Consider the following 44,755-nt stretch of genomic DNA (forward strand, 5'->3'; position numbering starts at 1 on the left):
GCGTCCAGGTCGAGGGCGTCCAGCTCCTCGAGCGAGCCGAGGCGGTAGGCGTCCACGTGCACCAGGGGCGGCCCGTCGCCGAGCGAGGGGTGCACGCGAGCGATGATGAACGTGGGCGAGGCCACCTGCCCGCGCACCCCGAGGCCGGAACCCAGCCCCTGAGTGAGGGTCGTCTTGCCCGCACCGAGCGGCCCGGTGAGGACCACGAGGTCCCCCGCGCGCAGGAGTCCGGCGAGCGCGAGGCCGTAGGCACGGGTGGACTCGGCATCCGGGAGCACCACCTGGACGGTCGTCGCTGCGTCGTCGGCAGCCATCGGCTCCTCCGTCTCGTTCATGCGTCCTGCCCTCCCGTGTAGACCCGCGGGACCCGCGCGCCCAGCCGTGTGACGATCTCGTAGGAGATGGTGCCCGCGGACCGCGCCCAGTCCTCGGCCGTCGGCTCCCCGTCCGCCCCGCTGCCGAACAGCAGGACGCGCTCGCCCGCCGTCTCCTTCGCTCCGGGCCCGAGGTCGACGACGACCTGGTCCATGCACACCCGCCCGGCGATGCCGAGGCGCCGCCCGCCGATCTGGACGGGCGCGCCCAGTGTGCCCGAGCCGCCGTCCGGCCGGGCCTGGCCCGGAGTGCCGGACGCATGCCGCGGGACGCCGTCGGAGTAGCCGAGCGGCACGACGCCGAGCACCGTCTCCTGCCCGGTCACGTAGGCGTGCGCGTAGCTGACGCCCTGGCCCGCCGGGACCGACTTGGTCAGGATCAGCTCGGCCTCCAGGCGCATCGCCGGGGTCAGGCCGAACTGCGCGGGCCCGCCGATCTGCGGCACCGGGGACAGGCCGACGACGGCGAGCCCCGGCCGCACCAGGTCGTAGTGCATGGCCGGGTTGGTCAGCGTGGCCGCGGAGTTGGCCAGGTGACGGACCTCGAGCCGGGCGCCGCGTGACTCGACGAGGGCGACGGACTCGGCGAAGACCTCGGCCTGCGCGAGGACGGTCGGGTGGTCCGGGGCGTCGGCGAAGGCCAGGTGCGACCAGATCCCCACCACCGAGACCAGCCCCTCCGCCTCGGCCGCGAGGGCCGCGGACGCCAGCGCGTCGAGGTCGCGCGGCATCGTGCCTCCGCGGCCGAGCCCCGTGTCGACCTTGAGGTGGATCCGGGCCGTGCGGCCGGTCGCGCGCGCGGCGTCCAGCACCTCCGCCAGTGCCCACGGCGCACCGACCGAGAGGTCGATCCCGGCCGTGAGAGCAGCCGCGAGCGGGGCGCCCGGGGCGTAGAGCCAGGTCAGCAGCCGGGCGTCGACCCCGAAGGCGCGCAGGGCGAGAGCCTCGGAGAGCTGGGCGACCCCGAGCCACGTCGCGCCACCCGCGAGCGCCGCGCGGGCCGTCTGCTCCAGACCGTGGCCGTAGCCGTCCGCCTTGACCACGGCCATCACCTCGGCCCGACCGGCCCGCTCCTTCAGGGCACGGACGTTGCCTCGGATCGCCGCGAGGTCGATGACGGCACGGGCGGGGAAGTCGCTCACGCCCTCAGTCTTCCATCGCCGCGACCCGGAGCGTCGCGCGGTCCCGTCCGCGCGCCACGAGCCTGGCGTTCGCCTCGTCCGAGCGCATCACCCATTCCCTCGCAGCCTGGGGAGAGCGCCCGTGCGCCACGTGCCGGGCGATGAGCCGCTCGACGCGTACCGACTCGTCCAGGTCGACGTACCAGCACTCGTCGAGCAGCGGGAGGACGCCGGACCAGACGCCCTCGTCGTGCAGGAGGTAGTTCCCCTCGACGACGACGAGCCTCGCCGTGGGGGGCACAGGCACAGCACCCGCGAGCGCTGCCTCGCTCGCACGCTGGAACAGCGGGGCGTACACGGGCCCGTCGGCCGGCCCCTGCCGACGGATCCGTTCGAGCAGGGCGACGAAGCCTGCGGCGTCGAAGGTGTCCGGCGCTCCCTTGCGCTCGCGTCGCCCCAGACGCTCGAGCTCGGCGTTCGCGAGGTGGAACCCGTCCATCGGCACCAGGACGCTCTCGACCCCGGCAGCCGTGGCGCCGTCGACGATCGCCTGCGCGAGCGTGGACTTGCCCGCCCCCGGCGGCCCGGTGATCCCGAGCAGCACCCGCCCCTGCGCTGCGAGCGTCAGAGCCCGCTCCACGGGCGTGCTCACGACAGGAGCCTCGCGACGACGGCCGGGACGGTGGCCGCGACACCAGAGGCGCGCACCGGGCCTCCCGGGTTCGCCTCGTGCGCCGCGCGGCCGTGCACGAAGGCCGCAGCGGCGGCGAGCCGCGCGACCAGCGAGGCGTCCTGCGCGATCGCGTCCCAGCTCCCGGCGAGCAGCGCACCGAGCACCCCCGCCAGGACGTCACCGGATCCGGCCGTCGCGAGCCACGGAACGGCCTCCGCCTGGCTCCACACCTCCTGCGGCCCGACGACGATCGTCGTGGAGCCCTTGAGCAGGACGGTGGCCCCGGTGCTCCGCTGGGCCTCGGTCGCCCAGCGGAGCGGCTCGGCCTCCACCGCTGCACGGTCCACATCCGCACCACGGGCCTTGAGCAACGTCGCGAGCTCCCCCGCGTGCGGGGTGAGCACCACTCGGGGACCGACCCTCGCGGGCAGGCAACCGAGCGCTCCGGCATCGACGACGGCCGGGAGGTCCCCGAGAGCGGCGAGGACGGCGGCGACACGCTCCTGCTGCTTGTCCCCGGCGACCCCCGGGCCGAGCACCCACGCCTGCACGCGCCCCTCGGCGGCCACGACCTCGGGGTGTGCCGCGACGACCGACTCCGTCGCCCGCCGCGGTCCGAGGTAGCGGATCATCCCGCAGCCGGCGCCGAGCGCGCCGTCGACCGTCAGCACCGCAGCCCCCGGGTACCCGGTGGACCCCGCGACGACGCCGAGCACCCCACGCCGGTACTTGTCGTCGGCCGGGCCCGGCACGGGCCACAGCCCGGCGACGTCCTCCGCCTCCATCCGCAGCACGGCGGGCGCGCCGAGCGCGTCGAGGTGCTCCGCCAGGCCCAGGTCGACGACCTCGACTCGCCCCGCGAGCGCGGTCGCCGGCGGGAGCAGGAGCCCGGCCTTGGCCACCCCGAAGGTCACCGTGCGGTCGGCCGGGAGCACCGGGCCGGGGATCGTCCCGTCGTCGACCCCGATCCCGCTGGGCACGTCCACGGCGATCACCCGCGGCAGGGCCTCGCTCGCCTCGACGGCCGCGAGCAGCCCGGTGAGCAGCTCGACGATGCGCGCAGGGGTGCCGCGCAGGCCGCCCCTCGCCCCGATGCCGAGCAGCCCGTCGAGCACCAGGTCCGCGCCGAAGGCCTCGGCGAGGGCGTCCCCGAGCCAGACCTGCTCGCCAGGGGCCCCCTGGTCGACCGCCAGCACCTGCCCACCCGCGCGGGTCAGCGCGGCGAGCCCGCCCTCGTGCACCGGGCCCGAGGCGATCGCCGTCGCGCGCACCCCGCGTGCGGCGAGCAGCGCCAGGGCGTACAAGGTGTCCCCACCGTTGTTGCCGCCACCGACGAGCCCCACCACGCTCGCCCCTGCCGGCCGCACACCGTCGGCGGTCAGCTCACGGCGCGCGGCCGCAGCCAGCGCCCACGCCGCACGGTGCATCAGACCGCCGGAGAAGCCCCTCTCGAGGGCCAGCAGCGGGAGCTCGGCGGAACGGACGTGGTCAGCGGTACGGGCCTCGCGCATGGACTCCATCCTGGTGGCCGGCGGCCGAGTCGTACACTCGGCGCGATCGCGCGGGCCTGCGGCACCGACGGGTGACCGGCTCCACGAGTGCCGCTGCGCCGCCGATCCCCCCGACCCTGCGAGGTGGACGTGACCGGCCGACCCGGAATCGAGGAGGCTGCGCGCGAGCGCATCCTCGTGCTCGACGGCGCCTGGGGGACGATGTTCCAGTCCGCAGAGCTCGACGAGTCCGACTTCCGATTCGAGGGCGACGACCCCGCGCGGACCTACCAGGGCAACTTCGACCTCCTCCAGCTGACCAGGCCGGAGATCGTCGCGGGGATCCACCGCGCGTACTTCGACGCCGGGGCGGACATCTCCGAGACCAACACCTTCAACGCCAACGCGATCTCGCAGGCCGACTACGGCACCGAGCACCTCGTCGGGCAGATGAACCGGCAGGCGGTCGAGCTCGCTCGCACAGAGGCCGATGCGGCCGAGGCGCGGGACGGCAGACCGCGATGGGTCGCGGGCGCCGTCGGTCCGACCAACCGCACCGCGAGCCTGTCCCCCGACGTCGAGCGGCCCGGCTTCCGCAACATCACCTTCGAGGACCTTGCCACGGCCTACGGCGAGCAGATCACCGCCCTCGTCGAGGCGGGGGTGGACCTGCTCCTGCTGGAGACCGTCTTCGACACGCTCAACGCCAAGGCCGCGCTGTTCGCCTGCGAGGAGGTCTTCGCCGCCACGGGCCACCGCGTCCCGATCATCCTGTCCGGGACGATCACCGACGCGAGCGGCCGCACGCTGTCCGGCCAGACGCCGGAGGCCTTCGCGATCAGCACCGAGCACGCGGATCTGCTCGCGCTCGGCCTGAACTGTGCGCTCGGGCCGGAGCCGCTGCACCCCTACCTGCGCGAGATCGCCGCGAGCACCACGGCTCTCGTCTCGACGCACCCGAACGCCGGCCTGCCCAACGCCTTCGGCGAGTACGACGAGAGCCCCGAGCAGATGGCAGAGGTGCTCGGCCGGTTCGCGCGCGAGGGGCTGCTCAACATCGTCGGCGGCTGCTGCGGCACGACCCCCGACCACATCCGCGCCTTCGCGGCCGCGGTCGAGGGGGTCAGCCCGCGGGTGCCTCCGCCTCCGGCCGACCACCTGCGCCTGGCGGGGCTCGAGCCGCTCGCCCTGAGCGGGGAGATCCCCTTCGTCAACGTCGGCGAGCGCACCAACCTCACCGGCAGCCCGCGCTTCCGCAAGGAGATCCTGGCGGGGACCGACGCCGCGGCGGTCGCGATCGCTGCGCAGCAGGTCGCGGGCGGCGCACAGCTCGTGGACGTCAACGTCGACGACGGCATGCTCGACGGCCCGGAGACGATGGCGCGCTTCCTCAACCTCATCGCCGTCGAGCCGGACATCGCCCGTGTGCCGGTGATGATCGACTCCTCGGACTGGGAGGTGCTCGAGGCAGGGCTGCGCCGGGTCCAGGGCAAGTCCGTGGTCAACTCGCTCTCGCTCAAGGACGGCGAGGAGCGGTTCCTCGAGCGCGCGCGCCGGGTCCGTCGCTACGGGGCGGCCGTCGTCGTCATGGCCTTCGACGAGAACGGCCAGGCCGACACCCTCGATCGCCGCAAGGAGATCTGCGCGCGGGCGTACCGCCTGCTGACCCAGGAAGCGGGCTACGCCCCGCACGACGTGATCTTCGACCCGAACGTGCTGACCGTCGCGACCGGGATGAGCGAGCACGACCGCTACGCGATCGACTTCATCGAGGCCGTCCGCTGGATCAAGACCCACCTGCCCGGAGCGCTGACGAGCGGGGGGATCTCCAACGTCTCGTTCTCCTTCCGCGGCAACAACGCGGTGCGCGAGGCGATGCACGCCGTCTTCCTCACCCACGCCGTTGCCGCGGGGCTCGACATGGGCATCGTCAACGCCGGGATGCTCACCGTCGACGCCGACCTCGACCCCGCCCTCCGCGAGGCCGTCGAGGACGTCGTCCTGGCCCGCCGGCCCGATGCGACCGAGCGACTGATCGCCCTCGCCGAGACCTACAAGGGCGTGACCAAGGAGGCGGCCGCATCGGCGGCCTGGCGCGAGCTGCCCGTGCAGGACCGCCTGCGCCACGCGCTCGTGCACGGACTCGTCGAGCACGTGGCGGCCGACGCGGAGGAGGCCTTCGCGTTGCTCGGCTCACCGCTCGCCGTGATCGAGGGCCCGCTGATGGACGGGATGAACGAGGTCGGTGACCTGTTCGGGGCGGGGAAGATGTTCCTGCCCCAGGTGGTGAAGTCGGCCCGGGTGATGAAGGCGGCTGTCGCCCAGCTCACCCCGCACCTCGAGGCGGAGAAGGCGGCACTGGAGGCGGCCGGCGAGGTCGGTCCGCGCGGCAAGGGCACCGTCGTGATGGCGACGGTCAAGGGCGACGTGCACGACATCGGCAAGAACATCGTCGGGGTGGTGCTGGGCTGCAACGGCTACGTCGTGCACGACCTGGGCGTCATGGTCCCGGCCGAGAAGATCCTCGCGGCGGCCGCAGAGCTCGAGGCCGACGTCATCGGCGTCTCCGGGCTCATCACCCCGTCCCTGCACGAGATGGTCGCGATCGCGACGGAGATGACGCGGCGCGGGCTCACCACCCCGCTGATCGTCGGCGGGGCGACCACGAGCCGCGCGCACACCGCCGTGAAGATCGACCCGGCCTACACCAGCACCGTCGTGCACGTGGTGGACGCGAGCCGGGCCGTCGGCGTCGTCGCGGAGCTGCTCGCCCAGCCCGAGCAGCTCGCCGAACGCGTACGCGCCGACTACGAGATCCTGCGCGGCAGGCACCAGGACCGCGACGAGGAGCTCGTCCCGCTGAGCGAGGCCCGCGAGCGCGCAGCCGTGCTGACGCTTCCCCCGCAGCCCGCGCCCCGCGTCCTGGGCCGGCACCTGGTGAGCCCGAGCATCGCCGAGATCGCCGAGGTGATCGACTGGACCCCGCTGTTCACCAGCTGGGAGCTGCGCGGCTCGTACCCGGGGATCCTCTCCGACCCGCGCCAGGGTGAGCAGGCCCGGCTGCTCTTCGCCGACGCGCGGTCCCTGCTGACCCGGATCGTCGACGAGGGGCTGCTGACGGCCAGGGGTGTCTACGGGCTGTGGCCCGCGCGACCGCTCGGCGACGACATCGAGGTCTGCGAGCCCGTTCCCGGCTCCACGACCCCGATCGCCGTCCTGCACACCCTGCGCCAGCAGCGGCAGCGCACGGGCGCGCTGACGGCACTCGCCGACTTCATCGCCCCGGCCGGGGACCATATCGGCGCGTTCGCCGTCACCATCCACGGCGCCGACGAGCTCGCAGCCGGGTACGAGGCCGCGGGGGACGACTACACGTCGATCCTGGTCAAGGCCGTCGCGGACCGGCTCGCCGAGGCCTTCGCGGAGTGGCTGCACCGCGCCGTCCGGGTCGAGCACTGGGGCTACGCGCCGGACGAGGACCTCGCCGTCCCCGAGCTGATCAAGGAGCGCTACGCGGGGATCCGTCCCGCCCCCGGCTACCCCGCCCAGCCGGAGCACACCGAGAAGGCCACCCTTGCCGTGCTGCTGGGCACCGAGGAGATCGGGATGGCGATGACGGAGTCCTTCGCGATGACGCCGACCTCTGCGGTCTCCGGGCTGTACCTCGCCCACCCGCAGTCGCGGTACTTCGCGCTCGGCCACATCGCCAGGGACCAGGTCGCCGACTACGCGGAGCGCAAGGGGTGGACGATGGCGGAGGCCGAGCGCTGGCTCGCCCCGAACCTGGGGTACGACCCGGCAGAGGCCTGAGCCGCAGCCGCCTCCCACGCGGCGGGGCTCAGAAGCGCAGCACGTACGGCGTCGTCGTCGCGACGGCGTGCAGCCCCAGGCGCACCAGGATCGGCAGGGAGTCGGCCGAGCAGTCCACGCGCACGCTGGGGTAGCCGAGATCGAGGGCGAGCCGCGCGCGCCAGGCCACGCTCGCCCGGTAGAGCCCCCGTCCTCGCCATGCGGCGTCCGTGGTGCCGCCCCACAGACCGCAGAAGCGTGTGCCGGGCGTCGGGCGCAGCATGCTGAAGGACAGGACGGGGCCGGTCGGCGGGGCCGTCGGGTCCCCTGGATCGCCCTGTTCGACGACGACGGCCCGCAACAGCTCCGGCGCTTCGCGCTGCTCCGCCCGCAGCCGGTGGCTGACCCACTCGGCGCCCTCACCCCAGACCGCGCCCATCATCGCCAGCGTCCGGTCCCAGTCCTCGTCGCTCGAGATCTCACGGATCCGCACCCCCGAGGGGAGGTGGACCTCGTGCACCAGGTCGGCGGCACTGCCCAGGACGAGGGACTCGACCTCCTCGGCGACGAATCCAGCGGCCACCAGGCGTTGCCCGAGATCGGCAGGCTCGTCGGTGGAGTACGCCTTCCACTCCACGTCCTGCCGCCGCTCGCCGAAGAAGGCGACCTGCCGGGCGATCCACAGGTCCGGATCCGGCCCGAGGCCGCTCGGCGACTCGATCATCGCCCCGCGCACGGCGGGATCCGCCTCGTAGCTGCGGTGCACGGGTCCGTCACGGTCCACGACGCGGCCCGGCGGGCTGTCGCGGTCCTGGAGCCGAACCTGCTCATGGAACTCCGTCAGCAGCTGCTCGGGACGCATACCGGGAGTCAACAGCACCCGTCTCCTCAGGGCACAGCGGATTCCGCGGCTAGGTTGGAACCATGCGCTTCGGACTCTTCATCCCGCAGGGCTGGCGACTCGACCTCGTCGGCATCGAGCCCTCCCGGCAGTGGGCGACCATGAACGCCCTCGCCCAGCATGCCGACGCAGGCGAGTGGGAGTCGATCTGGGTCTACGACCACTTCCACACGGTCCCCGAGCCGACCACCGAGGCCACCCATGAGGCGTGGACCCTGATGGCGGCCTTCGCGGCGGCCACTTCTCGCGTGCGGCTGGGCCAGATGTGCACCTGCATGGCGTACCGCAACCCGGCGTACCTCGCGAAGGTCGCGGCCACCGTCGACGTGATCTCCGGGGGACGGGTGGAGATGGGCATCGGCGCCGGCTGGTACGAGCACGAGTGGCTCGCCTACGGCTACGGCTTCCCGACGGCCGGCAAGCGGATCGCCGCCCTCGACGAGGGCGTGCAGATCATGAAGCAGGCATGGGAGACCGGCGAGGCGACGCTCGACGGCGAGTACTACCAGGTCAGCGGCGCGCGCGTGTACCCCCAGCCCCTCCAGGACGGGGGCATCCCCTTCTGGATCGCTGGTGGCGGCGAGCGCAAGACGCTGCGCATCGCCGCCCAGTACGCGCAGTACACGAACTTCGCCGGCGCGCCCGAGGACTTCGCCCACAAGTCCTCCGTGCTCGAGGGCCACTGCCACGACCTCGGCCGCGACTTCGGCGCGATCACCCGCTCCGCCAACTACAACGTCGTCATCGGCGCGACCCGGGCCGAGGTGGACGATCGGCTCGCGTGGTTCGAGGACCACGTGGCGCGCGTCGTGCCGGAACGGGCCGCCGACCGCACGGCCGACCTGCGCAACGGCCCGCTGGTCGGCACTCCTGAGGAGATCGTCGCGACGCTCACCGAGCTGAAGGCGCTCGGCATGACCTACGCGATCACCTACTTCGCCGAGGCGGCCTACGACCGCACCGGGATCGAGCTCTTCGAGCGCGAGGTCATCCCGGCGCTGCGCTGACCGTCGGGAACCCACCCCGCGGCACCCAGCGGCACCCGGTGACCCGGCCCCACCTGGCAGCACCCCGCCCTGCCCGGTCACCCGGCCCCACCTGGCAGCACCCCGCCCTCCCCGGTCACCCGGCCGCCCCATGCCCCCACGCCGCCACCGTGAAGGGTTTGCCCCGCCTCCCGGGGCCAACCCTTCACGCTTCACGATCGCCGCCGCTCCCGACCGCACCGACTGCGCCGGCTCCACGGCTCCACGGCTCCACGGGGCCCGGAGGGGTCGGGCGGTCAGACGTCGCGCTCGGCGACGACCATCGCGGAGGCGATCCCGGCATCGTGGGAGATCGAGAGGTGGAAGCGGTCGACCCCGAGCTCGGCGGCGCGGGCCGCGACCGTCCCGGTGATCTCCACCACGGGGGGACCGCCGACGATGCGGTGCACCGTCGCGTCCTGCCAGCTCATCGTGCCCGGTGCGCCGAGCGCCTTGGCGATCGCCTCCTTCGAGGCGAACCTGGCCGCGAGCGAGGACGCCGGCAGGTCACGCTCGACCGGGGTGAAGAGCCTCTCGCGCAGGCCGGGGGCACGTTCGAGGGTCGCCATGAACCGGCTGACGTCGACGACGTCGATCCCGACACCCACGATCATCGACCACTCCCCTGCTGTCCCGTCGGCACCGGACGGTGCCTCCTGTCGCCGACACCGTCCCGCGTGCTGCGCGCCGCGCTCCGATGGGTCGGCGCGGCCCACCGACGCACCGTCCGCGACCCGGGCCGCGGCAGGTGCGCGCGCACTACTCGACCGTGACGGACTTGGCCAGGTTGCGCGGCTGGTCCACGTCCAGCCCCTTCGCCGTCGCGAGCTCCAACGCGAAGAGCTGCAGCGGGACGACGGAGACGAGCGGGGCGAGCAGGGTTGCCGTCTGCGGCACGAAGAAGACCTCGTCCGCGAAGGGGAGCACGTCCTCGTCGCCCTCCTCGGCGATGACGAGCGTGCGAGCACCGCGGGCGCGGATCTCCTGGATGTTCGAGACGACCTTGCTGTGCAGCACGTCGCGTCCCCGCGGGCTCGGCACGATGACGAAGACCGGCTGACCCGGCTCGATGAGCGCGATGGGCCCGTGCTTGAGCTCGCCGGCCGCGAAGCCCTCCGCGTGCAGATAGGCGATCTCCTTGAGCTTGAGCGCCCCCTCCATCGCCACCGGGTACCCGACGTGGCGCCCGAGGAAGATCACCGACGGCGCGTCCTTCATCGCCCGCGCGACGTCGCGCACGTGGTCGGCGCCGTCCAGGACCGTCTGCACCTTGGCCGGGATCTCCCGGAGGTCGTCGAGGAGCTCGGCGATCTCGTCGGGGAACTTCGTGCCGCGCAGCTGGGCCAGGTAGAGGCCCAGGAGGTAGGCGGCGGTGATCTGGGCGAGGAAGGCCTTCGTCGAGGCGACGGCGACCTCGGGCCCGGCGTGCGTGTAGAGGACGGCGTCGGACTCCCGCGGGATCGTCGACCCATGGGTGTTGACGATGGCGAGCACCGTCGCGCCCTGCTCGCGGGCGTGCCGGACGGCCATCAGGGTGTCCATCGTCTCGCCGGACTGCGAGACGGCCACCACGAGGGTCTTGGCGTTGACGACCGGGTCGCGGTACCGGAACTCGTGCGCGAGCTCGACCTCGACCGGGATCCGGCACCAGTGCTCGATCGCGTACTTGGCGACCTGTCCCGCGTACGCGGCGGTCCCGCAGGCGATCACGATGATCTTGTCGACCTGACGCAGCACCGCCTCGTCGACCCGGATCTCGTCGAGCACCAGGTGTCCCGAGAGATCCGTGCGACCGAGCAGCGTGTCGGCGATGGCCTGCGGCTGGTCGTGGATCTCCTTGTCCATGAACGAGGAGAAGCCGCCCTTCTGGGCGGCGGAGGCGTCCCAGTCGACGGTGTAGCGGTGGGGCTCGACCGCGTTGCCGTCGAAGTCGATCACCGAGACCGACTCGGGCGTGAGCGTGACGATCTCGTCCTGCCCGAGCTCCATCGCCTCGCGCGTGTACGCGATGAACGCCGCGACGTCCGAGCCGAGGAAGTTCTCGCCGTCGCCGAGACCGACGACGAGCGGCGAGTCGTGCCGGGTGCCGACGACGACGTCGGGGGCGTCGGCGTGCACCGCGAGCAGCGTGAAGGTCCCCTGCAGGCGGCGCGCCACCTGCTGCATCGCCGAGGTCAGGTCGCCCAGCTCGTCGTAGGCGGCACCGAGCAGGTGCGCGACGACCTCGGTGTCCGTCTCGCTCGCCAGGTGCACCCCGGCCGCCACGAGCTCGGCGCGCAGGACGACGAAGTTCTCGATGATCCCGTTGTGGATGACCGCCACCCGCCCGTCCTCCGAGAGGTGCGGGTGGGCGTTGAGGTCGTTGGGTGCGCCGTGCGTCGCCCACCGGGTGTGGCCGATCCCCGCCGTCGCCAGGGGGAGCGGCGCGTCCTCGAGGAGGCCGGAGAGATTGACGAGCTTTCCCGCCTTCTTGGCGGTCACCAGTCCGTCCCCGGTGACCAGGGCCACCCCCGCCGAGTCGTACCCGCGGTACTCCAGCCGGGCGAGGCCGCCCATGACGACCTCGAGCGGGCGCGCTCCGGCGACCCGCTCCCCCACGTAACCCACGATTCCGCACATGGCCCGGAGTCTAACCGCGCAGCTCTCGACCCGGCCCTCGCCCGCGCAGCACCGCCCCGGGTGGGCGACGGCCACGCCCAGGCCCGTGATCGGGCACACTGGCCCGATGGCAGTTCCGACCCTCGCCTCGACGACGCCGTACGTCGACCTCGACCGCGAGGCGTGGCGCAGGCTGTCCAGGTCGACCCCCCTGCCCCTGACGGACCAGGACGTGCGCAGGCTGCGCGGACTGGGCGACCCGATCGACCTCGCCGAGGTGGACGTCGTCTACCGCCCGCTCTCGCGGCTGCTCGCGCTGTACATCGAGGCGACGCGTGGACTCCACTCCGCCTCCTCCCGCTTCCTCGGCGACGAGACGGTGCGCACCCCCTATGTGATCGGGATCGCCGGGTCGGTCGCCGTCGGGAAGTCGACGACGGCGCGCGTCCTGCGCGAGATGCTCGCCCGCTGGCCGGCGACCCCGCATGTCGAGCTCATCACCACCGACGGGTTCCTCCTGCCGAACGCCGAGCTGGAACGTCGGGGGCTGATGGAGCGCAAGGGCTTCCCGGAGTCCTACGACCGTCGCGCCCTGCTGCGTTTCCTCGCCGCCGTGAAGACGGGGCGGTCGGAGGTCGCCGCACCGGTCTACTCGCACCTGACCTACGACATCGTCCCCGGGGAGCAGGTCGTCGTGCGCCGGCCGGACGTGCTCATCGTCGAGGGCCTCAACGTCCTCCAACCGGCGCGCGCGACGGGCGCGGGAGGCTCGAACCTCGCGGTGAGCGACTTCTTCGACTTCTCGATCTACGTCGACGCGCGGACCCGGGACGTCCGCCAGTGGTACGTCGACCGGTTCCTGAGCCTGCGCGCCACCGCGTTCGCCGATCCGAGCTCCTACTTCCATCGGTACGCATCCCTCGACGACGAGGCCGCCGTCCGGCGGGCGCAGGAGGTCTGGGACACGATCAACGAGCCGAACCTGGTGGCGAACGTCCTGCCCACCCGCGGCCGGGCCACCCTCGTGCTGCGCAAGGGCCCGGATCACGCCGTCGAACGCGTCCGCCTGCGCAAGCTCTGATCAGGCGGTGCCGTCAGGTGCCTGCTGCTCGTCCTGGATCTCCTCAGCGGCGTGGGAGTGGTCGACGGGCTCGATCCCCAGGAAGGTGCGCCCGAACCAGGTCAGGATCGGGTCCAGCACCGCTCCGAGGAGCAGACCTCCCGTGACGCCGACGGCGACAGCGAGGACCGGGCGCCCCTCCAGCACGGTCCCGGCGCTGACCCCGAGCAGCACGGAGTAGCCGGACCAGCTGACGGCGGCGATCGCGGCGAGTGCCGTGAACCGCAGCCGACGCAGGCCGACCGCCCCCGCGGTCATGTTCACCGCCACCCGGCCGACGGGGATGTACCGCGCGGCGATGATGTACACCCCCGCGCGGCGTTCGAGCGCCCGTTCGGCCCAGTCCAGCGCGCGCCGTTGACGCCGTCCCCGCATGAAGCGCCAGGAACGCAGGGGAAGGTGCTGACCGATCGAGTAGGCGATCTGGTCCCCGCTGAAGGCGCCGGCCGCGGCGACGGCACCGATCAGCGCGATGCTCGGGCTCCCGGTGCTCGCCCCGAGCGCGGCGAGCGCGATCACCGCCGACTCGCTCGGCACCGGCGGGAAGAACCCGTCGATGGTGGCGAAGAGGTAGAGCGCCACGAACACCCATGGCGAGCCGGACAGCGCCTCGATCCACTGCTCCACGCCGTCGGTTCCTCTCGCTCCTGCGGCGAGGGCCGCCGCCGTGCCCCCACCGTAGGAGGGATTCCCTGCACCGGGAATGGGGGATGTCCCCGAATCGACCCCGAACCGCGGGTCAGACCTCTTCCGACAGCCCGTCGAGCCGGAAGCCCAGCTCCCTCGCGGCACGCTCCGGCCCGATCTCCCCGGCATGGCGCCACGCCTCACCGGGGGCCAGGAGCGACCGCAGCTCTGCGCCGTCGAGGTAGAGCTCTCCTGCGAGGTGGTCCGTCTCGTGCTGGACGATCCGCGCCGGCCACCCGCTGAGCAGCTCGTCGAGCGGGCTGAGGCGCTCGTCGATCCCGGTCAGGCGCACGGCACGCCAGCGGGAGCGGACGGCCTGCCACCCCGCGACGCTCAGGCAGCCCTCGTAGAACGAGACCCGCTCCGGTCCGACGGGCGTGTACTCGGGGTTGAGCACCACCCGGAAGGGCACGGGCACCCGCTCCCTCGCGACGGCGAGCTCCGGGTCGAGTGCGCCCGGGTCCTCGATCACCGCGAGCGCGAGGCCCACACCGACCTGCGGTGCCGCGAGGCCCACCCCCGGTGCCTCGAGCATGGTGACCCGCATGGCCTCCACGAGCCGGCCGAGGGTGCGCGAGCCGAGCTGACCGCGGTACGGGGCGGCACGTCGACGAAGGACGGGGTCGCCGGCCTGGACGATCGGCAACGGGACGGGGCCCTCGAGCAGCTCGGCCACCCTGTCCCGCAGCACCCGGTCCTCGACCCCCTCCTGGGGGTGATCCGGGCGCCGGTGCACCCCCGGGTCGTCCGGCACGTGCACGTCGTCGCTGTGCCGTCCGGTCACAGCGCCAGCCGCGCGAGCACCACGTCGGCGAGTCGCCGCGCGATCCGATCCGCATGCTCCTGGTCAGCGGCCTCGACCATGACCCGGACCAGCGGCTCGGTGCCCGAGGGGCGCAGCAGCACCCGCCCGGTCTGGCCCAGCTCGGCCTCGGCCTCGGCGACGGCCGCCGCGACGCCCTCGTCGACGGAGGCCCGGCCGCGGTCCACGCCCGGGACGTTGACGAGCACCTGGGGCAGCCGAGGGACCTGTGAGGCGAGGTCCGCGAGCGTGCGACCGGTGGCGGCGACCCGCGCCGCGAGGTGCAGGGCCGTGAGGGTGCCATCCCCCGTCGTCGCGTAGCGCGACATGATCAGGTGCCCCGACTGCTCGCCGCCGAGGGCGTAGCCGCCTGCCCGCATGGCCTCCAGGACGTAGCGGTCGCCGACCCCGGTCTGCACCGTGCGGATACCCGCGGCGTCCATCGCGAGCTGGAGGCCGAGGTTGCTCATGACCGTGGTCACCAGGGTGTCAGAGGACAGGCCGCCCGCCTCCCTGAGCGCGACCGCGAGGATGCCCATGATCTGGTCACCGTCGACGAGGTTGCCGTCGGCGTCGACGGCGAGGCAGCGGTCCGCGTCGCCGTCGAACGCCACCCCGAGATGGGCCCCTGCTGCGCCGACGGTGGCCTGGAGCTGGCCGGGGTGGGTGCTCCCGCTCTTCTCGTTGATGTTGCGACCGTCGGGCGAGGCGTTGATGACGACGACGTCCGCCCCAGCCGCGCGCAACGCCGCCGGCCCCACCTCGCTCGCTGCCCCGTTCGCGCAGTCGACGACGATCCGCAGGCCCTCGAGCGGAGCAGGCTCGTCGCCGAGGCTCGCCACGAGGTGCTCGACGTACAGGTCGGCGCTGGTTCCCGGGTCGACGGAGATCCGGCCGACGGCCGCGCCGATCGGCCGCTCCCACGGCTCGCCCATCCGCCGCTCGATGGCGTCCTCGAGGTCGTCCGCGAGCTTGTGCCCGCCCTTGGCGAAGAACTTGATCCCGTTGTCGGGCATCGGGTTGTGCGAGGCGGAGAGCATCACGCCGAGATCGACGTCCAGCGCCGCCGTGAGGAACGCGACTCCGGGGGTGGGCAGGATGCCGACGTGGGTGACGTCGACCCCCGCGCTGGCCAGGCCCGCGGCGACCGCTGCGGAGAGGAACTCGCCAGAGGCACGGGGGTCACGGCCCACGACGGCCCGCGGTCGGTGACCCTCGAAGACGCCGGAGGTGCCCAGCACGTGCGCTGCGGCGACCGAGACGTCGAGGGCGAGCTCCGCCGTCACGTCGCGGTTGGCCAGGCCCCGCACTCCGTCGGTACCGAACAACCTGGGCATCGTGCCTCCTGAGGGAAGAGCTGCATCAGTCACCCTGGCACAGGCATCGCGCAGCGGGTGCGGGAACGACGACGGCCCCGATGGAATCCATCGGGGCCGTCGTGAGGCTGGATCAGCGCTTGGAGTACTGAGGCGCCTTGCGGGCCTTCTTGAGACCGGCCTTCTTGCGCTCGACCGCACGCGGGTCACGCGTGAGGAAGCCGGCCTTCTTGAGCGCCGGGCGGTTGTGCTCGGCGTCGATCTCGTTCAGGGCGCGGGCGATGCCGAGGCGGAGGGCGCCGGCCTGACCGGTGACGCCACCGCCGTTGATGCGCGCGATGACGTCGAAGCGACCCTCGACGTCCACGAGCGCCAGCGGGCTGTTCACCAGCTGCTGGTGCACCTTGTTGGGGAAGTAGTCCTCGAGCGTGCGCCCGTTGATCTTCCACGTGCCGGTGCCGGGGACGAGACGCACGCGCGCCACGGCCTCCTTGCGGCGGCCGAGCGCCTGGCCCGGAGCCGTGAGGCTCTGGCCACGCCCGGTGGGGGCGCTGGTCTCGGAGGTGTAGTTCGTGGGCGTCTCGCCCTCGAAGTCGTCGGTGGTCTCGGCCACTGGTGGTGTCCTCGCGTCCTGGTGGGTGATCGTCAGCAGGCGGGGCCTACTGCGCGACCTGGGTGATCTCGAAGGGCTTCGGCTGCTGCGCCGAGTGCGGGTGCTCGGAGCCGACGTAGACCTTGAGCTTGCCCATCTGCGTGCGGGCCAGCGAGGTCTTGGGGAGCATGCCGCGGACGGCCTTCTCCACCGCGCGCTCCGGGTGCGTGGCGAGCAGGTCCGAGTAGGCCACCGCCCGCAGACCGCCCGGGTAGCCCGAGTGGCGGTAGGCGAGCTTCTGCTCGCGCTTGTTGCCGGTCAGGGCGACCTTCTCGGCGTTGATGACGATGACGAAGTCACCGCCGTCGACATGCGGGGCGAACGTCGCCTTGTGCTTTCCACGCAGGAGCGTGGCGATCTGGGTGGCCAGACGGCCGAGGACAACGTCGGTCGCGTCGATGACGTGCCAGGTCCGCTCGACGTCGCCGGGCTTCGGGGTGTACGTGCGCACGGTCGTAGCCTTCGTCTCTATCGCTGATGAGGTGCATCGGAACCCGGGCGCCGCCGGACGCGAGGTCCGGTGGCGATGAGCGCCGATGAGGTCGGGCGCCGGCGTCTCCCACGGCCTGACGGCTCGACGGGGACGCACAACGACATGCCAGAGTACCTTCCCGGCGGCGAGAGGGTCAAAACGAGGAGCGCAGCGCCCGGGCGGCAGCCCGACGCACCGCGTCGGTGAGGTGGTTCAGCACCGGCGAGTCGAGGCGCCAGTGCTGCCAGACGAGGGGCACGTCCACGGTGCTGCCGGGGCTGAGCTCGACCAGGTCGCCACGCGCGACCAGCGGAGCCGCCGCAGCGGAGGGCACCATCCCCCAGCCGAGCCCCGCACCGATGGCCGCGGTGAAGGCCCGCTGCGCGGGGACGTGGTGGACGGGAGCCGCGTCCTGGGCACCGTGCTGCTCGGCGAAGCGCCGCTGGAGCGCGTCGTGCGGGTCGTAGGCGACCTGCGGCGCCTGCGCGAGCGACGAGGCGTCGACCCCTCGGGGGAACCACCGGGAACGGAAGTCGGGCGCTGCGACGGCGAGGTACGGCATCGCCCCGAGCGGGACGGACCGGCAGCCCTGCACCGGGCTCGGGTCGGCGGTCACGGCGGCCATCGCCGTCCCGTCGCGCAGGAGATCGGCGCTGCGGTCCTGGTCGGCGGTGCGCACGTCGAGGACGATCCCGTCGGGGAGGTCGAGCAGCACGGGGGCGAACCACGAGTCGAGGGAGTCCGCGTTGACCGCGAGGGTGACCGTGAACGGTCCGGTGCGACCCCTGTCGTCCTCGGTCCCGAGCAGGGTCGCCACCTCATGCTCCAGGAGGGCGATCTGGCCCGCGAGACGCACCAGCACCGTCCCGGCACGCGTCGCCCCACCGGGTCGTGCGCGACGGACGAGCACCTGCCCGGCGCGGGCCTCCAGTGCCCTGATGCGCTGGCTCACGGCGGAGGGAGTCAGGTGGAGCCGTCGCGCCGCTCCCTCGAAGCTGCCCTCCTCGACGACAGCAGCCAGGGCGGCGAGCTGAGCCCTGTCCCACTCCATGTGAAGAGATTCTCATGGTTCCCCAGAAAGGTGAACTGGTCTTCCGGGCCGCACCCCCCCTAGCGTCCGTCCCATGAGCTCCATCGACGGCGCGGCAGCACTCACGGGTCTGCTCACCGGCCTGTCCCTGATCGTCGCCATCGGCGCGCAGAACGCCTTCGTGCTCCGTCAGGGCATCCGCCGCGAGCACGTGCTGGCGGTGGTCGCTGTCTGCGCGCTGTCCGACGCCCTGCTCATCGCTGCGGGGGCGGCCGGCCTCGGCACGCTCGTCAGCGGGTCGACGACCGCCCTCCAGGCCGTGCGCGTCCTCGGCGCCGGCTTCCTCCTGCTCCTGGCGGCAGCGGCCGTCCGGCGGGCCCGACGGCCGGAGCGCCTCGACCCCGCTGCCGACTCCCCCGCCCGGCTCGGGGCGATCCTGCTCACCACCCTCGGCCTGACGTTCCTCAACCCGCACGTCTACCTGGACACCGTCGTCCTGCTGGGGAGCCTGTCCGCCCATCACGGCCCCGACGGGCGGTGGTCGTTCGCCGGGGGTGCGATCCTCGGGAGCCTGCTGTGGTTCACCGCCCTGGGCTACGGCGCGAGGCGGCTCGCGCCGGTCTTCGCCCGCCCCCGCGCCTGGCAGGTGCTCGACCTCCTGGTGGCTGCGGTGATGGTGGCGATCGCCGTGTCCCTGCTCCGCTGAGCACCGCAGGGCGGGCTCAGCGGGCGCGGTCCACCCTGGCGACGTCCCAGACGGGCTCCGGCGTCTCGACGACCGCGCCGTCGCCGCCGAACAGCAGGAAGCGGTCGAAGCCGCGCGCGAACCACCGGTCGTGGGTGACGGCCATCACCGTCCCCTCGAAGGCGGCCAGTCCGCGCTCCAGCGCCTCCGCCGAGTGCAGGTCGAGGTTGTCGGTCGGCTCGTCGAGCAGCAGCAGGGTCGCCCCGCCGAGCTCCAGCAGGAGGATCTGCATCCGCGCCTGCTGCCCTCCGGAGAGCGTGCCGTACCTCTGCTCGGCCGCGGCGACGAGCTCGTAGCGGTCGAGGGCCTTGCTCGCCTGCTCCCGGCCCATACCCTCCCTGCTCCCCTCCCCGCGGTGCAGGATCTCCAGCAGGGTGCGATCGGCGAGCTCGGGGTGGGTGTCGTTCTGCGCGAACCACCCGGGCCGCACCCGGGAGCCGAGGACGACCCGCCCCGAGTGCCGCACGGGCTCAGGGGCCGAGGTGCCGTCCTCGGTCACCGGAGCATGCTCACGGTCGGGGTCGCTCCCGCCTGCAGCGAGCAGCCGCAGGAAGTGCGACTTCCCGGACCCGTTCGACCCGAGGACGGCCACCCGCTCGCCGAACCACACCTCGAGGTCGAAGGGCCGCATCAGGCCGGTGAGCTCGAGGTTCTCGGCCACGACCGCCCGCTTGGCGGTCCGGCCCCCCACCAGCCGCACGCGCACGTCCTGGTCCCGCGCCATCTCCGGCGGCGGACCTGCCTCCTCGAACTTGCGCAGCCTCGTCTGCGCTGCCTGGTACCGCGAGGCGAGCCCGTCGTTGAAGGCCGACTTCGTCTTCAGGGTCAGGACGAGCTCGCGCAGCTGGGCGCGCTCCTCCTCCCATCGGCGGGTCAGCTCGGCGAGGCGGGACCGACGGTCCGCCCTGGCCTGGCCGAAGGTCGAGAAGCCCTCGCCGTGCACCCACAGGGTCGACCCGGTCACCTGGGGCTCCAGGCTCGCGACCTTGGTCGCGGTGCGGGAGAGCAGCTCGCGGTCGTGGCTGACGAACAGCACCGTCTTGGGCGAGGCGGCCAGCTGCTCCTCGAGCCAGCGCTTGGTCGGCACGTCGAGGTAGTTGTCGGGCTCGTCGAGCAGCAGGACCTCGTCCGGCCCGCGAAGCAGGGCCTCGAGCACGAGGCGCTTCTGCTCTCCTCCGGACAGGGTCCGCACCTCGCGGTCCTGGGCGCGGTCGAAGGGGATCGAGAGCACCGCATCCGTGACCCGGTCCCAGCCCACCTCCGCGTCGTAGCCGCCGACGTCCGCCCAGTCCGCCAGCGCCTGGGCGTAGCGCATCTGCGCGGGCTCGTCGTCGACCGTCATGATCTGGAGCTCCGCGGCCGCGAGCTCCACCGCCGCAGCGGCGACCGGTGCCGAGGCGAGCGAGGCGAGCAGGTCCCGCACGGAGCGGTCGTCGTGGATCCGGCCGACCATCTGACGCATCACGCCGAGCCCTCCGCTCCGGGTGACCTTCCCGCTGTGCGGGGCCTCGTCCCCTGCGACGATCCGCAGCAGCGTCGTCTTCCCTGCGCCGTTCGGACCGACCAGCGCGATCTTGGCGCCGTCACCGACCCTCAGGTCGATCCCGGCCAGGAGCGGCCTTCCGTCGGGGAGCACGTACCCCACGTCGCTGATGTCCAGGTGTCCCACGCGGGCGATTCTCCCCCGACCGATGCGCCCAGGTCGACGTCAATGCCACCGCCGGCCCACCGGGGTGCGCGATCGGCCATTCGGTGCCAGCGTGGCCCCATGAGCCAGACACCCGGAACCACCCCGGACCCGGAGACCGGCGCCGAGGGCGACACCGACCAGCTGGACCCTGCCGACACCCTGATCGACGGGGGCCCTGACGACCCCTTGGACCAGGGCTGGAGCCCCCGCGAGCGCCCAGGGCGCCACCGGCTGGAGACCGAGCGCGAGCAGTACGCGGGCGACAGCATCGACGATCGGGTCGATCAGGAGGAGCCGGAGGTCTGGGACACCGAGCAGGTCGGAGCCGGGGGGCGCGAGCCCGACCGGGCCGGGCGCCTCAGCGCGGGCGTCACCGATCCGACCGGCCGCGGCGCCGCGAGCGTGTACGCGACGGACGAGGGCATCTCCGGCGGCGGGGCGAGCGCCGAGGAGGCCGCCGTCCACGTCATCGAGGAGGACTGACCTCGGGGTCGGCCGGCGCGGCACGGTCCACCTCACCGGCGCTGCGCCGGGCCCGCGTCGCCAGCGCACGCGCCTCGAGCTCGGCATCTGGCGGGTAGTCCACACGCTCGAGCGTGAGCCCGTGCGCCGGCGCCACGACGCTCCGTCGCTCCGCACCCGCGAGGAGCTCGCCCGGCCACTCGACGGGTCGTCGCCCCTCCCCCACGCCGAGAAGCGCGCCGACCAGGGACCGCACCATGCTGTGGCAGAACGCGTCGGCCTGGACGGTCACGGTCACGAGCCCCGCGTCCGGTCCGGCACCCGGCCGATCCACGCTCAGCTCCTCGAGGGTGCGGATCGTCGTCGCGCCGGCACGCGGCTTGCAGAACGCCGCGAAGTCGCGTCGGCCGAGCAGTGCCCCGGCGGCGCGATCCATCGCCTCCGCGTCCAGGGCGACGGGATGCCGGACGACCATCGCCCGACGCAGCGGGTCCACGAGCATCGGGTCGTCGACGAGCCGGTACACGTAGCGGCGCCGCAGGGCGCCGAACCGGGCGTCGAAGCCCACCGGCGCCGGTTCCGCACGACGCACGACGACGTCCCGAGGGAGCACCCCCGCGAGGCGGCGGACGAGAGCGGGGCCCGAGCCGTCCATCCGCCCGCGCACCGCCTCCCAGACGCCCGGCTCGAGGTCGACATGCGCGACCTGTCCGCGGGCGTGCACCCCGGCATCTGTCCGGCCGGCGACCGTCAGCCGCGGGTCGGGGCAGCGCAGCACCGTCCCGAGCGCCGACTCGAGCGTGCCCTGGACGGTCCGCAGGCCCGGCTGGGTGGCCCAGCCTGCGAAGTCGGTCCCGTCGTACGCGAGATCCAGGCGGATCCGGAGGGCAGCGGCGTCGTCCACCCGGGCACGGTATCGCGGCCCGCCTCGCTACCCTGTCGCAGGTGACCGCCTCCTCACCTGCGCGCCCCGCCGAGGGCCTGACTCTCGCCGTGGACTGCGGGGGCGGCGGCATCAAGGCCTCGGTGCTCGACGCGGCGGGCACGATGCACGCACCGGCGATCCGGGTGCCCACGCCCTACCCCTTGCCGCCCGAGCGGCTCGTCGAGACGGTCGTGCAGATCGCCGAGGGCCTGCCGCGGGCCGTCCGCGCGACCGTCGGCATGCCCGGGATGATCCGGCACGGCGTCGTCATCGCGACCCCGCACTACGTGACCCGCAGCGGTCCGCGCTCGCCGGTGGACCCGGAGCTCGTGCTCGCCTGGGCGGGGACGGACATGGCCTCGACCCTCTCCGCAGCGCTCGGCTACCCCACGCTGGTGCTCAACGACGCCGAGGTGCACGGAGCCGGTGTCGTCTCCGGCAGCGGACTCGAGCTCGTCCTGACCCTGGGCACCGGGCTCGGCTCGGCGCTGTTCGACGGCGGGCTGCTCGCACCGCACCTGGAGCTCTCCCACGCCCCCGTGCGCAAGTCGACGACCTACGACGCCTACCTCGGCGAGCACCAGCGGCTGCTCCTCGGGGACGCGGCATGGTCGCGGCGGGTGCGACGGGCCGTCGACGGGCTGCGACCGGTCGTGCACTGGGACCGGCTGTACATCGGCGGCGGGAACTCCCGCCGGATCCGCCCGGCCGTCCTCGAGGCGCTCGGCGACGACGTCGTCATCGTGCCGAACTCCGCAGGGATCGTCGGCGGAGTGCGCGCCTGGGAGCTCACCACCGCGAGCCGGGAGGTCGACGGGGACCGCTGAGCCGGTCGGCGTCACGCCTCAGCGGCAGCCGCCCGATCGCACTCGTCGAGGACCTCGAGGAGTACCCGCGTGAACGCGACCGGCCGCACGAGGCTCACCAGGTGGCTCGCGCCGGGGACCACGACCAACCGGGCCGAGGCCGCGCCCGTGGCGGCACGCAGGAACTGCCGCTCCTGCCGACGGAAGTGATCCCACCGCCCGTTGACGAGCCAGAGCGGGCAGGTGACCGCCGGCAGCTCACGCAGCGGCCGGAGCCGGCCGATCTCCTCGATCAGGTCACCCATGACGTCGAGGGCGAATCCGCCCTCCGCGACGTCTGCCGCGCCCTGCTCCGGGAGCAGGAGACGCACCAGGGTCCGGTTGAGCCAGGCGCCACGATCCGGTGAGCGTTCGATCACCCGGACGGCCTGGCGCCATCCCCAGGTCAACGGCCCACCGGGGCTCGTGCTGCAGCCCGCGGCGACCACGCCCACGACCCGCGAGGGCTCCCGCGCGGCGACGGTCAGCGCAAGGTACCCACCGAGGGACAGCCCCACGACCACTGCGCGTCCCCCGACGCTGTCGATCGCCGCGCGCACGGTGTCGAGGCCGGCGTCCAGGGTGAAGGGCTCTCCGCGCCGGGACCCGTGCCCGGGCAGGTCCGGTGCGACGACCCGGCGACCGCCGCGGAGCGCGCGGACCTGGGCCCGCCACATCGTCGAGGAGGTCCGTGCCCCGTGCAGCAGGACGACCGGGACCCCGGTACCCGACCCCCCGGACGGCAGCGAGCCCGGACCACCGTGGTGGTCCGGGCTCGCTGACATCGGCACGGGGCTGCTCAGGCCTTGTCGGCCTCTGCGGACTCCTCGACCTCGGTGCTCTCCACCGCGGTCTCCTCGGCGACGGTCTCCTCGACGGGAGCCTCCTCGACCGGGGCTACGTCCTTCGTGGGGGCTGCCGCACGCTTGGTGGCCTTCTCGGCCTCGCGCACGGTCGCCTGCTTCGGGCTCACGGGCTCCATGACGAGCTCGATGACGGCCATGGGCGCGTTGTCACCCTTGCGGGGACCGATCTTGGTGATCCGCGTGTAGCCACCCTGACGCTCGGCCATGGCCGGGGCGATCTCGGTGAACAGGGCGTGCACGACGCCCTTGTCCCGGACGACCGTCAGCACGCGGCGGCGTGCGTGCAGGTCGCCGCGCTTGGCGAACGTGATCATGCGCTCGGCCAGCGGACGAAGGCGCTTGGCCTTCGTCTCGGTGGTCGTGATGCGGCGGTGCTCGAACAGGCTCGTCGCGAGGTTCGCGAGGATGCGCCGCTCGTGGGCCGGTCCACCGCCGAGCCGCGGACCCTTGGTGGGCGTAGGCATGTCGTACTCCTCAGTTCTCGAAGATCAGGGCCGGCCGGACGTGCCGTCGGCGGGGCAGCGTCAGGACAGCTCGTCCTCGACGAACTCGCTGTCGTCGTAGTACGCGCTCGGGTCGAAGTCCAGCGGGCTGTCCTTGAGGGACAGGCCGAGGCCCACGAGCTTCTCCTTGACCTCGGTGATCGACTTCGCACCGAAGTTGCGGATGTCCAGGAGGTCCGCCTCACTGCGCCCCACGAGCTCACCCACGGTGTGGATGCCCTCGCGCTTGAGGCAGTTGTAGGACCGGATGGTGAGCTGGAGCTCCTCGATCGGCAGCGCCAGGTCGGCAGCGAGCGCGGCGTCCGTCGGCGACGGCCCGATCTCGATGCCCTCGGCCTCGACGTTGAGCTCACGGGCGAGGCCGAAGAGCTCGACGAGGGTCTTGCCCGCCGAGGCGAGAGCGTCACGCGGGGCCATGCCGGGCTTGGTCTCGACGTCGACGATCAGGCGGTCGAAGTCGGTGCGCTGCTCGACACGCGTCGCCTCGACCTTGTAGGTCACCTTGAGGACGGGCGAGTAGATCGAGTCGACCGGGATACGGCCGATCTCGGTGTCGTACGACTTGTTCTGCTGAGCGGAGACGTAGCCGCGGCCACGCTCGACCGTGAGCTCGACCTCGAGCTTGCCCTTGCCGTTCAGCGTGGCCAGGTGGAGCTCGGGGTTGTGCACCTCGACACCGGCCGGAGGCGTGATGTCGGCGGCCGTGACGGCACCGGGGCCCTGCTTGCGCAGGTACATCACGACGGGCTCGTCGTTCTCCGAGGAGACGACGATCTCCTTGATGTTGAGGATGATCTCGGTGACGTCCTCCTTGACCCCGGGGACGGTGCTGAACTCGTGCAGCACTCCGTCGATGCGGATCGAGGTGACGGCTGCGCCCGGGATCGAGGACAGCAGGGTGCGACGCAGCGAGTTGCCGAGCGTGTAGCCGAAGCCGGGCTCGAGGGGCTCGATGGCGAAGCGGGAACGGAACTCGGAGATGACCTCTTCGGTCAGGGCCGGGCGCTGTGCGATGAGCACGGTGAAGCTCCTCTCAGTGTGCGTCCGCTATTTGACGCATCACGGGGACGTGCACCTGCCGGGCCTCGGTCTGCCCGGCAGGTCAGGGTGATCCGAGGATCAGACGCGACGACGCTTGGGGGGCCGGCAGCCGTTGTGGGCCTGGGGCGTGACGTCCTGGATCGAGCCGACCTCGAGGCCGGTCGCCTGCAGCGAGCGGATCGCGGTCTCACGGCCCGAGCCGGGGCCCTTGACGAGGACGTCGACCTTCTTCATGCCGTGCTCCTGCGCGCGGCGGGCAGCGGCCTCGGCCGCGAGCTGAGCGGCGAACGGGGTCGACTTGCGCGAGCCCTTGAAGCCGACCTGGCCGGAGGAGGCCCAGGCGATGACGGCACCCGAGGGGTCCGTGATCGACACGATCGTGTTGTTGAAGGTGCTCTTGATGTGGGCGACGCCCACGGCGATGTTCTTCTTCTCCTTGCGGCGCGGCTTGCGCGCTGCGGAGGTGGAGCGGGTCTTCGGAGGCATGCTCTGTCCTTACGCTGGTCTGAGGATCGGGAGGGGCGCGCGCGCTGAGGCTGCTGCGCCCGAGGGGCTACTTGCGCCCGGCCTTCTTCTTGCCGGCAACGGTGCGCTTGGGGCCCTTGCGGGTGCGGGCGTTGGTCTTGGTCCGCTGACCGCGCACCGGCAGGCCGCGGCGGTGCCGGATGCCCTCGTAGCTGCCGATCTCGACCTTGCGTCGGATGTCCGCTGCGACCTCGCGTCGCAGGTCACCCTCGAGCTTGTAGTTCCCGTCCAGGTAGTCGCGAAGTGCGACCAGCTCGGCGTCGCCGAGGTCCTTGACGCGCAGGTCCGGGCTGATGCCGGTCGCCTCGAGCGTCTTCTTGGCGCGGGTACGGCCGACGCCGTAGATGTAGGTGAGCGCGATCTCGAGCCGCTTCTCGCGGGGGAGGTCGACGCCGACAAGACGTGCCATCTGGTGCTCCTGTACTGCTCGGAGGTCGTCCGCACGGCCGTCCCGCTGCTGCGGGCCCCGGCCTCCGACCGGGGGTTGCGCCGCGACGAGTCGCGGTGCTGACCGTGCGCTGGTCCGGTGCCCAGGGGCACCGGGGGTCGATCTGCTCCTGCTGCACCCGGCCCTCAGGCCGGACGCCGGGGGTTCAGCCCTGGCGCTGCTTGTGCCGCAGGTTGTCGCAGATGACCATGACGCGACCGTGCCGGCGGATCACCTTGCACTTGTCGCAGACCTTCTTGACGCTGGGCTTGACCTTCATGCTCGTTCCTCCGCCGCCGCACGCGCACGAGGGTGCGACGGGCAGCGGTTCGCTGGGTGCCGACAGGGCTGGGTACGACGGGCTTACTTGTAGCGGTAGACGATCCGGCCGCGGGACAGGTCGTACGGGCTCAGCTCGACCACCACACGGTCCTCGGGGAGGATCCGGATGTAGTGCTGTCGCATCTTGCCCGAGATGTGAGCGAGCACCTTGTGGCCGTTGGCGAGCTCCACGCGGAACATCGCGTTCGGCAGTGCCTCGACCACGCTGCCCTCGATCTCGATGACACCGTCCTTCTTTGCCATGTCCTCCGCTAACTCTGTGATGACTGGACGTACCGGACCGACGGGCGCGGCGAGAGCCACGGTCCAGGTCCGGGACGGGGCGGCGCATCGTCGGCGTGGACGCCGACGAGTCGACTTCCGGTGACGACGAGAGAGCACGCACCCAACGGACCACCTTACGGCATGGAACCCGATGCGCGAAATGGCGTGTCTCCCGCACCTGCGGCGACACCGGCCGTAGGCTTCGCGCTCACTCGGTCCAGGGAGCGATCGTGACCCCTCGGGCCGCGAGGGCCGCCTCGCCACCGTCGGGCGAGGTGAGGACCCAGATGCCCTCCGGGCCGATCGCGACCGTGTGCTCCCAGTGCGCGGCACGCGAGCCGTCCTGCGTGACGACGGTCCAGTCGTCCTCCAGGACGCGGGTCGCGGCAGAACCGCGGGTCAGCATCGGCTCGACGGCGACGCAGAGCCCCGGCTTGATCCGGGCACCGTTCTCCCGCGTGCGGTAGTTGAGCACCTCCGGCGGCTGGTGCATCGCGCGGCCGATCCCGTGGCCGACGTAGTCCTGCACGATCCCGAAGGGCACGGGGCTCGCGTCCACGACGTCCTCGACCGCGTCGCCGACCGCACCGAGGTGCTGCTTCGTCGCGAGGGCGACGAGCCCGGCCCACATCGCGTTCTCGGTCGCCTCGCTCAGCGCGAGGTCCGCCGGGTCCTGCGGGTCGACGACCATGGTGAAGGCCGCGTCCCCGTGCCAGCCCGCGACGATCGCGCCGGCGTCGATCGACACGACGTCTCCCGAGCGGATCACGCGGTCGCCGGGGATCCCGTGCACGATCTCCTCGTTGACCGAGACGCAGATCGTCGCCGGGTACCCGTGGTAGCCGAGGAAGGACGAGACGGCACCGTGCTCGGCGATCGTGGCCGCCGCGACGGCGTCGAGCTCCGCGGTGGTCACCCCGGCACGGGTCGCCTCGCGGACCGCGTCGTGCACGGCCGCGACGACGAGCCCTGCCGCGCGCATCTTGGCGACCTGGGCCCCGGTCTTGTACTCGATCCGTTCCCGCCGGAACATCAGCGGGCGAGCCCGTCGACCGCCGCGAGGAGCCGAGCGGTGATCTCCTCGATCTCGCCCTCGCCGTCGACCCGCACCAGCAGGCCGCGGTCGGCGTAGGCGTGGGTGAGCGGGGCGGTCTGCTCCGCGTAGATGTCCAGGCGGCGGGCGATCGCCTCGGGGGTGTCGTCCTCCCGCCCCTCGAGCTCGGCGCGACGGGCGATCCGCGCCAGCAGCGCCTCCCGGTCCACCACGAGCTCCAGCGCGCCGTCGAGGTGCACCCCGTCCGCCTCGAGCATCCCGTCGAGCTCGACGACCTGGGCCGCGTTGCGCGGGTACCCGTCGAGGATGAAGCCCTCGGCGACGTCCGCCTCGTCGAGCCGCGCGCGCACCATCGCGTTGGTGACCTCGTCCGGGACGAGCTCGCCGCGGGCGGTGTAGGACTGGACGAGAGCACCGAGCTCGGTGGCCTGGGTGATGTTCGCCCGGAAGAGGTCCCCGGTGGAGATGGTCGGGATGCCGAGCGCCTCGGCGAGCCGAGCCGCCTGCGTGCCCTTGCCCGAGCCCTGCGGGCCCATGATGATCAGCCGGATGCTCACCTGAGGAACCCTTCGTAGTGCCGCTGCTCGAGCTGCGCCTCGATCTGCTTCACCGTCTCCATGCCCACGCCGACGATGATGAGGATCGACGTCCCGCCGAAGGCGATCGAGTTCGCCAGGCCGAGCAGGATGAAGACGGTCAGCGGGATGAGGGCGACCAGCGCGAGGTACATCGAGCCGGGAGCCGTGATGCGGGAGATCACGTACTCCAGGTACTCGGCCGTGGGCCGGCCGGCCCGGATGCCCGGGATGAAGCCGCCGTACTTCTTCATGTCCTCGGCGACCTCCTCCGGGTTGAAGGTGATGGCCGTGTAGAAGTACGCGAAGAAGATGATCAGCACGAGGTACGTCAGGACGTACAGCGGGGCGCTGGAGTTGGCGAGGTTCTGCGAGACCCAGATCACCCAGCCGGACGTCTGGTCGCCGAACTGCGCGGCCAGCGCCGGGATCGAGAGCAACGAGCTCGCGAAGATGACCGGGATCACGCCCGCCATGTTGATCTTGATCGGGATGTAGGTGCTCGTCCCGCCGTACATCTTGCGGCCCACCATGCGCTTGGCGTACTGCACGGGGATGCGGCGCTGGGACTGCTCGACGAACACGACCAGCACGATCACCAGGAGGATCACGGCGAGCACCACGAGGAACTTCGAGACACCGCTCGCGCCACCGGCGATCGACCACATCGTCGTCGGGAAGGTCGCGATGATCTGCGTGAAGATCAGCAGGGACATGCCGTTGCCGATCCCCCGCTCGGTGATGAGCTCGCCGAGCCACATGATGAGCGCCGTACCGGCGGTCATCGTGGTGATCATGATGAGGATGGTGAAGATCCCCTGGTCCGGGATCACCGGCACGCTGCAGTTCGGGAACAGCGTCCCGTTGCGGGCCGTGGTGATGATCGTCGTGGACTGCAGGATCGCGAGGCCGATGGTCAGGTACCGCGTGTACTGCGTGAGCTTCGCGTTGCCCTGCTGGCCTTCCTTGTGCAGGGCCTCGAAGCGGGGGATGACCACGCGCAGCAGCTGGATGATGATGCTCGCCGTGATGTACGGCATGATCCCGAGCGCGAAGATCGCGAGCTGGAGGAGCGCGCCACCGCTGAAGAGGTTGACCATGCCGAGCAGGTCGTTCGACGCCGCGTCGGAGACACAGACCTGCACGTTCGTGTAGTCCACGCCCGGCGTCGGGATGAACGAGCCCAGGCGGAAGACCGCCATGATCGTGATCGTGAACAGCAGCTTGCGCCGCAGGTCTGGCGTCCGGAAGGCCCGGGCGAATGCGCTGAGCACCTGTCCTCCTGCTCCGCTCGTGGCGGTTCGTCGTGGTACCGGCAGTGCATCGGTACCGGTGCACCGTGCCGGGGGAACCCTAACGCGGATCGAACACGACAGGGGCCGGGCCAGCTGGCCCGGCCCCTGTCGTGTTCAGTCGTTCATGATCCGCGCGTCCTGCGATCAGTCCTGCGCGACGGTCCCGCCGGCAGCGACGATCTTCTCCGCGGCCGAGGCCGAGACCTTCTGGACCGCGACGGTGAGCTTGACGCTCACGTCGCCGTCACCGAGGACCTTGACCGGCGAGCCCTTGCGGACGGCGCCCTTGGCGACGAGGTCCTCGACCGTGACCGAGCCACCCTGCGGGTAGAGCTCTGCCAGACGGCCCAGGTTCACGACCTGGTACTCCGTGCGGAACGGGTTCTTGAAGCCACGCAGCTTCGGGAGGCGCATGTGCATGGGCATCTGCCCACCCTCGAAACGCTCCGGAACCTGGTAGCGGGCCTTCGTGCCCTTGGTACCGCGGCCGGCCGTCTTACCCTTCGACGCCTCACCGCGGCCCACACGGGTCTTGGCGGTCTTGGCGCCGGGGGCCGGACGCAGGTGGTGCACCCGCAGGGTGCCACCGTTGCCGGACTCCTCGACGGGAGCCTTGGCTGCCTTGGCCGGGGCCTTGGTCGCCTTCGGCTTCTCCTCGGCGGCAGCAGCCTTCGCTGCGGCAGCCTTGGTCGGCTTCTTCTCGGCGGCGGCCTTGGCCGCCGGCTTCTTCTCGGCGGCGGGCGCGTCTGCCGAGGCCTTGGCGCGCGAGGCGCGGGGGGCCTTGGCGACGGGCTCGACGGCCTCGTCCTTGTTCTCTGCCATGGTCACTCGACCTCCTCGACCGTGACGAGGTGCGTCACGGTCGCGACCATGCCGCGGATCTCCGGTCGGTCCTCCTTGACGACGACGTCGCCGATGCGCTTGAGGCCGAGGGTCCGCAGCGTCTCGCGCTGGTTGAACTTGCCGCCGATGGCGGACTTCTTCTGCGTCACCTTGAGCCGGGCCATCAGGCACCTGCCTTCGCGGCGATGCCGGCGGCCTGGGCCTTCAGCATGTACGCCGGGACGACGTGCTCCATCGAGAGGCCACGACGAGCGGCGACCGCAGCGGGCTCCTCGAGCCCACGCAGGGCCGCGACGGTGGCGTGCACGATGTTGATGGCGTTCGACGAACCCATCGACTTCGAGAGCACGTCGTGGATGCCCGCGCACTCGAGCACCGCACGCACCGGACCGCCGGCGATGACACCGGTACCCGGGGAGGCGGGGCGCAGGAAGACGACGCCGGCAGCGGCCTCGCCCGTGACGGGGTGAGGGACGGTGCCCTGGATGCGGGGGACGCGGAAGAAGCTCTTCTTCGCCTCCTCGACACCCTTGGCGATCGCTGCGGGCACCTCCTTGGCCTTCCCGTAGCCGACGCCGACGGTTCCGTCACCGTCGCCCACGACGACGAGGGCGGTGAAGCTGAAGCGCCGACCACCCTTGACGACCTTGGACACGCGGTTGATGGTCACGACGCGCTCGATGAAGGCGCTCTTCTCGGCCTCGCCACGACGGTTGTCGCGACGGTCGCCACCGCGCTCGCGGCGGTCGCCGCCAGCGGCGCCGGCCTGGCCGCCTGTGTTGCTGCGCTGCGGTGCAGCCATCAGTGCTTCCTCTGCTTCCGAACGGACTGGAGTCGGGGGGTCACAGGGCGAGCCCGCCCTCGCGTGCGCCGTCTGCGACAGCCGCGACCCGCCCGTGGTACTTGTTGCCCCCACGGTCGAAGACGACCGCGCCGACACCGGCGGCCTTGGCGCGCTCGGCGACGAGCTCGCCCACCTTGCGGGCCTTGGCGGTCTTGTCACCGTCGAAGGCACGCAGATCGGCCTCGAGGGTGGACGCGGAGGCCAGCGTGCGACCGACAGCATCGTCCACGACCTGCGCGACCATGTGACGGGCCGAGCGGGACACGACGAGACGCGGGCGGACGGCGGTGCCGACGACCTTCTTGCGCAGGCGCAGGTGACGGCGCGCTCGCTGAACGGCCTTCCCCTTGCCACGGATGGTGAGTGCCACGTTACTTACCAGCCTTTCCGGCCTTGCGACGCACGACCTCGCCTGCGTAGCGCACACCCTTGCCCTTGTAGGGCTCGGGCTTGCGGATCTTGCGGATGTTCGCGGCGACCTCGCCGACCTGCTGCTTGTCGATGCCGCTGACCGAGAACTTGGTCGGGGACTCGACCTGGAACGCGATCCCCGACGGAGCGGAGACCACGACCGGGTGGCTGAACCCGAGCGCGAACTCGAGGTCGGAGCCCTTGGCCACGACGCGGTACCCGGTACCGACGATCTCGAGCTTCTTGGTGTAGCCGTCGGTGACACCGACGACGAGGTTCGACAGCAGCGTGCGGGTGAGCCCGTGCAGCGAACGCGAGGCGCGCTCGTCGTCGGGACGGGTCACCACGAGGGTGCCGTCCTCCTGAGCCACCTGGATGGGCGACGGGATCGTGTGGGTGAGCGTGCCCTTGGGGCCCTTCACCGTCACGGCTGCACCGTCGATCGTGACGTCCACGCCGGCGGGAACCGGGACGGGGACCTTGCCGATTCGGGACATGGTTCTCTCCTCTCGGTTCTCGGGTTACCAGACGTAGGCGAGGACTTCCCCACCCACGCCCTTCGTTGCGGCCTGCTTGTCGGTCAGGAGGCCGGAGGAGGTGGACAGGATCGCCACACCCAGGCCGCCCAGCACGCGGGGCAGGTTGGTCGACTTCGCGTAGACACGCAGACCCGGCTTGGAGACCCGGCGCACACCGGCGAGCGAACGCTCACGGCTGGGGCCGAACTTCAAGTTGATGGTCAGCGTCTTGCCCACGGTCGCGTCAGCCACGCTCCAGCCGGAGATGTATCCCTCGGCCTGGAGGATCTCCGCGATGTTGCCCTTCAACTTCGAGTAGGGCATCGACACGGAGTCGTGGTACGCGGAGTTCGCGTTGCGCAGACGCGTCAGCATGTCTGCGATCGGATCAGTCATCGTCATTGGGCTCAAGCCCTTCCTCACCGCGGTATCCGGTGGCAGTGCCACCGGACCAGCGACGTAGTTGTTACCAGCTGCTCTTGGTCACACCGGGAAGCTCGCCGCGGTGCGCCATCTCACGCACGCAGATACGGCAGAGGCCGAACTTGCGGTACACCGCGTGCGGCCGGCCGCAGCGCTGGCAGCGGGTGTAGCCGCGGACAGCGAACTTCGGCGTACGCGACGCCTTCTGGATGAGCGCGGTCTTCGCCATGTCAGAGCTCCTTGAAGGGGAAGCCGAGGCGACGGAGAAGCGAACGGCCCTCGTCGTCGGTGGTCGCGGTCGTCACGATCGTGATGTCCATGCCACGAACCCGGTCGGTACGGTCGGGGTCGATCTCGTGGAACATCACCTGCTCGGTCAGGCCGAAGGTGTAGTTGCCCTTGCCGTCGAACTGCTTGGGCGACAGTCCGCGGAAGTCGCGGATACGGGGAAGCGCGAGCGACACGAGCCGGTCGGTGAACTCCCACATCCGGTCGCCGCGCAGCGTCACGTGGGCGCCGATCGGCATGCCCTCGCGCAGCTTGAACTGGGCGATCGACTTGCGGGCCTTGGTCACCTGCGGCTTCTGGCCGGTGATGGCGGTCAGGTCCTTGATCGCACCCTCGATGAGCTTGGAGTCCTTGGCGGCCTCCCCCACACCCATGTTCACGACGATCTTGACCAGGCGCGGGACCTGGTGGACGTTGGCGTGCCCGAACTCCTCACGCAGGCCGGGGAGGATCTCCTCGGCGTAGCGCGTCTTGAGGCGCGGGACCGCAGTGGTCTCGGTGGTGGTGGTCATCAGATGTCCTTACCGGAGCGCTTGGCGACGCGGACCCGCACCTCGCGGGTACGGCCGTCACGCTCGATCTGCTCGGTGCGGTACCCGACCCGGGTGCCCTTCTTCGTCTCCGGGTCGACCAGCATGACGTTGCTGACGTGGATCGGGGCCTCGACGGTCTCGATGCCACCGGTCGCGGTGCCACGCGCGGTCTGGCCGGCCTTGACGTGCTTGGTCACGCGCTGCACGCCCTCGACGATCAGACGGTCGGAGTCCTTGAGGACCTCGAGCACCCGACCCTGCTTGCCGCGATCGCGACCCGAGATGACGACGACGAGGTCGCCCTTCTTGATCTTGGCCATGGTCAGAGCACCTCCGGTGCCAGCGAGATGATCTTCATGAACTTCTTGTCGCGCAGCTCGCGCCCGACCGGGCCGAAGATGCGGGTCCCACGGGGCTCGCCGTCGCCCTTGAGGATCACGGCGGCGTTCTCGTCGAACTTGATGTACGAGCCGTCAGGACGGCGGCGCTCCTTGGTGGTGCGCACGATGACAGCCTTGACGACGTCGCCCTTCTTGACGTTGCCGCCGGGGATGGCGTCCTTGACCGTCGCGACGATGACGTCGCCGATTCCGGCGTAGCGACGGCCGGAGCCGCCGAGCACACGGATGCAGAGGATCTGCTTCGCACCCGTGTTGTCGGCGACCTTGAGTCGCGACTCCTGCTGGATCATTGTCTACCTACTCCTGTCGTCTGCTGGTTCTCGATCGGTGTGCCGAACGAGCCTTGCCGAACGGATGTATGGGGGTACGGCCGTGGTGCGGACTACCTGGCCTTCTCGAGGATCTCCACCACACGCCAGCGCTTGGTCGCCGACAGGGGACGGGTCTCCATGATCATGACCAGGTCGCCGGTCCCGGCCGCATTGGCCTCGTCGTGCGCCTTGACCTTGCTCGTGCGACGAAGGACCTTGCCGTAGAGCGGGTGCTTGACCCGGTCCTCGACCTCGACCACGACGGTCTTGTCCATCTTGTCGCTGACCACGTAGCCGCGCCGCGTCTTGCGGTACGGACGTGCCTCGGCTGCCGCCTGGACGGCGTCGCCCTGTGCTTCGGTACTCATCGTTGACCTCTCGCTCACTGCGCGCTCGAGCCGGGTGCGGTACGGATTCCGAGCTCGCGCTCACGCAGGATCGTGTAGATCCGCGCGATGTCCCGGCGTACGGCCTTGAGGCGGCCGTGGCTCTCCAGCTGGCCGGTGGCCGACTGGAAACGGAGGTTGAACAGCTCCTCCTTGGCCTTCTTCAGCTCGGCGACGAGCGTGTCGTCGTCCATGGCGTCCAACTCGGTCGGAGCAAGCTCCGCAGACCCGATAGCCATCAGTTGCCACCACCCTCGCGTACCACGAACCGGCACTTCATCGGGAGCTTGTGCATCGCACGCCGCATGGCCTCACGGGCCAGGGGCTCGTCGACGCCGGCCAGCTCGAAGAGCATGCGACCGGGCTTGACGTTGGCGATCCACCACTCGGGGGAACCCTTACCGGAACCCATGCGGGTCTCCGCCGGCTTCTTGGTGAGCGGGCGGTCCGGGTAGACATTGATCCAGACCTTGCCACCACGCTTGATGTGGCGGGTCATGGCGATACGAGCAGCCTCGATCTGGCGGTTCGTGAGGTAGGCGGGCTCGAGAGCCTGGATGCCGTACTCGCCGAACGCGATCGTGGTGCCACCGCTCGCCGCGCCGGAGCGCGACGGGTGGTGCTGCTTGCGGTGCTTCAGCCTGCGCGGGACCAGCATGCTCAGGCCTCCGTTCCGGTGGTCGGTGCCTCGGCAGCCGGTGCCGCAGCAGCGGCGGGAGCCTCGGCGGCGTCGCGGTCACGACGGGGGCCGCGCGGGCGGTCGCCGCCACGGTCACCACGGTCGGAACGCGGACCGCGGGGTCCACGCGGAGCGGCCGTGGCCTGCTCGCGAGCGAACTCCTTCTCGGTCATGTCGCCCTTGTAGATCCAGACCTTGACGCCGATCTGGCCGAAGGTCGTCTTGGCCTCGAAGAGGCCGAAGTCGATGTTCGCGCGCAGCGTGTGCAGCGGCACACGACCCTCGCGGTAGAACTCCGAACGGCTCATCTCGGCACCGCCGAGACGGCCGGAGCACTGGACCCGGATGCCCTTGGCGCCGGCACGCTGGGCGGACTGCATGCCCTTGCGCATCGCACGACGGAAGGACACACGGCTCGCCAGCTGCTCGGCGATCCCCTGCGCGACGAGCTGGGCCTCGATCTCGGCGTTCTTGACCTCGAGGATGTTCAGCTGCACCTGCTTGCCGGTGAGCTTCTCGAGCTCCCCGCGGATGCGGTCTGCCTCGGCGCCACGGCGACCGATGACGATGCCGGGGCGTGCCGTGTGGATGTCGACGCGGACGCGGTCACGCGTGCGCTCGATCTCCACCTTGGCGATTCCGGCACGCTCGAGCCCCGTGCTCATGAGCTTGCGGATCTGGACGTCCTCACGGACGTAGTCGCGATACCGCTGCCCAGGCTTGGTGCTGTCGGCGAACCAGCGCGACCGGTGGTCGGTGGTGATGCCGAGGCGGTACCCGTGCGGGTTGACCTTCTGGCCCACTAGCGGGTCCTCTCCTTCTTCTGAACCGGCGCGACGACCACGGTGATGTGGCTCGTGCGCTTGAGGATCTGGCTCGCCCGCCCCTGGGCGCGCGGCCGGAAACGCTTGAGGGTCGGGCCCTCGTCGACGTAGGCCGCGCTGACCACGAGGGACGCGACGTCGAACGCCTCGCCCGCCCGGTCAGCCTTGACCCGTGCGTTGGCGATGGCCGACTCGACCACCTTGAGGACCGTCTCGCCCGCGGCCTGCGGCGCGAACTTCAGCGTCGCCACGGCCTGCTCGGCCTGCTTGCCACGGATGAGGTCCACGACGCGCCGGGCCTTCTGGGGCGTGACGCGGACGAACCGCGCCTGCGCCTTGGCTTCCATTGCTGTCCTGCCTTCTTGTGTCGTCATAGGAGTTCTCCCGAGGGATCGCTGCTGACCGAGGTCAGCGGCGACGTCCCTTGCGGTCGTCCTTCTCGTGGCCGCGGAAGGTCCGCGTGGGGGCGAACTCGCCGAGCTTGTGGCCGACCATCGACTCGGTCACGAAGACCGGGACGTGCTTGCGGCCGTCGTGCACGGCAAAGGTGTGACCCAGGAAATCCGGGGTGATCATCGACCGGCGGGACCAGGTCTTGATGACCGTCTTGAGGCCCTTCTCGTTGTGAGCGTCCACCTTCTTCTGCAGGTGGCCGTCCACGAAGGGGCCCTTCTTCAGGCTACGTGGCATCAGTCAGGTCCTCTCAGCGCTTCTTGCCGGTGCGACGGCGACGGACGATGAGCTTGTCGCTCGGCTTGTTCGGGCGCCGGGTGCGCCCCTCCGGCTGGCCCCACGGGCTCACCGGGTGACGACCACCGGACGTCTTGCCCTCACCACCACCGTGCGGGTGGTCGATCGGGTTCATGGCGACACCACGGACGGTCGGGCGCTTGCCCTTCCAGCGCATGCGGCCGGCCTTGCCCCAGTTGATGTTCGACTGCTCGGCGTTGCCGACCTCGCCGATCGTCGCACGGCAGCGCGCGTCGACGTTGCGGATCTCCCCGGACGGCATACGCAGCTGCGCGTAGGGCCCGTCCTTGGCGACCAGCTGCACCGAGGTGCCCGCCGAGCGGGCGATCTTCGCGCCGCCACCGGGCTTGAGCTCGATCGCGTGGATGACCGTACCGGTGGGGATGTTGCGCAGCGGGAGGTTGTTGCCCGGCTTGATGTCAGCCGATGCGCCGTTCTCCACCACGTCACCCTGCGACAGCTTGTTCGGCGCGATGATGTAGCGCTTCTCGCCGTCGGCGTAGTGCAGCAGCGCGATGCGCGCCGTGCGGTTGGGGTCGTACTCGATGTGCGCGACCTTCGCCGGCACGCCGTCCTTGTCGTGGCGACGGAAGTCGATCACCCGGTAGGCGCGCTTGTGCCCGCCACCCTGGTGCCGAACCGTCACTCGACCGGAGCTGTTGCGCCCACCGTTCTTCGACAACGGACGGACGAGCGACTTCTCCGGCTCGGATCGCGTGATCTCGACGAAGTCGGCGACGCTGGCGCCGCGGCGACCCGGCGTCGTCGGCTTGTACTTGCGGATTCCCATGCCTCAGTCCTTGATCTGTGTCGTCGGTCCGGCGTCAGCCGACCGGCCCGCCGAAGATGTCGATGGTTCCCTCGCGCAGGGTGACGATCGCGCGCTTGGTGTCCTTGCGCCGACCGAGCCCGAACTTGGTGCGTCGGGCCTTGCCCTTGCGGTTTGCGGTGTTCACCGACGAGACCTTGACACCGAAGATCTGCTCGACGGCGATCTTGATCTCGGTCTTGTTGGCGCTGGGGGCCACGAGGAACGTGTACTTGCCCTCGTCGAGAAGGCCGTAGCTCTTCTCGGAGACCACCGGAGCGACGAGGATGTCGCGCGGGTCCTTGTTGAGCGTCGTCACTTCGACTCCTCCACATCGAGCTCGAGTGCCTCGGTCGAGGTGGCGACGGCCTTCGCGCCACGGCCCGTCGGACGGTCCAGGAAGGCCGTCAGCGCGCTGCGGGTGAAGACGACGTCGTCGGAGACGAGCACGTCGTAGGTGTTGAGCTGGTCGGCCGGCAGCAGGTGGACCTGCTCGGCGTTGCGCAGCGACTTCCACGAGACCTCGTCGTTCCGGTCGAGGACGACCAGGACGTGACGGCGACCCGAGAGCATCGCCAGCACGGCGGTTGCATCCTTGGTCGACGGCTTGTCGAGGACCCCGAAGGACTCGACGACGTGGACGCGTCCGGCACGGGCCCGGTCGGACAGGGCACCGCGCAGGGCGGCAGCCTTCATCTTCTTGGGCGTCCGCTGGGAGTAGTCGCGCGGCTGGGGGCCGTGCACGACGCCACCGCCGGCGAACTGAGGAGCGCGGGTCGAGCCCTGACGGGCGCGGCCGGTGCCCTTCTGCTTGTAGGGCTTCCTGCCTCCACCGGAGACCTCGCCGCGGGTCTTCGTCGCGTGCGTGCCCTGACGGGCGGCAGCGAGCTGGGCCACGACGACCTGGTGGATGAGCGGGATGTTCGTCTGGACGTCGAACACCTCGGCGGGGAGGTCGGCCGTGCCGGCCTTCTTGCCCTTGGCGTCGATGACGTCGACGGTCAGCGTGCTCATGTCACGCCCCCTTTGCAGCGGTACGCACCACGACGACGCCGCCCTTGGGGCCGGGAACTGCGCCCTTGACGAGCAGCAGACCCTTCTCTGCGTCGACCGCGTGCACGGTCAGGTTCTGGGTGGTCTGGGTGTCGTGACCCATGCGACCGGCCATCCGGAGGCCCTTGAACACGCGCGACGGCGTCGAGGCGCCACCGATCGAGCCGGGCTTGCGGTGGTTGCGGTGCGAACCGTGGGAGGCGCTGACGCCCTTGAAGCCGTGACGCTTCATGACACCGGCGAAGCCCTTGCCCTTGGTCGTGCCGGTCACGTCGACCACCTGGCCGGCGGCGAAGGCCTCGGCGGTGATCTCCTGACCGAGCGCGTACTCGGCGGCGTCCGGCGTGCGGATCTCGGCCACGTGGCGGCGCGGGGTGACCCCGGCCTTCTCGAAGTGGCCCTTGAGCGGCTGGCTCACCTTGCGGGGGTCGATCGCACCGAAGGCGAGCTGGACCGCGGCGTAGCCGTCGGTCTCCTGGCTGCGCACCTGGGTGACGACGTTCGTGCCCACCTGCACGACGGTGACGGGCACGAGGCGCCCGCTCTCGTCCCACAGCTGGGTCATGCCGAGCTTGGTGCCCAGCAGGGCCGTGATCGGCCGAGCGTTCTGGGGAAGCGTAGTCATCGTGATCTCCTGCCCCAGCCTCAGAGCTTGATCTCGATGTTCACGTCCGCAGGCAGGTCGAGTCGCATGAGCGAGTCCACCGCCTTCGGCGTGGGATCGATGATGTCGATGAGGCGCTTGTGCGTGCGCATCTCGAAGTGCTCGCGGCTGTCCTTGTACTTGTGCGGCGACCGGATGACGCAGAAGACGTTCTTCTCCGTCGGCAGCGGCACCGGGCCCACGACCGTCGCACCAGCGCGTGTCACCGTGTCGACGATCTTGCGCGCCGAACTGTCGATGACCTCGTGGTCGTAGGACTTGAGCCGGATGCGGATCTTCTGTCCCGCCATGGCGTCGTCTGACTCTCTCTCTCGTACCGCTGAACCTGTCCGACCCCCGCACTCGGGCGTGTCGCGTGTCGCGACATACCTTCGCGCTGCGCACCGGCGGTGCGAGGTCGTTGGATGCTGTGTGAGCCGGCCACCTGCCGTGAAGGCACGAGTCCTGGCCCTGCAGTCTGCTGGTGCCCAGCCGCGCAACGGCTCCTGATCATCCCGGACGAACCAGGGCGACCCGCGGCACTCATCGGCACCGGGCAACCTGAACAGTGTGCCAGACGCATGGCGGAAAGGCCAATCGCGCCCGACGGATAGGGGAAACAGCTGTCGGCCTGGTCCTGCCCTCCCCCCGCGCCGAGGCGTTGGGGAAGGGCAGGACCGGCACGACGAGGGCCCGGACGCGCAGCGCCCGGGCCCTCGGGGTGTCACTTGAGGATCTTGGTGACCTTGCCCGAGCCGACGGTGCGGCCACCCTCACGGATGGCGAAGCCGAGGCCCTCCTCCATGGCGATCGGCTGGATCAGCTCGACCGACATCTCGGTGTTGTCGCCGGGCATGACCATCTCGGTGCCCTCGGGCAGCGTGATGACACCGGTGACGTCCGTGGTCCGGAAGTAGAACTGCGGACGGTAGTTCGAGTCGAACGGGTTGTGACGGCCGCCCTCGTCCTTGGCCAGGATGTAGACCTGGGCCTCGAAGTTGGTGTGCGGGGTGATCGTGCCGGGCTTGGCGACGACCTGGCCGCGCTCGACGTCCTCACGCTTGATGCCGCGGAGCAGGAGGCCACAGTTCTCGCCGGCCCACGCCTCGTCCATCTGCTTGTGGAACATCTCGATGCCGGTGACCGTGGTCTTCTGCGCGGCACGGATGCCGAGGATCTCGACCTCCGAGTTGATCGCGAGCTTTCCGCGGTCGACCTTGCCGGTCACGACGGTGCCACGGCCGGTGATGGTGAAGACGTCCTCGATCGGCATGAGGAACGGCTTGTCCATGTCGCGGACGGGCTCCGGGACGGACTCGTCGACGGCCTCGAGGAGCGCCTCGACGGACTTGGTCCACTCGGGGTCGCCCTCGAGCGCCTTGAGGCCCGACACGCGGACGACGGGGGCGTTGTCGCCGTCGAAGCCCTGCGCCGAGAGGAGCTCACGGACCTCCATCTCGACGAGCTCGAGGATCTCCTCGTCGTCGACCATGTCGGACTTGTTGAGCGCCACGAGCAGGTAGGGCACGCCGACCTGACGGGCGAGCAGGACGTGCTCACGCGTCTGGGCCATCGGGCCGTCGGTGGCGGCGACCACGAGGATGGCGCCGTCCATCTGCGCGGCACCCGTGATCATGTTCTTGATGTAGTCGGCGTGACCGGGCGCATCGACGTGCGCGTAGTGACGCTTCTCGGTCTGGTACTCGACGTGCGCGATGTTGATCGTGATACCGCGCTGCTTCTCCTCGGGCGCCTTGTCGATCTCGTCGAACGGCGTGAAGGGGTTCAGGTCGGGGTACTTGTCGTGCAGCACCTTCGAGATGGCAGCGGTCAGCGTCGTCTTGCCGTGGTCGACGTGACCGATGGTCCCGATGTTGACGTGCGGCTTGGTCCGCTCGAACTTGGCCTTCGCCACTGGTGTCCTCCTCGGACTGGGTAGTTGTGCCGAACGATGCAGGTGCCGGGTGACTCCTGCGGGGCGTGCGGGTCGCTACAGGTGGATGGGTGTGATGGGTGGTGAACCGACCTGTGGGACTACTCGCCCCGGGTCTTCTTGATGATCTCCTCGGCGACGTTCCGAGGAACCTCCGCGTAGGTGTCGAACTGCATCGAGTACACCGCGCGACCCTGGGTCTTCGACCGCAGGTCACCGACGTAGCCGAACATCTCCGAGAGAGGAACCTGGGCGCGGACGACCTTGACGCCCGTGGCGTCCTCCATCGAGTGGATCATCCCACGGCGCGAGTTGATGTCGCCGATGACGTCGCCCATGTACTCCTCGGGCGTACGGACCTCGACGGCCATGACCGGCTCCAGGAGGACGGGGTCAGCCTTGCGGACCGCCTCCTTGAGGATCATCGAGCCGGCGATCTTGAACGCCATCTCCGAGGAGTCGACGTCGTGGGCCGCACCGTCGAGCAGGGTCGCCTTGATGCCGACCAGCGGGAAGCCGGCGAGGACGCCGAGCTCCATCGCGGACTGCACACCGGCGTCGACGCTCGGGATGTACTCGCGCGGGACGCGACCACCCGTGACGGCGTTGACGAACTCGTAGAGCTCGCCCTCCTCGGACTCCAGCGGCTCGAAGGTCATCTGGACCTTGGCGAACTGGCCGGAGCCACCCGTCTGCTTCTTGTGGGTGTAGTCGATCTTCTCCACCTTGCGGCGGATCGTCTCGCGGTAGGCCACCTGCGGCTTGCCGACGTTCGCCTCGACCTTGAACTCGCGGCGCATGCGGTCGACCAGGATGTCCAGGTGGAGCTCGCCCATGCCGCCGATGACGGTCTGGCCGGTCTCCTCGTCGAGGCGCACCCGGAAGGTCGGGTCCTCCTCGGCGAGCTTCTGGATCGCGACGGAGAGCTTCTCCTGGTCGCCCTTGGTCTTCGGCTCGATGGCGACGTCGATGACCGGCTCGGGGAACGTCATCGACTCGAGGATGACCTGGTTCGACGGGTCGGACAGCGTGTCGCCGGTCGTCGTGTCCTTGAGGCCGATGAACGCGTAGATGTGGCCGGCAGCGGCCTCCTCGACGGGGTTCTCCTTGTTGGAGTGCATCTGGAAGAGCTTCCCGATGCGCTCCTTCTTGCCCTTGGTCGAGTTGACGACCTGGGCGCCCGTCGGCACCTTGCCCGAGTAGACCCGGACGTAGGTGAGCTTGCCGAAGAACGGGTGCGTGGCGACCTTGAACGCCAGAGCCGAGAAGGGCTCGGACGTCTTGGGCTCGCGACGGACCTCGGACTCCTCGTCGCCCGGCTTGTGGCCGATGACGGCGGGGACGTCGAGCGGGGAGGGCAGGTAGTCCACCACGGCGTCGAGCATGGGCTGGACGCCCTTGTTCTTGAACGCCGACCCGCACAGGACCGGGTAGGCCTGGCTGGAGATGGTGAGCTTGCGGATGCCGGCCTTGATCTCGGCGACCGTGAACTCCTCACCGCCGAGGTACTTCTCGAGAAGCTCCTCGTCGGCCTCGGCGACGGCCTCGATCAGGGCTGCGCGGTACTCCGCGGCCTTCTCGACCAGGTCGGCGGGGATCTCCTCGGTGGAGTACGCCTCGCCGAGCTTGGTCTCGCCGTGCCAGACGAGCGCCTTCTGCTCGACCAGGTCGACGACCCCGATGAAGTCACCCTCGGAGCCGATCGGCAGCTGGAGGACCAGCGGCTTGGCCTTGAGGCGGTTCACGATGGTGTCGACCGTGTAGTAGAAGTCGGCGCCGAGCTTGTCCATCTTGTTGACGAAGCAGATGCGCGGGACGACGTACTTGTCGGCCTGGCGCCACACCGTCTCGGACTGGGGCTCGACGCCCTCCTTGCCGTCGAACACGGCGACCGCACCGTCGAGGACGCGGAGCGAACGCTCCACCTCGACGGTGAAGTCGACGTGCCCGGGGGTGTCGATGATGTTGATCTGGTTCTCGTCCCAGAAGCAGGTCGTCGCGGCGGACGTGATGGTGATGCCGCGCTCCTGCTCCTGCTCCATCCAGTCCATCGTGGCGGCGCCGTCGTGGACCTCGCCGATCTTGTAGGTGATCCCCGTGTAGAAGAGGATCCGCTCGGTCGTCGTGGTCTTGCCGGCATCGATATGAGCCATGATGCCGATGTTGCGGACCTTGGTCAGGTCGGTCAGCACGTCGAGTGCCACTGTGAAGCCCTTCTCGTGGGTTCTGCGCCGGGACGCGGGGATTACCAGCGGTAGTGCGCGAACGCCTTGTTCGACTCGGCCATCTTGTGCATGTCCTCGCGACGCTTCACTGCGGCACCCAGGCCGTTGGAGGCGTCGAGGATCTCGTTCATCAGGCGCTCGGTCATCGTCTTCTCGCGGCGGGCGCGGGAGAAGTCGACGAGCCAGCGCAGCGCCAGCGTGGTCTGGCGGACGGGGCGGACCTCGACCGGGACCTGGTAGGTCGCGCCACCGACGCGGCGGGACCGGACCTCGAGCGAGGGCCGGACGTTCTCCAGCGCGCGCTTGAGCAGGACGACGGGGTCGGAGCCGGTCTTCTCACGGGCGCCCTCGAGCGCGCCGTAGACGATGGCCTCGGCCACGGACTTCTTGCCGTCCAGCAGCACCTTGTTGATGAGCTGGGTGACGACAGGGGACCCGTAGACCGGGTCGACGATGAGCGGCCGCTTGGGGGCCGGACCCTTGCGAGGCATTAGCGCTTGTCCTTCTTGGCACCGTAACGGCTACGGGCCTGCTTGCGGTTCTTCACGCCCTGGGTGTCGAGGGCGCCGCGCACGATCTTGTACCGCACGCCGGGGAGGTCCTTCACACGGCCACCGCGCACGAGCACGATGGAGTGCTCCTGGAGGTTGTGACCGACGCCCGGGATGTAGGCGGTGACCTCGACCTGGCTGGAGAGCTTCACGCGCGCAACCTTGCGCAGCGCGGAGTTCGGCTTCTTGGGGGTGGTGGTGTACACGCGGGTGCACACACCACGGCGCTGCGGGCTGCCCTTGAGGGCCGGCGTCTTGGAGTTGGACGTCTTGGACGTCCTCCCCTTGCGCACGAGCTGCTGAATCGTAGGCACTACGTCTCCGTTGCTTGCTCTGGTCGACCGGTGGTTGACCGGTCATGAGGTCCGGGGCTTCCCGTCCCTGGGGTCTTGAGTCCCTCACCGACCCCCGCACTCGGGCGTGTCGGCCCACCTGGGCGCGGCACCGACCGTCCGGATCTGCTGGACGGAGGGACCGCTGGGCGGTGGTCGATCACCCGGCACCGTCGCGATGGGCCTCCCGGAGGGGGCTCGTCGCTCGTGGTGCACGCGCAAGGGCCCGACGGCGCGGGCACGGGGACCTACGGTACCTTCCGCACGCGAGGCCGTCAAAGCGGACCGTCCCTCCCCCGCGTGCGGCCTCCCCCGCGCACCGCAGGGTCCTGCCGAGCACGAGGGCCGTGCCGCGAGCACAACCCTGACGGCCGAGGGCCCGCACCGGAC

56 protein-coding genes are annotated in these 44,755 nt (G+C 70.9%); 6 read left to right on the top strand and 50 right to left on the bottom strand.

Annotation, left to right across the window (positions count from 1 at the left end):
* The 4 genes from tsaE to ABWK99_RS00565 all read right to left on the bottom strand — a co-directional run.
* Positions 1–335: tRNA (adenosine(37)-N6)-threonylcarbamoyltransferase complex ATPase subunit type 1 TsaE (tsaE, locus tag ABWK99_RS00550; protein WP_372592737.1), on the bottom strand; the 335-nt coding region annotated here is incomplete at its 3' end.
* Entirely contained in the window at positions 332–1,516 is a 1,185-nt protein-coding gene (alr, locus tag ABWK99_RS00555) for an alanine racemase (protein ID WP_372592738.1), read from the bottom strand. The genes alr and tsaE, both read right to left, overlap by 4 nt.
* A gap of 4 nt (positions 1,517–1,520) precedes the next feature.
* Entirely contained in the window at positions 1,521–2,147 is a 627-nt protein-coding gene (locus tag ABWK99_RS00560) for a nucleoside/nucleotide kinase family protein (protein WP_372592739.1), read from the bottom strand.
* The gene (locus ABWK99_RS00565; RefSeq protein ID WP_372592740.1) at positions 2,144–3,679 is read right to left on the bottom strand and encodes a bifunctional ADP-dependent NAD(P)H-hydrate dehydratase/NAD(P)H-hydrate epimerase; all 1,536 of its coding nucleotides are present in this window, start codon (positions 3,677–3,679) and stop codon (positions 2,144–2,146) included. The genes ABWK99_RS00560 and ABWK99_RS00565 overlap by 4 nt, the downstream gene beginning before the upstream one ends.
* Before the next feature lie 123 nt (positions 3,680–3,802).
* Here ABWK99_RS00565 and metH point away from each other — a divergent pair, with 123 nt between their 5' ends.
* Positions 3,803–7,468: a methionine synthase gene (metH, locus tag ABWK99_RS00570; RefSeq protein WP_372592741.1), complete on the top strand. Its 3,666-nt coding sequence runs from the start codon at positions 3,803–3,805 to the stop codon at positions 7,466–7,468.
* A 28-nt stretch (positions 7,469–7,496) separates the two neighbouring features.
* Here the strand turns inward: metH and ABWK99_RS00575 are convergent, their stop codons facing one another.
* Positions 7,497–8,309: a GNAT family N-acetyltransferase gene (locus ABWK99_RS00575; RefSeq protein ID WP_372592742.1), complete on the bottom strand. Its 813-nt coding sequence runs from the start codon at positions 8,307–8,309 to the stop codon at positions 7,497–7,499.
* Positions 8,310–8,371: 62 nt separating this feature from the next.
* On the opposite strand from ABWK99_RS00575, the gene ABWK99_RS00580 reads away from it, so the two are divergent.
* Positions 8,372–9,355 carry an LLM class F420-dependent oxidoreductase gene (locus ABWK99_RS00580; protein WP_372592743.1) on the top strand — a complete coding sequence of 328 codons (984 nt, stop codon included), beginning with the start codon at positions 8,372–8,374 and terminating at the stop codon, positions 9,353–9,355.
* A gap of 275 nt (positions 9,356–9,630) precedes the next feature.
* Here the strand turns inward: ABWK99_RS00580 and ABWK99_RS00585 are convergent, their stop codons facing one another.
* Positions 9,631–9,987 (bottom strand): holo-ACP synthase, encoded by a 357-nt coding sequence (locus ABWK99_RS00585; protein WP_372592744.1) that lies wholly within the window; start codon positions 9,985–9,987, stop codon positions 9,631–9,633.
* A gap of 145 nt (positions 9,988–10,132) precedes the next feature.
* Complete coding sequence (glmS, locus tag ABWK99_RS00590; protein ID WP_372592745.1) at positions 10,133–11,992, bottom strand: glutamine--fructose-6-phosphate transaminase (isomerizing); 1,860 nt, start codon at positions 11,990–11,992, stop codon at positions 10,133–10,135.
* A gap of 106 nt (positions 11,993–12,098) precedes the next feature.
* Here glmS and coaA point away from each other — a divergent pair, with 106 nt between their 5' ends.
* On the top strand, positions 12,099–13,052 hold the full coding sequence (coaA, locus tag ABWK99_RS00595) for a type I pantothenate kinase (RefSeq protein ID WP_372592746.1): 954 nt from the start codon (positions 12,099–12,101) through the stop codon (positions 13,050–13,052).
* Here the strand turns inward: coaA and ABWK99_RS00600 are convergent, their stop codons facing one another.
* The 6 genes from ABWK99_RS00600 to ABWK99_RS00625 form a co-directional block, all read right to left on the bottom strand.
* Positions 13,053–13,718 carry a DedA family protein gene (locus ABWK99_RS00600; protein WP_372592747.1) on the bottom strand — a complete coding sequence of 222 codons (666 nt, stop codon included), beginning with the start codon at positions 13,716–13,718 and terminating at the stop codon, positions 13,053–13,055.
* A 112-nt stretch (positions 13,719–13,830) separates the two neighbouring features.
* A complete protein-coding gene (locus ABWK99_RS00605; RefSeq protein WP_372592748.1) occupies positions 13,831–14,562 on the bottom strand; it encodes a peptide deformylase in 732 nt (243 codons plus the stop codon).
* On the bottom strand, positions 14,559–15,917 hold the full coding sequence (glmM, locus tag ABWK99_RS00610) for a phosphoglucosamine mutase (RefSeq protein ID WP_372592749.1): 1,359 nt from the start codon (positions 15,915–15,917) through the stop codon (positions 14,559–14,561). The genes ABWK99_RS00605 and glmM overlap by 4 nt, the downstream gene beginning before the upstream one ends.
* Positions 15,918–16,029: 112 nt before the next feature.
* Positions 16,030–16,509 (bottom strand): 30S ribosomal protein S9, encoded by a 480-nt coding sequence (rpsI, locus tag ABWK99_RS00615; protein ID WP_372592750.1) that lies wholly within the window; start codon positions 16,507–16,509, stop codon positions 16,030–16,032.
* 46 nt (positions 16,510–16,555) lie between these two features.
* Complete coding sequence (gene rplM, locus ABWK99_RS00620) at positions 16,556–16,999, bottom strand: 50S ribosomal protein L13 (RefSeq protein ID WP_372592751.1); 444 nt, start codon at positions 16,997–16,999, stop codon at positions 16,556–16,558.
* 175 nt (positions 17,000–17,174) lie between these two features.
* Positions 17,175–18,071, bottom strand: coding sequence for a LysR family transcriptional regulator ArgP (locus ABWK99_RS00625; protein WP_372592752.1), 897 nt, complete (start codon positions 18,069–18,071; stop codon positions 17,175–17,177).
* Positions 18,072–18,144: 73 nt separating this feature from the next.
* Here ABWK99_RS00625 and ABWK99_RS00630 point away from each other — a divergent pair, with 73 nt between their 5' ends.
* Complete coding sequence (locus ABWK99_RS00630; protein WP_372592753.1) at positions 18,145–18,756, top strand: LysE/ArgO family amino acid transporter; 612 nt, start codon at positions 18,145–18,147, stop codon at positions 18,754–18,756.
* Between the two features lie 16 nt (positions 18,757–18,772).
* On the opposite strand, the gene ABWK99_RS00635 is transcribed toward ABWK99_RS00630, so the two are convergent.
* On the bottom strand, positions 18,773–20,464 hold the full coding sequence (locus tag ABWK99_RS00635) for an ABC-F family ATP-binding cassette domain-containing protein (RefSeq protein WP_372592754.1): 1,692 nt from the start codon (positions 20,462–20,464) through the stop codon (positions 18,773–18,775).
* A gap of 99 nt (positions 20,465–20,563) precedes the next feature.
* Between ABWK99_RS00635 and ABWK99_RS00640 the strand changes: the two genes are divergently transcribed.
* Positions 20,564–20,968, top strand: a complete 405-nt coding sequence (locus ABWK99_RS00640; RefSeq protein WP_372592755.1) for a DUF5709 domain-containing protein — start codon at positions 20,564–20,566, stop codon at positions 20,966–20,968.
* Here the strand turns inward: ABWK99_RS00640 and truA are convergent.
* Positions 20,952–21,851, bottom strand: coding sequence for a tRNA pseudouridine(38-40) synthase TruA (truA, locus tag ABWK99_RS00645; RefSeq protein ID WP_372592756.1), 900 nt, complete (start codon positions 21,849–21,851; stop codon positions 20,952–20,954). The two genes, ABWK99_RS00640 and truA, sit on opposite strands and share 17 nt — an antisense overlap.
* A gap of 41 nt (positions 21,852–21,892) precedes the next feature.
* Between truA and ABWK99_RS00650 the strand changes: the two genes are divergently transcribed.
* Positions 21,893–22,699, top strand: a complete 807-nt coding sequence (locus ABWK99_RS00650; RefSeq protein ID WP_372592757.1) for an ROK family protein — start codon at positions 21,893–21,895, stop codon at positions 22,697–22,699.
* 11 nt (positions 22,700–22,710) lie between these two features.
* Here the strand turns inward: ABWK99_RS00650 and ABWK99_RS00655 are convergent, their stop codons facing one another.
* From ABWK99_RS00655 to rpsL, 35 genes are all read right to left on the bottom strand, one after another.
* Entirely contained in the window at positions 22,711–23,502 is a 792-nt protein-coding gene (locus ABWK99_RS00655; RefSeq protein WP_372592758.1) for an alpha/beta fold hydrolase, read from the bottom strand.
* 14 nt (positions 23,503–23,516) lie between these two features.
* Positions 23,517–24,047 (bottom strand): 50S ribosomal protein L17, encoded by a 531-nt coding sequence (gene rplQ, locus ABWK99_RS00660; protein WP_372592759.1) that lies wholly within the window; start codon positions 24,045–24,047, stop codon positions 23,517–23,519.
* A 60-nt stretch (positions 24,048–24,107) separates the two neighbouring features.
* Positions 24,108–25,106, bottom strand: coding sequence for a DNA-directed RNA polymerase subunit alpha (locus ABWK99_RS00665; RefSeq protein WP_372592760.1), 999 nt, complete (start codon positions 25,104–25,106; stop codon positions 24,108–24,110).
* Positions 25,107–25,205: 99 nt separating this feature from the next.
* On the bottom strand, positions 25,206–25,613 hold the full coding sequence (gene rpsK / locus ABWK99_RS00670; protein ID WP_372592761.1) for a 30S ribosomal protein S11: 408 nt from the start codon (positions 25,611–25,613) through the stop codon (positions 25,206–25,208).
* A 67-nt stretch (positions 25,614–25,680) separates the two neighbouring features.
* Positions 25,681–26,061: a 30S ribosomal protein S13 gene (gene rpsM / locus ABWK99_RS00675; protein ID WP_372592762.1), complete on the bottom strand. Its 381-nt coding sequence runs from the start codon at positions 26,059–26,061 to the stop codon at positions 25,681–25,683.
* Between the two features lie 184 nt (positions 26,062–26,245).
* Positions 26,246–26,359, bottom strand: coding sequence for a 50S ribosomal protein L36 (gene rpmJ / locus ABWK99_RS00680; RefSeq protein ID WP_361575239.1), 114 nt, complete (start codon positions 26,357–26,359; stop codon positions 26,246–26,248).
* A gap of 83 nt (positions 26,360–26,442) precedes the next feature.
* Entirely contained in the window at positions 26,443–26,664 is a 222-nt protein-coding gene (gene infA / locus ABWK99_RS00685) for a translation initiation factor IF-1 (protein WP_012867920.1), read from the bottom strand.
* 229 nt (positions 26,665–26,893) lie between these two features.
* Positions 26,894–27,718, bottom strand: coding sequence for a type I methionyl aminopeptidase (gene map, locus ABWK99_RS00690; RefSeq protein WP_372592763.1), 825 nt, complete (start codon positions 27,716–27,718; stop codon positions 26,894–26,896).
* Positions 27,718–28,296, bottom strand: a complete 579-nt coding sequence (locus tag ABWK99_RS00695) for an adenylate kinase (protein ID WP_372592764.1) — start codon at positions 28,294–28,296, stop codon at positions 27,718–27,720. Before ABWK99_RS00695 ends, map begins: the two co-directional genes overlap by 1 nt.
* Entirely contained in the window at positions 28,293–29,588 is a 1,296-nt protein-coding gene (gene secY, locus ABWK99_RS00700) for a preprotein translocase subunit SecY (RefSeq protein WP_372592765.1), read from the bottom strand. Before secY ends, ABWK99_RS00695 begins: the two co-directional genes overlap by 4 nt.
* Before the next feature lie 165 nt (positions 29,589–29,753).
* Positions 29,754–30,431: a 50S ribosomal protein L15 gene (gene rplO / locus ABWK99_RS00705; RefSeq protein WP_372592787.1), complete on the bottom strand. Its 678-nt coding sequence runs from the start codon at positions 30,429–30,431 to the stop codon at positions 29,754–29,756.
* 2 nt (positions 30,432–30,433) lie between these two features.
* Positions 30,434–30,616: a 50S ribosomal protein L30 gene (gene rpmD, locus ABWK99_RS00710; RefSeq protein WP_372592766.1), complete on the bottom strand. Its 183-nt coding sequence runs from the start codon at positions 30,614–30,616 to the stop codon at positions 30,434–30,436.
* Positions 30,616–31,254 carry a 30S ribosomal protein S5 gene (gene rpsE / locus ABWK99_RS00715; protein ID WP_372592767.1) on the bottom strand — a complete coding sequence of 213 codons (639 nt, stop codon included), beginning with the start codon at positions 31,252–31,254 and terminating at the stop codon, positions 30,616–30,618. The genes rpmD and rpsE overlap by 1 nt, the downstream gene beginning before the upstream one ends.
* Positions 31,255–31,294: 40 nt before the next feature.
* Complete coding sequence (gene rplR, locus ABWK99_RS00720; protein ID WP_372592768.1) at positions 31,295–31,666, bottom strand: 50S ribosomal protein L18; 372 nt, start codon at positions 31,664–31,666, stop codon at positions 31,295–31,297.
* A gap of 1 nt (position 31,667) precedes the next feature.
* Positions 31,668–32,204: a 50S ribosomal protein L6 gene (gene rplF, locus ABWK99_RS00725; protein ID WP_372592769.1), complete on the bottom strand. Its 537-nt coding sequence runs from the start codon at positions 32,202–32,204 to the stop codon at positions 31,668–31,670.
* 24 nt (positions 32,205–32,228) lie between these two features.
* Positions 32,229–32,627 carry a 30S ribosomal protein S8 gene (rpsH, locus tag ABWK99_RS00730; protein ID WP_372592788.1) on the bottom strand — a complete coding sequence of 133 codons (399 nt, stop codon included), beginning with the start codon at positions 32,625–32,627 and terminating at the stop codon, positions 32,229–32,231.
* A gap of 64 nt (positions 32,628–32,691) precedes the next feature.
* The gene (locus ABWK99_RS00735; protein ID WP_372592770.1) at positions 32,692–32,877 is read right to left on the bottom strand and encodes a type Z 30S ribosomal protein S14; all 186 of its coding nucleotides are present in this window, start codon (positions 32,875–32,877) and stop codon (positions 32,692–32,694) included.
* Between the two features lies 1 nt (position 32,878).
* Complete coding sequence (gene rplE, locus ABWK99_RS00740) at positions 32,879–33,448, bottom strand: 50S ribosomal protein L5 (protein WP_372592771.1); 570 nt, start codon at positions 33,446–33,448, stop codon at positions 32,879–32,881.
* Positions 33,448–33,789: a 50S ribosomal protein L24 gene (gene rplX, locus ABWK99_RS00745; RefSeq protein WP_372592772.1), complete on the bottom strand. Its 342-nt coding sequence runs from the start codon at positions 33,787–33,789 to the stop codon at positions 33,448–33,450. The genes rplE and rplX overlap by 1 nt, the downstream gene beginning before the upstream one ends.
* A 2-nt stretch (positions 33,790–33,791) precedes the next feature.
* On the bottom strand, positions 33,792–34,160 hold the full coding sequence (gene rplN, locus ABWK99_RS00750; protein ID WP_182112032.1) for a 50S ribosomal protein L14: 369 nt from the start codon (positions 34,158–34,160) through the stop codon (positions 33,792–33,794).
* A 92-nt stretch (positions 34,161–34,252) separates the two neighbouring features.
* The gene (gene rpsQ / locus ABWK99_RS00755; RefSeq protein ID WP_372592773.1) at positions 34,253–34,549 is read right to left on the bottom strand and encodes a 30S ribosomal protein S17; all 297 of its coding nucleotides are present in this window, start codon (positions 34,547–34,549) and stop codon (positions 34,253–34,255) included.
* Positions 34,550–34,563: 14 nt separating this feature from the next.
* Complete coding sequence (gene rpmC, locus ABWK99_RS00760) at positions 34,564–34,806, bottom strand: 50S ribosomal protein L29 (protein ID WP_372592774.1); 243 nt, start codon at positions 34,804–34,806, stop codon at positions 34,564–34,566.
* Positions 34,806–35,225: a 50S ribosomal protein L16 gene (gene rplP, locus ABWK99_RS00765; protein WP_372592775.1), complete on the bottom strand. Its 420-nt coding sequence runs from the start codon at positions 35,223–35,225 to the stop codon at positions 34,806–34,808. Before rplP ends, rpmC begins: the two co-directional genes overlap by 1 nt.
* Positions 35,226–35,227: 2 nt before the next feature.
* On the bottom strand, positions 35,228–36,049 hold the full coding sequence (gene rpsC, locus ABWK99_RS00770) for a 30S ribosomal protein S3 (RefSeq protein WP_372592776.1): 822 nt from the start codon (positions 36,047–36,049) through the stop codon (positions 35,228–35,230).
* On the bottom strand, positions 36,049–36,417 hold the full coding sequence (gene rplV, locus ABWK99_RS00775) for a 50S ribosomal protein L22 (protein ID WP_372592777.1): 369 nt from the start codon (positions 36,415–36,417) through the stop codon (positions 36,049–36,051). Before rplV ends, rpsC begins: the two co-directional genes overlap by 1 nt.
* A 61-nt stretch (positions 36,418–36,478) precedes the next feature.
* Positions 36,479–36,760, bottom strand: coding sequence for a 30S ribosomal protein S19 (gene rpsS, locus ABWK99_RS00780; RefSeq protein WP_372592778.1), 282 nt, complete (start codon positions 36,758–36,760; stop codon positions 36,479–36,481).
* Positions 36,761–36,773: 13 nt separating this feature from the next.
* Positions 36,774–37,610: a 50S ribosomal protein L2 gene (rplB, locus tag ABWK99_RS00785; RefSeq protein WP_372592779.1), complete on the bottom strand. Its 837-nt coding sequence runs from the start codon at positions 37,608–37,610 to the stop codon at positions 36,774–36,776.
* A gap of 34 nt (positions 37,611–37,644) precedes the next feature.
* Complete coding sequence (gene rplW / locus ABWK99_RS00790) at positions 37,645–37,947, bottom strand: 50S ribosomal protein L23 (protein ID WP_372592780.1); 303 nt, start codon at positions 37,945–37,947, stop codon at positions 37,645–37,647.
* Entirely contained in the window at positions 37,944–38,642 is a 699-nt protein-coding gene (gene rplD / locus ABWK99_RS00795; RefSeq protein WP_372592781.1) for a 50S ribosomal protein L4, read from the bottom strand. The genes rplW and rplD overlap by 4 nt, the downstream gene beginning before the upstream one ends.
* Before the next feature lies 1 nt (position 38,643).
* A complete protein-coding gene (gene rplC, locus ABWK99_RS00800) occupies positions 38,644–39,306 on the bottom strand; it encodes a 50S ribosomal protein L3 (protein ID WP_372592782.1) in 663 nt (220 codons plus the stop codon).
* A 20-nt stretch (positions 39,307–39,326) separates the two neighbouring features.
* Positions 39,327–39,635: a 30S ribosomal protein S10 gene (gene rpsJ, locus ABWK99_RS00805; protein WP_012867945.1), complete on the bottom strand. Its 309-nt coding sequence runs from the start codon at positions 39,633–39,635 to the stop codon at positions 39,327–39,329.
* A gap of 413 nt (positions 39,636–40,048) precedes the next feature.
* Positions 40,049–41,239: an elongation factor Tu gene (gene tuf / locus ABWK99_RS00810; protein WP_372592783.1), complete on the bottom strand. Its 1,191-nt coding sequence runs from the start codon at positions 41,237–41,239 to the stop codon at positions 40,049–40,051.
* 119 nt (positions 41,240–41,358) lie between these two features.
* Positions 41,359–43,461 (bottom strand): elongation factor G, encoded by a 2,103-nt coding sequence (fusA, locus tag ABWK99_RS00815; RefSeq protein WP_372592784.1) that lies wholly within the window; start codon positions 43,459–43,461, stop codon positions 41,359–41,361.
* A gap of 41 nt (positions 43,462–43,502) precedes the next feature.
* The gene (gene rpsG, locus ABWK99_RS00820) at positions 43,503–43,973 is read right to left on the bottom strand and encodes a 30S ribosomal protein S7 (protein ID WP_372592785.1); all 471 of its coding nucleotides are present in this window, start codon (positions 43,971–43,973) and stop codon (positions 43,503–43,505) included.
* Entirely contained in the window at positions 43,973–44,347 is a 375-nt protein-coding gene (rpsL, locus tag ABWK99_RS00825) for a 30S ribosomal protein S12 (RefSeq protein ID WP_372592786.1), read from the bottom strand. The genes rpsG and rpsL overlap by 1 nt, the downstream gene beginning before the upstream one ends.
* Positions 44,348–44,755: the final 408 nt, after the last annotated feature.

Origin of the sequence: Actinotalea sp. (assembly GCF_041597215.1) — a bacterium.
In the GTDB taxonomy this organism is placed as follows: Bacteria; Actinomycetota; Actinomycetes; order Actinomycetales; family Cellulomonadaceae; genus Actinotalea.

Coding starts and splice junctions, on each gene's coding strand:
- ABWK99_RS00655 (WP_372592758.1), bottom strand. CDS start 23,502: ATGTCAGCGAGCCCGGACCACCACGGTGGTCCGGGCTCGCTGCCGTCC.
- rpsM (WP_372592762.1), bottom strand. CDS start 26,061: ATGGCACGTCTTGTCGGCGTCGACCTCCCCCGCGAGAAGCGGCTCGAG.
- rpmJ (WP_361575239.1), bottom strand. CDS start 26,359: ATGAAGGTCAAGCCCAGCGTCAAGAAGGTCTGCGACAAGTGCAAGGTG.
- rpsJ (WP_012867945.1), bottom strand. CDS start 39,635: ATGGCGGGACAGAAGATCCGCATCCGGCTCAAGTCCTACGACCACGAG.
- infA (WP_012867920.1), bottom strand. CDS start 26,664: ATGGCAAAGAAGGACGGTGTCATCGAGATCGAGGGCAGCGTGGTCGAG.
- rpsG (WP_372592785.1), bottom strand. CDS start 43,973: ATGCCTCGCAAGGGTCCGGCCCCCAAGCGGCCGCTCATCGTCGACCCG.
- rpsQ (WP_372592773.1), bottom strand. CDS start 34,549: ATGAGTACCGAAGCACAGGGCGACGCCGTCCAGGCGGCAGCCGAGGCA.
- rplC (WP_372592782.1), bottom strand. CDS start 39,306: ATGACTACGCTTCCCCAGAACGCTCGGCCGATCACGGCCCTGCTGGGC.
- ABWK99_RS00565 (WP_372592740.1), bottom strand. CDS start 3,679: ATGCGCGAGGCCCGTACCGCTGACCACGTCCGTTCCGCCGAGCTCCCG.
- glmM (WP_372592749.1), bottom strand. CDS start 15,917: ATGCCCAGGTTGTTCGGTACCGACGGAGTGCGGGGCCTGGCCAACCGC.
- rpsH (WP_372592788.1), bottom strand. CDS start 32,627: ATGACGATGACTGATCCGATCGCAGACATGCTGACGCGTCTGCGCAAC.
- rplE (WP_372592771.1), bottom strand. CDS start 33,448: ATGACCACCACCACCGAGACCACTGCGGTCCCGCGCCTCAAGACGCGC.
- rplF (WP_372592769.1), bottom strand. CDS start 32,204: ATGTCCCGAATCGGCAAGGTCCCCGTCCCGGTTCCCGCCGGCGTGGAC.
- rplB (WP_372592779.1), bottom strand. CDS start 37,610: ATGGGAATCCGCAAGTACAAGCCGACGACGCCGGGTCGCCGCGGCGCC.
- rplX (WP_372592772.1), bottom strand. CDS start 33,789: ATGGCCAAGATCAAGAAGGGCGACCTCGTCGTCGTCATCTCGGGTCGC.
- rplO (WP_372592787.1), bottom strand. CDS start 30,431: ATGGCAGAGAACAAGGACGAGGCCGTCGAGCCCGTCGCCAAGGCCCCC.
- coaA (WP_372592746.1), top strand. CDS start 12,099: ATGGCAGTTCCGACCCTCGCCTCGACGACGCCGTACGTCGACCTCGAC.
- ABWK99_RS00630 (WP_372592753.1), top strand. CDS start 18,145: ATGAGCTCCATCGACGGCGCGGCAGCACTCACGGGTCTGCTCACCGGC.
- rpsK (WP_372592761.1), bottom strand. CDS start 25,613: ATGCCTCCGAAGACCCGCTCCACCTCCGCAGCGCGCAAGCCGCGCCGC.
- ABWK99_RS00585 (WP_372592744.1), bottom strand. CDS start 9,987: ATGATCGTGGGTGTCGGGATCGACGTCGTCGACGTCAGCCGGTTCATG.
- rplD (WP_372592781.1), bottom strand. CDS start 38,642: ATGAGCACGCTGACCGTCGACGTCATCGACGCCAAGGGCAAGAAGGCC.
- glmS (WP_372592745.1), bottom strand. CDS start 11,992: ATGTGCGGAATCGTGGGTTACGTGGGGGAGCGGGTCGCCGGAGCGCGC.
- rplQ (WP_372592759.1), bottom strand. CDS start 24,047: ATGCCTACGCCCACCAAGGGTCCGCGGCTCGGCGGTGGACCGGCCCAC.
- ABWK99_RS00580 (WP_372592743.1), top strand. CDS start 8,372: ATGCGCTTCGGACTCTTCATCCCGCAGGGCTGGCGACTCGACCTCGTC.
- rplV (WP_372592777.1), bottom strand. CDS start 36,417: ATGGAAGCCAAGGCGCAGGCGCGGTTCGTCCGCGTCACGCCCCAGAAG.
- rpsE (WP_372592767.1), bottom strand. CDS start 31,254: ATGGCTGCACCGCAGCGCAGCAACACAGGCGGCCAGGCCGGCGCCGCT.
- rpmC (WP_372592774.1), bottom strand. CDS start 34,806: ATGGCTATCGGGTCTGCGGAGCTTGCTCCGACCGAGTTGGACGCCATG.
- ABWK99_RS00735 (WP_372592770.1), bottom strand. CDS start 32,877: ATGGCGAAGACCGCGCTCATCCAGAAGGCGTCGCGTACGCCGAAGTTC.
- map (WP_372592763.1), bottom strand. CDS start 27,718: ATGTTCCGGCGGGAACGGATCGAGTACAAGACCGGGGCCCAGGTCGCC.
- rplN (WP_182112032.1), bottom strand. CDS start 34,160: ATGATCCAGCAGGAGTCGCGACTCAAGGTCGCCGACAACACGGGTGCG.
- ABWK99_RS00575 (WP_372592742.1), bottom strand. CDS start 8,309: ATGCGTCCCGAGCAGCTGCTGACGGAGTTCCATGAGCAGGTTCGGCTC.
- ABWK99_RS00625 (WP_372592752.1), bottom strand. CDS start 18,071: ATGGAGTGGGACAGGGCTCAGCTCGCCGCCCTGGCTGCTGTCGTCGAG.
- rpsS (WP_372592778.1), bottom strand. CDS start 36,760: ATGCCACGTAGCCTGAAGAAGGGCCCCTTCGTGGACGGCCACCTGCAG.
- rplP (WP_372592775.1), bottom strand. CDS start 35,225: ATGCTGGTCCCGCGCAGGCTGAAGCACCGCAAGCAGCACCACCCGTCG.
- ABWK99_RS00640 (WP_372592755.1), top strand. CDS start 20,564: ATGAGCCAGACACCCGGAACCACCCCGGACCCGGAGACCGGCGCCGAG.
- rpmD (WP_372592766.1), bottom strand. CDS start 30,616: ATGGCCCGGCTCAAGGTGACGCAGAAGAAGTCCGCCATCGGCGGCAAG.